Below are 57,671 nucleotides of genomic sequence, written 5' to 3' on the forward strand. Positions count from 1 at the left end.
CACCCGGGAACTTGGCGAACGGGAAGACCGCTTCCTTGACGCTGTAGAAGTTCGGGATGATTTCCTGGGTGAAGCCCAGTTCCTTCAGGGTCTTACCGGCCATGACGCGCGCAGCGATCATCGCCAGGGAAACACCGATGCACTTGGACACGAACGGCACGGTACGCGAAGCACGCGGGTTGACCTCGATGACGTAGATGTCATCGCCCTGCAGGGCCAACTGCACGTTCATCAGGCCGACCACGCCCAGTTCCAGAGCCATCTTGCGCACCTGGTCGCGAACTTCGTCCTGCACGTGGGCCGGCAGCGAGTACGGCGGCAGGGAACAGGCCGAGTCACCGGAGTGCACGCCCGCCTGCTCGATGTGCTGCATGATCGCGCCGATCACGACATCAGTACCGTCGCAGACCGCATCCACGTCCATCTCGATGGCGCAGTTGAGGAAGTGGTCGAGCAGTACCGGGCTGTCGTTGGACACCTGTACGGCTTCACGCAGATAGCGCTTGAGTTCGTCTTCCTGGTAGACGATTTCCATCGCCCGACCGCCCAGTACGTAGGACGGACGCACCACCAGCGGGTAACCGATCTTGGCGGCGGCACGGATGGCTTCGTCTTCGCTGCGCACGGTGGCGTTCGGCGGCTGACGCAGATTCAGGCGCTCGACCATCTGCTGGAAGCGCTCACGGTCTTCGGCACGGTCGATGGCATCAGGGGTGGTACCGATGATCGGTACGCCGGCCGCTTCCAGGGCGCGGGCCAGTTTCAGCGGGGTCTGGCCGCCGTACTGGACGATGACGCCTTTCGGCTTCTCGACACGCACGATTTCCAGCACGTCTTCCAGGGTAACCGGCTCGAAGTACAGGCGGTCGGAGGTGTCGTAGTCGGTGGATACGGTTTCCGGGTTGCAGTTGACCATGATGGTTTCGTAACCATCGTCACGCAGCGCCAGGGCCGCATGCACGCAGCAGTAGTCGAACTCGATACCCTGGCCGATACGGTTCGGGCCACCGCCGAGGATCATGATCTTGTCGCGGGTCGACGGGTTGGCCTCGCACTCTTCCTCGTAGGTGGAGTACAGGTAGGCAGTGTCGGTGGCGAACTCGGCGGCGCAGGTGTCGACGCGCTTGTAGACCGGGAACACTTCCAGCTTCTGGCGATGGGTGCGCAGGTTCTTCTCGGTGACACCCAGCAGCTTGGCCAGGCGCGCGTCGGAGAAGCCCTTGCGCTTGAGGCGCAGCATCAGGTCGCGGTCGATGGCCGACAGCCCCAGGGTCTTGACCTTCTCTTCGTCCTTGATCAGGTCTTCGATCTGGATCAGGAACCAGTGGTCGATGCTGGTCATGGCGAAGATTTCGTCGCGGCTCAGGCCGGCACGGAAGGCATCGGCCACGTACCAGATACGCTCGGCACCCGGCACGGTCAGTTCGCGCTTGAGCACGCCTTCGCTTTCCGGGTTGGCCAGGTCCAGCTTCGGATCCAGGCCGCAGGCGCCGACTTCCAGGCCACGCAGGGCTTTCTGCAGGGACTCCTGGAAGGTACGGCCGATGGCCATGACTTCACCCACGGATTTCATCTGGGTGGTCAGGCGGGCGTCGGCCTTGGCGAACTTCTCGAAGGCGAAGCGCGGCAGCTTGGTGACGACGTAGTCGATGGACGGCTCGAAGGACGCCGGGGTCTTGCCACCGGTGATGTCGTTCTGCAGTTCGTCGAGGGTGTAGCCGACCGCCAGCTTGGCCGCGACCTTGGCGATCGGGAAACCGGTGGCCTTGGAGGCCAGGGCCGAGGAACGCGATACGCGCGGGTTCATCTCGATGACGACCATGCGGCCGGTATCCGGGCAGATACCGAACTGCACGTTGGAACCACCGGTCTCGACGCCAATCTCACGCAGCACCGCCAGGGAGGCGTTACGCATGATCTGGTATTCCTTGTCGGTCAGCGTCTGGGCTGGCGCGACGGTGATCGAGTCGCCGGTGTGCACGCCCATCGGGTCGAAGTTCTCGATGGAGCAGACGATGATGCAGTTGTCCTTTTTGTCGCGGACCACTTCCATCTCGTACTCTTTCCAGCCGATCAACGACTCGTCGATCAGCAGTTCCTTGGTCGGCGACAGGTCCAGACCACGGGCGCAGATCTCTTCGAATTCTTCACGGTTGTAGGCAATGCCGCCACCAGTGCCGCCCATGGTGAAGGACGGACGGATGATGCACGGGAAGCCCAGCTTTTCGAGCACCGCGAAGGCTTCTTCCATGCTGTGGGCGATACCCGAACGCGGGCATTCCAGGCCGATGTCTTTCATGGCCTTGTCGAAGCGCGAGCGGTCTTCGGCCTTGTCGATGGTGTCGGCGTTGGCACCGATCATCTCGACGCCGAACTTGGCCAGCACGCCTTCGCGCTCCAGGTCCAGGGCGCAGTTCAGCGCGGTCTGGCCACCCATGGTTGGCAGGACGGCGTCAGGACGCTCCTTCTCGATGATCTTGGCCACGCTCTGCCATTTGATCGGCTCGATGTAGGTGGCGTCGGCCATGGCCGGGTCGGTCATGATGGTGGCCGGGTTGGAGTTCACCAGGATGACGCGGTAACCCTCTTCGCGCAGGGCCTTGCAGGCCTGGGCGCCGGAGTAGTCGAACTCGCACGCCTGGCCGATCACGATGGGGCCGGCGCCGAGAATCAGGATACTTTTAATGTCTGTACGTTTTGGCATGGGTTGTCACTCAAATCCGCAGGTCAGTCGGCAAGCCGTCTTGAACATTTCATTGAGGTGTCGGGCGGCGACGCCTGGCGCAGCTCGAAGCTGCCGGGGCCGCCCTGGCACCTGATTACTTGATTCTCAAGGCAACCGCTCAGCGACGCTTGGCCATGGCTTGGATGAAGCGATCGAACAGAGGCGCCACGTCGGTCGGGCCGGGGCTTGCTTCAGGGTGACCCTGGAAGCTGAAGGCGCTCTTGTCGGTGCGCTCGATACCTTGCAGGGTGCCGTCGAACAGCGACTTGTGGATGGCCCGCACGTTGGCAGGCAGGGTCGCCTCGTCTACCGCGAAGCCGTGGTTCTGGCTGGTGATCATCACCACACCGGTATCCAGGTCCTGGACCGGGTGGTTGGCACCGTGGTGGCCATGGCCCATCTTGACGGTCTTGGCTCCGGAGGCCAGGGCCAGCAACTGGTGACCGAGGCAGATGCCGAACACCGGGATGTCGGTTTCCAGCACCTGCTTGATGGCGGTGATGGCGTAGTCGCAAGGCTCCGGATCGCCAGGGCCGTTGGACAGGAACACGCCGTCCGGGTTGAGCGCCAGCACGTCGCTGGCCGGAGTCTGGGCCGGCACCACGGTCACGCGGCAGCCACGGGCGACCAGCATGCGCAGGATATTGACCTTCACGCCGTAGTCGTAGGCCACGACGTGGTAAGGCAGCTCGGAAGCCGGGATTTCAGGGTGGCTGTCGGTCTTCAGCTCCCACACGCTGGAGCGCCACTCGTAGCGGTCCTTGGTGCTGACCACCTTGGCCAGGTCCATGCCTTTGAGGCCTGGGAAGCCGCAAGCGGCGGCGATGGCAGCCTCTTCGCTGATGTTGTCGCCAGCCAGGATGCAGCCGTTCTGGGCGCCCTTCTCACGCAGCACGCGCGTCAAGCGACGGGTATCGATACCGGCGATGGCCACCACGTTGTTGGCCTTCAGGTAGTCTTGCAGAGACAGCTTGTTACGCCAGTTGCTGGCTACCAGCGGCAGGTCGCGGATGACCAGGCCAGCCGACCACACGCGGTCGGATTCGGCATCTTCCGGGGTGGTCCCGGTGTTGCCGATGTGCGGGTAGGTCAGGGTAACGATCTGTTGGGCATAGGAAGGATCGGTAAGGATTTCCTGATAGCCGGTCATTGCGGTGTTGAACACCACCTCGCCAACGGTCTGACCGTCGGCTCCAATGGCTTCGCCGCGAAAAATGCTGCCATCAGCAAGGGCGAGTATGGCTGGCTTAGTCAAGAAGACCTCCCGTAGTTAAAGCCTGAAGGGGCGATCGCAGGTTGCAAAAAAGCGGAATGACGTTTGATACGTCACCCCGCTTTATTGGATAGATTCATCTGCGCGCTTTTAGTGGACACACTAAAGCTGTAGCTTACAGAAAAGGGCTCTTTGGGTCTACTACCAATCGGCCTTTCGCTGTTACAAAAAGGCCGTCGATGATCGAATGATCGCCGACGGCCTGATTTTTTCACGGTAATTGACGACCGATCAACGCAAGTCCAACACATCCTGCATGTCGTAAAGGCCTGGCGCCTTGCCATCAAGCCACATGGCCGCACGTACCGCACCACGGGCAAAGGTCATGCGACTGGAGGCCTTGTGAGTGATCTCCACGCGCTCGCCGTCTGCGGCGAACAGCACGGTGTGGTCGCCCACGATGTCACCCGCACGGGTGGTGGCAAAGCCGATGGTCTGGCGTTCGCGAGCACCGGTCTGGCCCTCACGGCCATACACCGCGACCTTTTCCAGGTCACGACCCAGCGCGCTGGCGACCACCTCACCCATGCGCAGAGCAGTCCCCGAAGGTGCATCGACCTTGTGACGGTGGTGCGCTTCGCTGATCTCGATATCCACGTCATCGCCCAACACGCGCGCCGCAGTGTCGAGCAGCTTCAGGCACAGGTTCACACCCACGCTGAAGTTGGCGGCGAAGACGATGGGGATTTCCTTGCCCGCTTCGGCCAGACGCTGCTTCTCTTCGGCGGTGAAACCCGTAGTGCCGATGATCATCGCCTTGCCGGCCTTGCGGCAGAACGCCAGGTTCTTCAGGGTCACCGACGGGTGCGTGAAGTCGATCAGCACGTCGAACTCTTCGGCCACACGCGCCACGTCGCCCGACAGCGGCACACCCAGGCGACCGAGGCCGGCCAGCTCACCCGCGTCAGCACCTACCAGAGTGCTGTCGGGACGATCGATGGCGGCGGTCAGGCCGGCACCCTGGGTCTGGCCCACCGCCTCGATGAGAATCTTGCCCATGCGCCCGGCGGCGCCCATTACAGCAATACGTCGCATGTCCTGCTCCCGTGAGAAATCTTACAAGTCGCCGAAGAAACGCTTCACGCCTTCGAACCAGCCACTGGCCTTGGGCGAGTGCGATTCGTCGCTCTGCAGCGACTCGCGGAACTCCTCGAGCAGCTCGCGCTGACGCTTGCTGAGGTTGACCGGCGTTTCCACCGCCACGCGGCACATCAGGTCGCCCGGACCGCCGCCACGCACTGGCGCCACACCCTTGCCGCGCAGACGGAACTGCTTGCCGGTCTGGGTACCTTCCGGAATCTTCAGCTTCACGCGGCCATCGAGGGTCGGCACTTCCATCTCGCCACCCAGCGCCGCATCGGTGAAGCTGATCGGCACTTCGCAGTACAGGTGCTTGCCATCGCGCTGGAAAATCGGGTGTTCGCGAACGTTGATGACCACGTACAGGTCGCCGTTCGGGCCACCCTGCGGGCCGGCCTCGCCTTCACCCGACAGACGGATACGGTCGCCGGTATCGACACCCGCCGGCACCTTGACCGACAGAGTCTTGTATTCCTCGACCCGACCTTCGCCGTTACAGGACTCGCACGGATCGGAAATGATCTTGCCCTGGCCATGACAGCGCGGGCAGGTCTGCTGCACCGAGAAGAAGCCCTGCTGCATGCGTACCTGACCGATACCGCCACAGGTCGGGCAGGTGACCGGCGAAGAGCCTTTCTTGGCGCCGCTGCCGTCGCACGGCTTGCAGTTCACCAGGGTCGGCACACGGATGTTTACGGTGGTACCGCGCACCGCTTCCTCGAGGTTCAACTCCAGGGTGTAGCGCAGGTCGCTGCCGCGCTGCGGGCCGCCACGACCACCGCCGCGACCGCCGCCGCCGAAGAAGTCACTGAATACATCGCCGAAGATGTCGGAGAAGTTCGCGCCGCCGGCACCGAAGCCACCACCGCCGCCACCCATGCTCGGGTCGACACCGGCATGGCCGTACTGGTCGTAGGCTGCACGCTTGCTGGCGTCGGACAATACCTCGTAGGCCTCGTTGGCCTCTTTGAACAGTTCTTCCGACGCTTTGTCGTCAGGGTTACGGTCGGGGTGATGCTTCATCGCCAGACGACGATAAGCCTTCTTCAGCTCCGCCTCGCTGGCGCCTCGCTCGACCCCCAATACTTCGTAATAGTCACGCTTCGCCATAATTCTTCTGCACTCTTGAGGACGCCCGGCCAAACGCTCCTGAGCCCGGCCAGACTCGTTGAGCCCCTTCAGGCTCGGACCCAACTCACGTCAATTCAACGATCCCGGTCTTCGTTCAACGGCCATCAGCGGCCGTGAAAGCGGCAGAACAAGCCTGCTGCAGGAGCAGCAAAGCTTTGCCACAGGGTTTGCGCAGCACTGCGCGCAAACCGGAAATTTTCGTCTGTTCCAGACACGCCAACGCGGGAGCAAGCTCCCGCGCGGCGACATCCTACCCGTTCCCGCGGGCCTGCGGTCAATCGGGTTGCAAGTGAGCCTGCGCTTACTTGTGGTCCTTGACTTCTTCGAACTCGGCGTCGACGACGTCGTCGGCCTTCGCCGCACCTTCGGCAGGCTTGGCAGCCGCCTCAGGGTTTTCAGCCTGCTCGGCGTACATCTTCTGCGCGATCGGAGCCGAAACTTTCGACAGTTCTTCGACCTTGGCTTCGATGGCAGCCTTGTCGTCACCTTTCACGGCAGCTTCCAGCGCAACCACAGCAGCTTCGACAGCGGCTTTCTCTTCGGCAGTGACCTTGTCACCGGCGTCGGAGATCATCTTGCGAGTCGAGTGGACCAGCGCGTCACCCTGGTTACGGGCCGAGGCCAGCTCTTCAAACTTGCGGTCTTCCTCGGCATTGGCCTCGGCGTCACGCACCATCTGCTGGATTTCTTCCTCGGACAGACCGGAGTTGGCCTTGATCACGATGGACTGCTGCTTGCCGGTGGCCTTGTCTTTCGCGCCGACGTGCAGGATGCCGTTGGCGTCGATGTCGAAGGTCACTTCGATCTGCGGAACGCCGCGTGGCGCTGGCGGAATCTCGGCCAGGTCGAATTTGCCCAGCGACTTGTTCTGCGCGGCTTGCTTGCGCTCACCCTGCAGCACGTGGATGGTCACGGCGCTCTGGTTGTCATCGGCGGTAGAGAACACCTGCGACTTCTTGGTCGGAATGGTGGTGTTCTTCTCGATCAGCGCGGTCATTACGCCACCCATGGTTTCGATACCCAGGGTCAGCGGGCTGACGTCGAGCAGCAGAACGTCTTTCACGTCACCGGCCAGCACGGCGCCCTGGATGGCAGCACCCATGGCAACGGCTTCGTCAGGGTTGACGTCCTTGCGCGCTTCCTTGCCGAAGAACTCGGCAACCTGCTTCTGCACCAGCGGCATACGGGTCTGACCACCGACCAGGATCACGTCGTTGATCGCGCCAATGTCGATGCCGGCGTCTTTCAGAGCGATGCGGCAAGGCTCGATGGTGCGCTGCACCAGGTCTTCGACCAGCGATTCCAGCTTGGAACGGGAGATCTTCACGTTCAGGTGCTTGGGACCGGTCGAGTCTGCAGTGATGTACGGCAGGTTGACGTCGGTCTGGGTGCTGGACGACAGCTCGATCTTGGCCTTCTCGGCAGCTTCCTTCAGACGCTGCATGGCCAGCGGGTCACCCTTGAGGTTGATACCGCTTTCTTTCTTGAACTCGTCGACGAGGTAGTCGATCAGGCGGATGTCGAAGTCTTCACCACCCAGGAAGGTATCACCGTTGGTGGCCAGCACTTCGAACTGGTGTTCGCCGTCGACTTCGGCAATCTCGATGACCGAGATATCGAAGGTACCACCACCCAGGTCGTAGACGACGATGGTGCGGTCACCCTTGGCCTTGTCCATGCCGTAGGCCAGGGCCGCAGCGGTAGGCTCGTTGATGATGCGCTTGACGTCCAGACCGGCGATACGGCCCGCGTCCTTGGTCGCCTGACGCTGGCTGTCGTTGAAGTAGGCCGGAACGGTGATGACCGCTTCGGTCACGGACTCGCCGAGGAAGTCTTCGGCGGTCTTTTTCATCTTCTTCAGGATTTCAGCGGAGATCTGTGGCGGAGCCATTTTCTGGCTGTTCACCTCGACCCACGCGTCGCCGTTGTCGGCCTTGACGATCTTGTAAGGGACCATCTGGATGTCTTTCTGTACGACGTTCTCGTCGAAACGACGGCCGATCAGACGCTTGACCGCGTACAGGGTGTTATGGGGGTTGGTGACCGCCTGGCGCTTGGCCGACTGGCCAACCAGGATTTCGCCATCGTTGGCATAGGCGATGATCGAAGGGGTGGTACGCGCGCCTTCGGCGTTTTCGATGACCTTGACGTTGCCGCCTTCGAGGATGGAGACACAGGAGTTGGTGGTCCCCAGGTCGATACCGATAATTTTACCCATCTTGACTCTCCCGAAACTTTTGATTGGTTGCCGCGACCGGGTTCACAGATCGCGGTAGCTCTTTAAAAACGCTTGACCGTTAAATGGGGGCTGCCCGGAAAATTTCAAGCCTGCTCGTCAATCGAGGGCTTGGCCGGTGCAGGCGCCTTGCTGACCACGACCATTGCCGGGCGCAGCAGGCGACCATTGAGCTGGTAGCCCTTCTGGAACACCTTGAGCACGGTGTTCGGCTCGACGTTGGCGTTCTCTTCCATGGCCATGGCCTGGTGATGCTCGGCGTTGAACGGTTGGCCATGCGGGTCGATGGCTTCCAGCTGGTAACGCTTGAGGGTGTCCTGGAACATCTTGAGGGTCAGCTCGATGCCTTCGCGCATCGGGCGGATGCTCTGATCATCGGGGTTGGACAGCTCGAGACCGCGTTCCAGGCTGTCGATGATCGGCAGCAGGTCGCTGGCGAACTTCTCCAGCGCGAACTTGTGTGCCTTCTCGACATCTTGGTCGGCGCGGCGGCGGACGTTCTGCAGATCCGCAGCGACACGCAGCGACTGGTCCTGTGCGGCAGCCAGTTGCTCTTCGAGCACCTGTACACGGGTCGCCAGGTCTTCACCGGCACCGGCCTGCGCGGCCTGTTCCTGAGCTTGCGTATCCAGGTTCTGTTCGTCAGCCATAACTTTCTCCTCTCGAAAACGTCCGCGATCCCAACTCGCGCTTCTGCCCCCTATATGGGAGCGGAATTTCCAGCTTCAAGGGGCAAGGTCGACGGAAAGCGCATCGGCCACGCCAAAGGCCGTGCGAAGCGGGCATTTTCCGCTACAGAGGTATAAATCCGCCGCCCAGCCGTGCAAATCGGACTAAGCGCGGGCATTGTCAGGCCAAAACAAAACACTGTATAAATAACCAGACCAACGACCTTGGAGCCGCTGCATGCTGGTTCATCTTTCCGTACACAACTACGCCATCGTCGAGCACCTCGACCTGGAGCTCGACCGCGGGATGAGCGTAATCACGGGCGAGACAGGTGCCGGCAAGTCGATCATGCTCGATGCGCTGGGCCTCACCCTGGGCGACCGCGCCGACAGCGGCGTGGTCCGTCCCGGCGCCGACAAGGCCGATATCCTTGCCACCTTCGACCTGGCTGAAATCCCGGAGGCACGCGCCTGGCTCAGCGAGCGCGACCTGGATGGCGACTCCCCCTGCATCCTGCGCCGGGTCATCACCGCCGAAGGCCGCTCCCGCGCCTATATAAATGGCACGCCCTGCCCACAGGGCGACCTCAAGGCACTGGGCGAACTGCTCATCGATATCCACAGCCAGCATGAACACCAGTCGCTGCTCAAGACCGACACCCACCGGCGTCTGCTCGACGAATATGCCGGTGCCACCGAGCTGGCTCGCCAGGTCCAGCTCGCTTCGCAGCGCTGGCGCCAGACCCGCCAGGAACTGGAACGCCTGTCCAGCTCGGGCGATGAGCAGCGCGCACGTCACCAGCTGCTCAGCTACCAGCTTGAAGAACTGGAAAACCTCAGCCTTGGCGAAAACGAGCTGGAACAGCTCGAACAGGACCACAAGGCCCTCACCAATGCCGAAAGCCTGCTGACCATCTGCCGCCAGGTCATCGAGCAGTGCAGCGAAAGTGACTCCGGCAACGTGCTGCATGCGCTCACCAACAGCCTCAATCGCCTGTCCAGCGTCAGCAACAATTCCAACTCGCTCAGCGAAGCGACCAATCTGCTGTCCAGCGCACAGATCCAGGTCGAAGAAGCCATGGGCGAGCTGAATCGCTTCCTCGATCACTTCGACGCCGACCCAGCGCGCCTGCAACAGATAGAAGAACGCCTGGATGCCATCTACAGCCTGGCCCGCAAGCATCGCGTGCAACCCCATGAAGTTGCGGCGCTGCACCAGAAGCTGCTCGACGAAATCGAAACCCTCAACGCCAGCGACGAGTCCATCGAGCGCCTGCAGAACGAGCTGGCCGCCTATGCCCGCCACTACCAGGAAAAGGCCCGGGAACTGAGCGACCTGCGTCACCGCTCGGCGGGTGAACTGGCCCATGCCGTAGAGCAGGAAATCCATCGCCTCGGCATGCCGGGCGGACGCTTCAGCATCGAACTCAAGCCTGGCAGCAGCCAGGAACTGCAGCCCTACGGCCTGGAGCAGGTCGAGCTGCTGGTCAGTGCCAACCCTGGCCAGCCACTCAAGCCATTGTCCAAGGTGGCTTCGGGCGGCGAGTTGTCACGTATCAGCCTGGCGATCCAGGTCATCACCGCACAGACCTCACGCATCCCGACCCTGGTATTCGACGAAGTGGACGTCGGTATCGGCGGCCCGACCGCCGAGATCGTCGGCCAGTTGCTGCGCCGCCTGGGCGACCGTGGCCAGGTGATCACCGTGACCCACTTGCCGCAAGTAGCAGCCCAGGGCCATCAACACCTGTTCGTGCACAAGGTGCGCGAGAGCAATGCCACTCGCACGGCAGTGTCGAAGCTGGGCAAGCAGGAACGCATAGAAGAAGTGGCACGCATGCTGGGCGGGATCGACCTGACCAAAGAGTCGCTGGCCCATGCGAAGAAGATGATCATCACCCCGAAAGGCTGAAATACAGGCAGCAAAAAAGCCCCTTGCCGAACGCATCGACAAGGGGCTTTTTCATGTCGCTGTGAAAGCCTCAGGCCTTCTTGCGTACGTAGAGCACCAGGTTGTGATCCACCAGCTCGTAGCCGTGACGCTCGACGATAGCCTTTTGCAGGGCTTCAATTTCTTCGTCGAAGAATTCGATGACCTCGCCGGAATCGACGTTGACCATGTGGTCGTGGTGGCCACCATCGGCCAGTTCGAACACGGCATGACCGCCATCGAAGTTATGACGCACGACCAGGCCAGCAGCTTCGAACTGGGTCAGGACACGGTAGACCGTGGCCAGGCCGACATCCTCACTGGCATCCATCAGTGCCTTGTATACATCCTCGGCACTCATGTGGCGCTGCTCGGCAGAATCGAGCATTTGGAGGATCTTGACCCGCGGTAGGGTCACCTTGAGTCCTGCTTTACGTAGTTCGCTATTTTCAACCATGGTCAGCTTTCTCGTAGACGCTGCTTCGCAGCTTCTCTTAATGCAGGTATGATCGGGGTTTGTTGACCCAGCCAAGATAGTGGAAGTCGCCCACCGATGCAAAACACCAAGCTCTTGCTAACCAGTTTCACATTCGTGGGACTGCTCGCACTCGCCGGTTGCTCGTTCCCCGGGGTTTATAAAATCGACATCCAGCAGGGAAATGTCGTCACGCAGGACATGATAGACCAGTTGCGCCCAGGAATGACCCGGCGGCAAGTGCGGTTTATCATGGGCAACCCCTTGTTGGTCGACACCTTCCACACCGACCGCTGGGACTACCTGTATAGCCTGCAACCCGGTGGCGGCGAACGTCAGCAAGAGCGCATCAGCCTGTTCTTCAACGGTAACGATCAACTGGTCAGCCTGTCCGGCGACTTCATGCCCGGCGTCAGCCGTGATGAAGCGATCCTCGGCAAAGGCAGCGACACCAGCGTGACACCACCCGTGGAGAACCAGCCGCAGCCCAAACCGGAACAACCGGCTCGCCCAGGCTCGCTGCTCGACCAGATCCAGAAGGACGTCGACAGCGTCGAAACGGTCCCGGCGCCGGTGCAAGAACCGCTGGAAGCGCCCTCGCGCTAAGCCGCATAAAGCGGCCCCCCATAAAAAATGCCCGGCACGCCGGGCATTTTTTTGCCTGCAGAAAGCCTCAGGCGCGGCCTTTGCGCGGCTTCGCTGTTTTCGCCGCACGCAAGCGTCGTACTTCCTTGGGGTCGGCCAGCAGCGGCCGATAGATTTCGATGCGGTCCCCCGCCTCCAGCACATGCGCGGCCGGGTCCTTGACCACCTTGCCGAAGATACCCATCGCCGAAGCCTGCAGATCCAGCTCAGGAAAGGACTGCGCGATGCCACTGGCGAGCACTGCCTGCATCAAGGTGCTGCCAGCCGGTACCTGCAGGGCCAGCAGCACCTGGCGGTCGACGCCGGCATGCACCACCTCGATGTCGATCAGCGGCTCAGGCATGCAGCTGCTTGGCGCGCTGGCAGAAGGCATCCACCAGGGTATTGGCGGCCTGATTGAACAGCGGGCCGAGGGTGGCACGCACCAGCGGCCCGGCGTAGTCGAAAGACAGGTCGAGGCTGATCTTGCAGGCCTTTTCGTTCAGCGCCTTGAAGGTCCACACGCCGTGCAGCTGGTTGAAGGGGCCTTCGACCAGATCCATGATGATCGACTCGCCTGGCACCAGCGTGTTGCGGGTCACGAACTTCTGGCTCAGGCCACCCTTGGCGATCTCCAGGCTGGCACGCATCTCGGTATCGCTGGCCTCGTGCACCAAGGCCGCCGCGCACCACGGCAAGAATTCCGGATAACGGGCCACGTCGTTGACCAGGTCGTAAAGGAACCGGGCCGGGTACGGCAGCAATGCCGAGCGTTGAATATGCGTAGTCATGTCAGCGTCATTTCCAAGGCTGAGCGGCAAACCAACGCCGGACGGCGCTGCATGGCGCGAAAATGAAATCAGGTTAACAGCATCGGACACCGCTGCGCCCTGGCTGTTCTACCTGAGTCGTGGGCCGCTGGGATGCGACACGCCACGTTACATCGGTAAAAAAGTGCGCGCATTGTCCGGGATTCGCCCTTCTCGCTCAAGCGCACCACGGCCCGGGAGCCATGCAACGGCTGCGGCAATGTCGGCCAGAAGCCCGGCAGGCAAGCGTTACACAGGTTTGTCAGGCGCATGACGTTTTCGTTCGCGCTCCGTAGCCGCCGACGCAGCAACTGCCTATAATGCGCCCCCTATGGCCAAACTCAGAAAGCACCCCACAGGGACCATCGCGCAAAATAAAAAGGCGCATCACGATTACTTCATCGAACAGAAGTTCGAGGCCGGTCTGGTCCTGGCCGGATGGGAAGTAAAGAGCCTGCGTGCCAGCAAGGTACAACTGGTCGACAGCTATATCCTGCTCAAGGATGGCGAAGCCTGGTTGATGGGCAGTCACATCACGCCGCTCAAGACCGCCAGCACGCACGTCATCGCCGACCCTACCCGCACCCGCAAGCTGCTGCTCAACCAGCGTGAACTGGACCGCCTGTTCGCCGCCGTGCAACAGAAGGGCTACACCTGCGTAGCGCTTTCGCTGTACTGGAAGCAGCACCTGATCAAATGCGAAATCGCCTTGGGCAAGGGCAAGAAGGAATACGACAAACGCGACACCGAGCGCGAGCGCGACACCAAGCGCGAGCTGCAACGCGTGGTGCGCAACAAGGGCAAGGAAGACTGACGCCCAGGCGCGCTCGCCAGGCCCCGGCGAGCCCTCTGCTCAAAGGTTGTGCCGCCGCTCCGCGCGGGCGGCACGCGCCTCTTGCTCACGTACCTCCTGCAACACCTCCTGCACGTACATCAGGTGCCGGCTCGACACGCTGCGAGCTTCTTCGGCACGCCCCTCGACGATTGCTTCGTACAACTCCCGATGCTGCTCGATGAGCATCTCGCGGGTTTCCGCACGCTGCTTGTACATACCACCGATATTGATCACAACGTTGCGCCGCACCAGGTCGAACAAGCCGCGAATGGTGTGCAACAGCACCGCGTTGTGGCTGGCCTCGGCAATCGCCAGGTGGAAGTTGGCATCCGCCGCGCCCTCTTCGGCACCGCCGCCCTCCTCGGCCCGCGCGTAACAATCCTGCAAGGCATCGAAGGCTTCGCGCAGGCGTTCACGGTCCAGGTCGGTGGCGCGCAGCGCCGCGTAGTAGGCGCATGAAGCCTCCAGCGTGTGGCGGAACTCCAGGAGGTCGCGCTGCGCATCCGGGCTGTTTTCCAGCAGTTGCAGCAGCGGATCGCTAAAGGTCGAGCCGAGGTTCTCGGCCACGTAATTACCACCGCCCTGACGGCTGACCAGCAGGCCCTTGGCGGTGAGCTTCTGGATCGCCTCCCGCAACGATGGCCGCGACACGCCGAACTGCTCGGCCAGGGCACGCTCGGCGGGCAGGCGACCACCGGCCTTCAAGGCCCCCTCCAAAATCATCTTTTCCAGCTGCTCAACGATATCGTCCGACAAACGGCGCTGCCGGATCTGACCAAATCCCATAACCCTCACTCCCGCTTCCCGACCTTGTTATCGGGGCGTCTATTCTGGCCGATCGGCAGACGTTCGGCACCTGGCAGATGCGTCCTGCCGAGCGCGTTTTTATCACCGAGCAGAACAGGTCCGACCAAAGTCGTGCGCTGGACAAATTGACACGCCTCCCATGGGGCCTCTAACCTAGCCAACAATCTCGGTAAATTGGTATTACCAATTATCCAGAGATAAAAGGGAGATCGACCAACCTCCCCTTGCTGGACCTCTCGACCCGAGAGGCCTGAGCTGGTGAACAGGGCGCTGCACCCGCCTGCCGAACCAGGCAACCGCGCCACCGAACACCGGGCCTAACCAAAAACAACTAGGGGCCAACCCAATGCAGACCTGGCAACAACTCTATACCCCCCTGGGCAGCCTCGGCCTTTCCGCCGCCGCTGCACTCATCCCCATCGTGTTCTTCTTCCTGGCGCTGGCGGTGTTCCGGCTCAAGGGGCATATCGCCGGCAGCATCACCCTGGCGCTGTCGGTGCTGGTGGCGATCTTCGCCTTCCAGATGCCGGTGGACATGGCCCTGGCCGCTGCCGGTTACGGATTCGCCTACGGTCTGTGGCCCATCGCCTGGATCATCGTCGCGGCGGTGTTCCTGTACAAACTCACGGTCAAGAGCGGCCAGTTCGAAATCATCCGCAGCTCGGTACTGACCATCACCGACGACCAGCGCCTGCAGGTGCTGCTGATCGGCTTCTGCTTCGGCGCATTCCTGGAAGGCGCGGCCGGGTTCGGCGCCCCGGTGGCGATTACCGCCGCGCTGCTGGTCGGCCTGGGCCTGAACCCGCTGTACGCTGCCGGCCTGTGCCTGATCGCCAACACCGCACCGGTGGCCTTCGGCGCCCTGGGCATTCCGATCATCGTCGCCGGCCAGGTGTCGGGGATCGAAGCGTTCAAGATCGGCGCCATGACCGGCCGCCAGCTGCCGCTGCTGTCGATCTTCGTGCCGTTCTGGCTGATGTTCATCATGGACGGCGTGCGCGGTGTGCGGGAAACCTGGCCGGCCGCGTTCGTCGCCGGGGCCAGCTTCGCCCTCACCCAGTACCTGACCTCCAACTTCATCGGCCCCGAGCTGCCGGACATCACCTCGGCGCTGGTCAGCATCATTTCCCTGACCCTGTTCCTCAAGGTCTGGCAGCCGCAGCGTGCCAGCGACGTGGTGATCAGCGGCGGTGGCGCGGCCATGCTGGGCGGTGGCGGCAGCGCTCCGATGTCGTCGCGCACGCCATCGCCCTACAGTGCCGGGCAGATCTTCAAGGCCTGGTCGCCGTTCCTGATTCTCACCGCCATGGTCACCGTCTGGACCCTCAAGCCGTTCAAAGCACTGTTCGCCGCCGGTGGGCCGCTGCAGGCCTGGACCATCAACACCGCCGTGCCGTTCCTCGACCAGATGGTCATCAAGGGCACCCCCATCGTCGCCAAGGCCACGGCCATGCCGGCGGTGTACAAGCTGGACCTGATCGCCGCGTCGGGCACCGCCATTCTGCTCTCGGCCATCGTCTCGATGATCGTACTGCGCATCAGCGCGAAGATTGGTCTGACCACCTTCAAGGAGACCCTCATCGAGTTGCGCTGGGCCATCGTGTCCATCGGCATGGTGCTGGCCTTCGCCTTCGTCATGAACTACTCGGGCATGTCCTCCACGCTGGCCCTGGTACTGGCCGGCACCGGCGCGGCGTTCCCGTTCTTCTCGCCGTTCCTCGGCTGGCTGGGCGTGTTCCTCACCGGCTCGGACACCTCGGCCAACGCCCTGTTCGGCGCCCTGCAGGCCACCACCGCGCACCAGACCGGCGTCAGTGACGTGCTGATGGTGGCGGCCAACTCCAGCGGCGGCGTCACCGGCAAGATGATCTCGCCGCAATCCATCGCCGTGGCCTGCGCCGCCACCGGCCTGGTCGGCAAGGAGTCGGACCTGTTCCGCTTCACCCTCAAGCACAGCCTGTTCTTCGCCACCCTGGTCGGCCTCATCACCTACGCCCAGGCGTACTGGTTCACCGGCATGCTGGTGCATTGAGCCGCACACCCTGGCGCCGGCCCCGGCGGGCGCCAGTTTTCGATAACCGGGCCCACCCGGAGAAACACCTGATGAGCGAACTCTTCTACAACGCCTCCCCCAAGGCCACCCGCGTCGCCCCCCGCCACCGGCCCCGGCAGTACCCCGAGCACAAGCCGAGCCGCGTGTACCTGTTCGGCACCTGCGTGGTCGACCTGTTCTTCCCCGAAGCCGGCATGGACGCCATTCACCTGCTGGAGCGCGAAGGCATCGAGGTGAATTATCCACAGGGCCAGAGCTGCTGCGGCCAGCCGGCCTACACCAGCGGCTACACCGAACAGGCCCGCGAAGTCGCGCGTGCCCAGGTGCGGCTGTTCGCCGGCACCGACCCGGTGGTGGTGCCCTCCGGCTCCTGCGCCGGTATGTTCCGCGAGCATTACCCGGAGCTGTTCAAGGACGAACCGGCGATGCTCGAACAGGTGCGCGCACTGGCCGAACGCACCTTCGAACTCACCGAATTCCTGCTGCACGTGTGCAAGGTGCGCTTCAGCGACCATGGCCAGCCGACACGCATCGCCCTGCACACCTCCTGCTCGGCACGCCGCGAGATGAACACCCACCTGCATGCCCGCGAGCTGCTGGCCCAGCTGGGTAACGTCGAGCGCGTGGAGCACGACCACGAAAGCGAATGCTGCGGCTTCGGCGGCACCTTCAGCGTGCGCATGCCCGACATTTCCGGCGCCATGGTCGCCGACAAGACCCGCGCCCTGCAGGAATCCGGCGCCGACCAGGTTTTGACCGCCGACTGCGGCTGCCTGATGAACATCAACGGCGCCCTGGAAAAGCAGCGCGCTGCGCTGCGCGGCCAGCACCTGGCCAGTTTCCTGTGGCAACGCAGCGGAGGCCGCTCATGAACGCGCCGCAACGCATCCCCGCCCTGCAGATAGAACCCGACTTCCACGAACGCGCCCGTCACGCCCTGGGCGATTCGCAGCTGCGCGGCAACTTCCGCCGCGCCATGGACTCGCTGATGGTCAAGCGCGCCGCAGCCTTCAGCGACACCGACGAACGCGAAGACCTGCGTGAACTGGGCAACGCCATCCGCGCACGCGCCCTCTCCAAGCTGCCCGAACTGCTGGAACAGCTGGAAAGCAACCTGATCCGCAATGGCGTGAAGGTGCACTGGGCCGAAACGGTCGAAGAAGCCAACGCCATCGTGCTGTCCATCGTTGAACAGCATGGCGCGCGTCAGTTGATCAAGGGCAAGTCGATGGTCAGCGAGGAAATGGAAATGAACCATTTCCTCGGCGAGCGTGGCATCGAATGCCTGGAAGCCGACATGGGCGAGTACATCGTGCAGATGGACCATGAAAAGCCCTCGCACATCATCATGCCGGCCATCCACAAGAACGCCACCCAGGTCGGCCAGCTGTTCCACGACACCCTCGGCGTCGACTTCACCACCGACGTCGACCAGTTGATCCAGACCGGCCGCCGCGTGCTACGGCAGAAGTTCTTCGAGGCCGACATCGGCGTTTCCGGGGTCAACTTCGCCGTGGCAGAAACCGGCACCCTGCTGCTGGTGGAAAACGAAGGCAACGGTCGCATGGTCACCAGCGTGCCGCCGGTACACATCGCCGTGACCGGCATCGAGAAGGTGGTGGAAAACCTGCGCGACACCGTGCCGCTGCTGTCGCTGCTGACCCGCTCGTCGCTGGGCATTCCGATCACCACCTACGTGAACATGATCTCCGGCCCGCGCAAGGCCCACGAGCTGGACGGCCCACAGGAAGTGCACCTGGTGCTGCTGGACAACGGTCGCAGCCAGGCCTTCGCCGACAGCGAGCTGCGCCAGAGCCTCAACTGCATTCGCTGCGGCGCGTGCATGAACCACTGCCCGGTGTACACCCGGGTGGGCGGGCACACCTACGGCGAGGTCTACCCCGGCCCGATCGGCAAGATCATCACCCCGCACATGGCCGGCCTGGCTCGCGTGCCGGACCACCCCAGCGCCTCGTCACTGTGCGGTGCCTGCGGCGAAGTGTGCCCGGTGAAGATCCCCATTCCCGCCCTGCTGCGCCGCCTGCGGGAAGAGAACGTCAAGGCCCCGGACAGCCCTAACCCGGTGATGCGCGACCAGGGCCGCAAGTATTCGCGCAAGGAACGGTTCATCTGGAACGCCTGGCGCCTGCTCAACACCTCGCCCGCGCTGTACCGCGTGTTCGGCTTCTTCGCCACGCGCCTGCGCGGCCTGCTGCCCGGCGATATCGGCCCGTGGACGCAACACCACAGCAAGCCCAGGCCCGCCGCCCGCTCGCTGCACGAACTGGCCCGCGAACACCAGGCCCGCCACAAGGAGAGCGCCCGATGAGCGCCAAGCACAACATTCTCGGCAAGCTGCGCCGCAGCCTGGAAGGCACCCGGCCCATCGCCGATCAGTTCAATGAAGCGCTGGTGACCGAGCCCTGGACCTACCCCCCGGAGCAACGCGTGGCGCGCCTGCGCCAGCTGATGGAAGCCGTGCACACGGAAACTCACCTGTGCAGCGAACAGACCTGGCCACAGCGCCTGGCCGAGCTGGTGCACGAGCGCCAACTGGCCAACCTGCTGATCGCCCCCGGCACGCCCGCCGGCCAGCGCGTGCAGGCGCAGTGGGCGCAGCAACCCGGCCTGCCGCCACTGAAAACCTACGAGCGCCCCATCGAAGCGTGGAAGAAGGAGCTGTTCGACGATGTCGCCGCCAGCTTCACCTCCACCCTCGGCGCCATCGCCGCCACCGGCAGCCTGATTCTCTGGCCCACCCGCGAAGAGCCAAGACTGATGAGCCTGGTGCCACCAGTACACTTCGCCCTGCTCAAGGCCAGCCAGATTCGCGATAACCTCTACCAGGTGCAGCGCGAACAGCATTGGGCCAGCAGCATGCCGACCAACGCGCTGCTGATCTCCGGGCCATCCAAGACCGCCGACATCGAACAGGTGCTGGCCTATGGCGCCCATGGTCCGAAAGACCTGGTGGTGCTGATTGTGGAGGACGCATGACCCTGCCCGCCGCCTTTCTGCGCCAGGCGCAGTTGCTCATTCCAGAACAGCGGCGCTTCGACGACCCGCTGTCGACCCTGGCCTTCGGCACCGACGCCAGCTTCTACCGGCTGGTACCTCAGCTGGTGATTCGCGTGGAGTCCGAAGACGAAGTGGTCGCCCTGCTCAAGCTGGCCCAGGCCCACCAGGTGTCGGTGACCTTCCGCGCCGCTGGCACCAGCCTCTCGGGCCAGGCCATCAGCGACTCGGTGCTGCTGGTGCTGGGCGACAACTGGAACGGCCGCGAAATTCGCGACCAGGGCGCGCAGATACGCCTGCAACCCGGCGTGATCGGCGCCCAGGCCAACGCCTGGCTGGCCCCCTACGGGCGCAAGATCGGCCCCGACCCGGCCTCGATCAACGCCTGCAAGATCGGCGGCATCGTCGCCAACAACGCCAGCGGCATGTGCTGCGGCACCGCGCAGAACACCTACCACACCCTGGCCGGCCTGCGCCTGGTGCTGGCCGATGGCACGCGCCTGGACACCGAAGACCCGGCCAGCGTGGCGGCCTTTCGCGCCAGCCACGCCGAACTGCTCGCCGAACTCGCCCGCCTGGGCCGGGAAACCCGCGCCAATACTGAACTGGCCGCGCGCATTCGCCACAAGTACCGGCTGAAGAACACCACCGGCCTGTCACTCAATGCCCTGGTCGACTTCGACGAGCCGCTGGACATCCTCAGCCACCTGCTGGTCGGCAGCGAAGGCACCTTGGGCTTCATCAGCGCGGTGACCTACCACACCGTGCCCGACCACCCGCACAAGGCCTCGGCGCTGATCGTGTTCCCCGACGTGGAAACCTGCTGCAACGCCGTCACCGTGCTCAAACAGCAACCGGTGGCAGCCGTGGAGCTGCTCGACCGCCGCAGCCTGCGCTCGGTGCAGAACAAACCCGGCATGCCGACCTTCGTGCGTGAACTTTCAGACAACGCCTGCGCCCTGCTCATCGAAGCCCGCGCCGCCAGCCACAGCCTGCTGCACGAACAACTGGCGCAGATCATGGCCGCGCTGGCCGCCTTCCCGGTGGAAAAACAGGTCGACTTCACCGAAGACCCAGTGGAAAACGCCCGCCTCTGGGCAATTCGCAAAGACACCTTCCCCGCCGTCGGCGCCGTACGGCAAACCGGCACCACGGTGATCATCGAAGACGTCACCTTCCCGGTGGAGCAACTGGCCGTCGGCGTGCGCCGGCTCATCGCGCTGTTCGACAAGCACCATTACGACGAAGCCATCCTCTTCGGCCACGCCCTGGAGGGCAACCTGCACTTCGTCTTCACCCAGGGCTTCAACAGCCACGAAGAGGTGGCGCGCTACCAGGCGTTCATGGACGACGTCGCCGAGCTGGTGGCGGTGGAATTCGGCGGTTCGCTGAAGGCCGAGCACGGCACCGGGCGCAACATGGCGCCCTTCGTCGAAAAGGAATGGGGCCACGACGCCTACCAGTTGATGTGGCAACTCAAACGCCTGCTCGACCCCAAGGGCATCCTCAACCCGGACGTGATCCTCAGCGACGACCCGCAGATTCACCTGAAGAACCTCAAGCCGCTGCCCGCCGCCGACGCCATCGTCGACAAGTGCATCGAGTGCGGCTTCTGCGAGCCGGTGTGCCCCTCCAAGGGCCTGACCCTCAGCCCGCGCCAGCGCATCGTCATCTGGCGCGACATCCAGGCACGGCGGCGCAACGGCGAAGACACCCAAGCCCTTGAGCGCGACTACCAGTATCAGGGCATCGACACCTGCGCCGCCACCGGCCTATGTGCGCAGCGCTGCCCGGTGGGCATCAACACCGGCGAGTTGGTCAAGCAACTGCGCGGCACCCAGGCCCGCCACGACAAGACCGCCGGCTGGCTGGCCCAGCACTTCCACACCGCCCTGCGCGGCGCGCGCTTCACCCTGTGGGCCGCCGACGGCGCCCGCCGCCTGCTCGGCGCCCCGCGCCTGACGCGCCTCACCGCGCGCTTGCACCAGGCCACGGCCGGCCGCGTACCGCAATGGACCCCCGCCCTGCCCAAGGCCACCGAGGCGATTCGCTTGAACAGCCCGGCCCAGGACTCACGTCCGCGAGTGGTGTATCTCGCTGCCTGCGTGTCGCGGGTCATGGGCCCAGCGGCCAGCGACCGCGAACAGACCTCGTTGCTGGACAAGACCCGCAGCCTGCTGGAAAAGGCCGGCTACCAGGTGGTATTCCCCGACGACGCCGACAGCCTGTGCTGCGGCCAACCCTTTGCCTCCAAGGGCTACGCCCGCGAAGCCGAAGAGAAACGCAACGAACTGATCAATGCCCTGCTGCGCGCCAGCCGTGGTGGCCTCGACCCGATCTACTGCGACACCAGCCCCTGCACCCTGCGCCTGGTGCAGGACCTCAAGGACATACGCCTGGACCTCTACGACCCGGTGCGCTTCATCCGCACCCACCTGCTCGACAAACTGGTGTTCACCCCGCAACAGGCGCCGGTGGCGGTGCACGTGACCTGCAGTACCCAGCACCTCGGCGAAAGCCAGGCGCTGATCGAACTGGCGCGGCTGTGCAGCGTCAATGTGGTAGTACCCGAAGGCATTCACTGCTGCGGCTTCGCCGGCGACAAGGGCTTCACCACCCCGGAACTCAACGCCCACGCCCTGCGCCCACTCAAGGAAGCCGTGCAGCATTGCAGCGAAGGCTTGTCCACCAGCCGCACCTGTGAAATCGGCCTGAGCCATCACTCGGGCATCGACTACCACAGCCTCGTCTACCTCGTAGACAGGGTCACCCAGCCGCGCGCGCACTGAACCGCACACTTCAACCAAAGGGGCATCTTTGCCCCTTTTTCGTGCGCGTTAGGCACTTTTCGACTTTTTATTACGCTTAGGAAAATAAATAGAACCCTCGCCAAGCGGCGCAGTCCATCCAGTAAGCCCGCACGAATGCGGGCTCCCTTTCAGGGGTGCAGTACGCACTACCTGACACCTCGGGTAGCGGCCTCACGACCGGCCATACCGAGTCCACAGGTTCAAGGAGAAACGACATGAAACGTACCGCTTTTACAGGACTGTTCCTCAGCGCTGCACTCCTCGCGTCGCCGGTGTTCGCCGCTGATGATCTGTGCGACAGCAACCTGCAGGCCATCAAGGATGCCCAGGTTTCGACCAACACCAACCTCAGCCCTGAAACCCAGGAAATGCTGAAAAAGGTGGAAGCCGACGGCATGGCGGCCAAGGCCAAAGGCGACGAGAAACAGTGCATCGAGCTGACCTCCAAGGCCATCGCCAGCCTGAAGAAAATGGGCTCGGGCAGCGAAGGCGCCAAATAACTGCCGAACAGCACCAGGCAGTGGGTCGACGTGTCGCGCCGATTGGCGTACACTGCGCCCCACTGACTGCCTACAGGTAGTCACGGGGCCGATCAGGATTCGACGCCGGTGACGAAACTCTAGGTGCATGCCGACTTGGTAACAGAAGTCGTAAATCCACTGTTGCAACTTTCTATAGTTGCCAATGACGAAAACTACGAGGGCTACGCTCTCGCTGCGTAAGCGGCGCGACTAGCTCTTCTGGTAGCTTCGGCTCCAGCAATCGCTAGGGGATGCCTGTAAACCCGAACCGATTGTCATACAGAACAGGATCGTCACCTAGGACGTTGCGGCCGACGTGACTAAAACTTACGCAACTCGCCCAAAGCACCCTGCCCGTCGGGTCGCTGAGGGTTAACTCAATAGACACGGCTAAGCATGTAGGACCGACAGCGGAGTACTGGCGGACGGGGGTTCAAATCCCCCCGGCTCCACCAAACAAGCGTTACAAATCAAGCACTTAACGTTATGCGCAAGTGCTTTTTTTGTGCCTTTTGGGGGCTGTTTTGGCTGCGGAATGCCAGCTTTATGACGGCCTTCGTCCCTTCCTCCAGGCTTCCAATGGTGCCCCTAGGTATAGACTTGCCCCTATGGTCGCAGCATATTGCCAGCACCAAGGTAAGTGAATGTCGGGATAGGGATATGACGGCTGAAATGGGATTCCCCCCCCCCCCTCACTCTACTAGGTGTCAGTTGGCCAGTGAGTGGGCGACAGTCACCTAGTCTTGGGGGCGGTAGCAGCGTAACGCGCCGTTATCTTGGCGCTGCACAAAGCCACAGCTCGGACCGAACCGGCACGACCTCCATCCAAATACCTACCACAGACGAATGCTGGAGGAGCGTTTCCTTAAGCCAGTACGTTGCCCTGAGCCGTAACTACCACAAAGATGACCCAGCCCTGCTAACAGTCGCTTAAGCAAAAAGTTCCACTGCATACTTAATGGCTGTATGACATTATATCCAGCCCCCATAGCTTGCCAGTGGGCAGAAGCACTGCAGCAATAGCGATGCGATAGGAGACGCTGACTGATGGACCGAACCAAACGATTCGAGGTGCTGGAGGCGGAGTATCAGCTGTTTGTTAGCCAGCGCGACAATACCCTCCCGAGCAAGCCCCGCATTGCCGCCTGGGGCCTAGTGCCAGGCCACAATGAGTCAGTATGCTTGACAGTCGCCTACCCTTTCCCTGCAGCCACTGTATGGAATGCTGTCGACGCGTGCATCTGCTTGCTGACACCGCCGCCATGGACCGCGGCGACGGAGTCTGCCGGCACCTGAATGAACACGACGCCGGTTGCCACATCTATGACTAGCGGCCAGACGCCTGCCGCGTTGATCGGCAATACGAACTGCATCATCGCCGGGCCATTAGTTGGGACACGTTCGTCAGAATGAATGAAGCCGGATGCAACAATTGCGAGCTCTCAGAGCTAGCGAGGCTACCCGAACAATCCCGGCCCATACAGACAACCGCTACACACAACCGTAGGAACTTCAGAATGGGAATTAGCTACCGCGCGGATGATGACCTGGCCTTTCTACAATATTGCCGGGAAGACGATATCCGCAACCTGGCGGCCTATCTCATGTTCGACAAGGACGGAGGAAAGCGCAGGGCAAGCGAAATCGCTGATGATCCGCAATTCAAAAAGCTGCAGGGCCAGCCAGATCAATGGCGTCGCTGCTGGCAACTGGTTGCTGGTGAGCTACAACATTTCGCTGGAGACTCAATCGTCAACCTGTTCCGCCGTCAGGGTGTGCTTTACAAGGAAATGCTCTGCGACGTCTGCGACAAGACCGATGTGAAATACGACAGCAAAGCCAGCGCCTACGATATCGAAAACCAGCTTATCGAGAAGTTGGTGGCAAAGAGCTGGGAACAAATGTCGCAAGACCAGCAGCGTAGCACAGCCGAAGAAATGAACCTGAACAGCTCGCTCGGGGCGGTGCCGCTGGTCGCGATCCTCAATGCAATTCGTGCAGGTGGCCTGGGCTCATTGCAGTGGTCATCTTGGCTTGCCAGGGGCGCTACTGCTTCATTCAGCAATGCAGTCGGGGTAACCCTGGGTGGCGCTGCAGCTCTGGTAGGTGGGCGCGCAGTAGCGGCCATAGCCGGGCCCTTGGCAGCGATTGCCGTCACCGTTCCTCTGCTCAGCGGTACGGCGTACCGGGTCACTATCCCGGCTGTCATTCAAATCGCGTTCATGCGGCGGCAGTATGAAAAAGAGGATCACTTCTAATGCAGGCAGCAGCAGAACTTCTGGGAAAAATCTGGGTGCTCGACGAGGCGGCTTTTTCGAAGGCCCTTATCGATGCGCTGGCAGCAGGCAAGGCAGTCATTCATGACGGCGTGGCTTATTATGCGGCGGGCAGTGGTAAGACGGGTGTTATCCAGCATCTGCCGTTCAAGGAAACGGTATTCAAGTCCGCCGAAGAAGCACTCAAGGCCGCGCAGATGACCACCGTGATGGCTACCGCTGCGTCCACCTGCGTGATTCTCGGTGCGCTGATTATCCAAACTAAATACCTGGCGGCAAAACTCGACAAGATCCAGAACACCGTCGACGAAATCGCCAAAGAGTTGCATACCCAAAACATCGTCTATTACATGGATAAGGTCACCGACTACATCGGTAGTATCGAAGTAGCCCGCACCTTGCTAAAGGACCGCAGTCTGGCTAGCGAAATCAAGGAGATGGCCTTCCCCTTGCTGGCATCAGCCGCAGCCAAGCGCAATCATGCGATGTCCTTCATCGATAACATTCTGGCATTGGCGCAGAACAGCAACGAGTTGAGCAGCAAGCACTACGAGCTGGTGGTGAATTTTGCGCACATGATGCTGGAGATCATGCCGCTCGGCATCCATACGGAATATTTACTGGCTGCCCGCGTTAGCAAACCGATGCTCGCCCAACTGATACTGGAAGAAGGCGCAGAACGCTATCAGGGCGCAATGCAACAATATAAGGCATTTCTCAATGCCCAACATCGTGAACTGGTACGAGGTAACATTGGTGACAAAACCGTGGTCCTGCAGCGCATCGAAGACAAGGCCCGCCACCTGATTCAATCGCAAGAGAATCAGCTACTGCTAACGTTGCCCTACGGCCGTATGGCAGCGCTCGAGGCTGCATGAGCTGACTAGCCAGCACAGTCGAAAAGGAGTTCTCGCTCGGTGCTCGTCAAACCGAGCCGGCGGCCGCCGGGTTCTACCCCATTAACACGGACACTTTCGAGTAAGCTCACACCGAGCGGAAGGAGTGTTCATGAAGCGCAAAAAATACCGCCCAGAGTTCAAGCGGGAAGCCGTTGAGCTAGTTCGTCGTTCAGGAGCGAGCTGTCGACAGGTAGCCCTGGAGATTGGTGTTGCTCCTAACCTGCTCACACGCTGGGTACGGGAGGCACAACCAGACACTGAAAAAGCCTTTCCTGGTACGGGAAGCCCGCTAGATGAGGAGCTTGCCCGCCTCAAGCGCGAGTTAGCCCGAGTAACCAAGGAGCGTGATTTTTTAAGAGACGCGGCAGCGTACTTTGCCAAGGAGTTATCGAGCGGTGCACGGTGATCCAGCGCTGCCGTAAAGACTACCCGGTACGATTGATGTGCCGTTGTCTGAAGGTTTCCGCTAGCAGCTATTACGCCTGGCAGGATCGTGAACCAAGCCCGCGAGCTCAGGAGAATGCGCGCTTGGTGAAGCGCATTCGGGAGATTCACGAGGACAGCCGCGGTGTAATCGGAGCGCCACGAATGCACGAGGATTTGCTCGATGAGGGCGAAGCCGTCAGCCTGAACCGAGTTGCCCGCCCGATAGCGGCTGAACGAATTCAAGGCTGGCCATGCCGGAAGCGGCGTGGCTTTGGAAGAGTCGCCAGCAGCCGTCCAACAGGCGTGAAAAACCTGCTGGAGCGCGACTTCACCGTGCAGGAACCATAGCGCAAGTGGGTCACGGACATCACGGAAATCGCCACCCAGGAAGGCAAACTCTTTCTATGCGTGGTGCGCGATTTGTACAGCAAGTTGGTGATCGGTTGATCGATGCACCACCGCCAGGATCGGCAGATGGTGATTCGAGCGGTGGAGATGGCGATCTGGCAGCGCCAGGGTGACTGGTCAGTGATCCAGCATTCGGATCGCGACATCCAAGGCGGATTCACCAACGCCGACTACCTGCGCTTTCTGAATCGCAACACGCGGATTTGTAGCATGAGTGCCTTCGGGCACTGCGGCGACACCGCTGCCTGTGAAGGCTTCTTCAGTCAGCTCAAACGGGAGCGCGTTGTCCATCAGTCGTATCGAACTCGTGATGAGCCTTGGGCGGATCTATTCGACTACATCGAGCGGTCTCACAACCCACGAATGCGTCGTAGAGTTGCCCCGTAAGAGCAGAAGTTTTCAGCTCTTTTCAAACCGTCCGTGGAAATGGGGTAGAACCCGTTTACGGGAGGTGGATGCCGACTGCCGCCCCTCAGACAGGCTCAAGGGCGGAGCATCGCTGGAATTCCAGCGATGCTCGTAAGCTCGCACGAAAAGCAACTCGCGAATGAGGGCTAGGAAGATATGCGCGACACCCATCATAATGATAGCCTTAAGCCATACCCGAGCTTGATTGGGCTGGGTACGCCTCAAGATGTGATATCTGCCAACTCTAGGGACGGGCCAATGATTACGAGTGCGACAATTGCGGCTTTTGTGGCAAAAAACTTTGGGAAAATTGTGGAAACAGCCAAAGCAACCTACACATTTGCTGACGAGACAATTCAGATCAGGTTGAAAACAGCGTACACCGACTACTTAACAAATACAGCTGTTAAATTTTCAAAATCGAAATCTTTTTTTATCAGAAACCAACCAACTGATTTATATGACTACTACGTGCCAATAGGGATTTTTTGCAATTCAAAATTCATATCAGAGCCCGACACGGAAAATTGTTTAGACAGCAACAAAAAGATTGTGATCTCCGGGTCAGGGGGCAGCGGAAAAACCATCCTTATAAAGCATCTATTTTTGGACTGTATATCGAAAGGTGATTACGTTCCGATTTTGATAGAGTTACGCGACCTAAATATTAACGAATCAAGCCTAGACAACGCAATTAAGGAAACACTGGAAAATTTCGGATTTAATACCCAAGGCGAATACATAGAAAAATCGAAGAAAGCCGGTAACTTTTGCTTCTTCTTTGATGGGTATGACGAAGTCAATCACAAAAGAAGACCGCAGCTTATTCGAGAAATAAAACGTCTGATATTGAAATATCCTAAATGCCCAGTCATCATATCATCACGACCAGATGACATATTCAGCGGCATAGAGGAATTTTCTGTCTACCACGTACTACCGCTAGATTTAGACTCTGCGAAGAGTCTTGTCAAAAAACTCCCATTCGATGAAGAAATAAAAAACAAATTTACTCTTGATCTAGAGCAGAGCTTGTTTGTCAAACACGAGTCTTTTTTATCCAACCCCCTTCTTCTTTCGATAATGCTACTCACATACGGTGAATACTCAGAGATACCATCAAAACTAAGTATATTCTACAATCAAGCGTATGAAGCACTGTTTCTCCGTCATGATGCTTATAAAGGTGGCTACAGCCGGGACAGACTTACTACGCTAGACATACAAGACTTCGCTAGAGTGTTTTCAGTTTTTTCACTGCAAACCTACGACCGCAGTGAATTTAGAATGAGTAGAAGCAATTGCTTAGCCTATATTGAGAAAAGCAAGCAAGCTACTCGACATAGCTTCACTTCAGAAGAGTACCTATCCGATCTATTGAGCGCGGCATGCTTACTAATGGAAGATGGTCTTGACATAACTTATTCGCACAGGTCATTTCAGGAGTATTTCGTTGCGCTCCATATATCCGTTGCACCTCCAGAGATTCAAGAAAAACTTCTGGAACGGTTCTGGAAAAGAATGCGCTCTGACATGGTAATAGACATCCTTTACGAGCTCAATCCGGATCTTATAGAAAGGACATTAATCATCCCCAAACTGGAGAAACTTCTCAGCACAGTCGGAGTTAAGAAAAAAGCCGGAGTTACTCATACAACAAGACTATTCAAATTCAACTATAAATATCTTAATTTAGAACCAGATGACATAACAGCAACCCTGAATTCTAATGAAGCGACGGAAATGGATGTCGCACACTTAGCAGTACGCAGTTGCGGTAACTTTATCTTCTCTTCCAATGAAGAATACAAAGCCTACAGAGATAACCTGATCACAGAATACGGAGTCTATGGAAGTACGACTCGATTGGAAACTAAAGACTTGACTCATCGCTCGCCGGTAATGATAAGCGTAGCCAATGGGATAGGGACGTTTTCGACGAGCTATTTACAAGAAATCATAAATGTGCTTGCCGCCTTGAAGAAAAAGCACGCCAACCGTATTGAACAATTGGAGAGCCTGCTAGGAATTTGAGGTAATTACTTAACCGCTCCACAAACCCCACATTCAAAGCGGCCAGATGATCTCCGATGCTGTGCTCCCGATTCCCTCCGGAGCCAGCCCCGCCATGATGCGACCCGACGCCAAAGTCGAAAAAGTCTATCTCTATCCCAAGCCCGTGGACTTCCGAAAATCCATCGACGGCCTGGCCGCGCTGGTCGAGTTGGATATCAAGGTGGCGGTGTTTGACCCCGTACTGTTCGTCTTCCTCAATAAGCCCCGCAATCGAGTGAAGATCTTGTATTGGGAGCGCAACGGCTTTTGCCTTTGGCTCAAGCGCCTGGAGTCCGAGCGGTTCAAAACATCGCCCGATGCCACGGACGAGGCGATTGTCCTCAGCGTTCAGGAACTGAATTGGTTGCTCGACGGTTTTGATCTTTGGCGCAACCGCCCTCATCAAGTTTTGACCCCGCGCTACGTGGCATGACCCGGTATAATCCGAGCCATGATTTCTCTGCCCGATGACCTTCCTGATGATCCTGTCTTGCTCAAGCAACTGCTGCTTGAGGCGCTCACTCGACAGGAGGAATCGGCCCAGGCTTATCAGACCCACATCGTCGACCTGAAAGAACAGATCAAGCTGTTGCGCGACCGTCTGTTTGGGCGCAAGTCCGAGCAAACCGTTGAGCCCAATACGCCGCAACTGGCCTTGCTCAATGAGCCTGAAAGCGAGCCGATGCCTTCAGTTGGTGACGCTGATGAAGAAGTTGTTGCACCGACACCTCGCCGTGGCAAACGCAAGCCGTTGTCGGCCGATCTGCCGCGTATCGAAGTCATTCATGAACTGCCCGAACACGAACTGACCTGTGCGTGCGGTTGCCGCAGACACGCCATCGGCGAAGAGACCAGCGAGCAACTGGACATCGTGCCGATGCAGATCCGCGTCATCAAACATATCCGCAAGGTCTACGGTTGCCGGGGCTGCGAAGCAGCCCCCGTGACGGCTGACAAACCTGCGCAACAGATCGAAAAGAGCATGGCCAGCCCGAGCGTATTGGCCATGCTGCTCACCACCAAGTATGTCGACGGTTTGCCGCTGCATCGGTTTGAAAGTGTGCTGAGTCGCCACGGTATCGATATCCCTCGGCAAACGCTGGCTCGCTGGATTATCCAGTGCAGCGAACACTTCCAGCCGCTGATCAATTTGATGCGTGACCGACTGCTGGAAAGTCCGGTCATCCACTGCGATGAAACCCGCGTCCAGGTGTTGAAAGAGCCGGATCGAGACCCGACCAGTCAATCTTGGATGTGGGTGCAAGCCAGCGGTCCACCGGATCGAAAAGTCGTGCTATTTGATTACACGTCCAGCCGTGCGCAGGAAGTGCCGTTGCGCTTGCTGGAAAGTTATCGCGGTTATGTCATGACCGACGATTACGCCGGCTATAACGCGTTGGCGTTGCAGCCAGGTGTGGAGCGTCTGGCGTGCATGGCCCATGCACGACGCAAGTTCGTGGATGCGCAAAAAGTGCAGCCCAAGGGTAAAACCGGAAGGGCCGATGTCGCGCTGACGATGCTCAACAAGCTATACGGCATCGAACGCGAGCTCAAGGACGTCAGCGATGAACAACGGTTTATCGGTCGTCAGGAACAGAGCCTGCCGATCCTGGCCCAACTGAAAAGCTGGCTGGATAAAACCCTGCCTCAGGTGACAGCACAGAGTGCGTTGGGTAAGGCAGTGCATTATCTGGCAAATAACTGGAGTCGGCTGGGACGCTATGTCGAAGCGGGTTACTTGCCCATCGACAACAATGCGGCCGAAAGAGCGATCAAGCCGTTTGTCATCGGGCGCAAGGCCTGGCTGTTCAGCGACACCGTCAATGGCGCGAATGCCAGCGCGAAGATCTACAGCCTGGTCGAGACCGCCAAGGTCAACGGCCAGGAGCCTTATACGTGGCTGCGCCACGTACTGGAGCGGCTGCCGCACGCTTCGTCGGTAGCCGACTACGAAGCCTTGCTGCCGTGGAACTGCTCGCCAGAAATGCCACGGTAAACCGTTAACCCATCGTTTGGCAGATGGGGTTTATGGATCGCATACCGACAAGCTCGCAGGCCGTCGGCGTCCTGCGCCTTTCGACCGCCCATCCAATGCCAGTGAGGCCGTATGAAAGCACGAGAAGCCACCCTCATCGCCAAGCGCTACCAAGCACGTAAACAAGCGTTCGACGATTTGCACGCGCTATTGCTGCCTTTCTTCCGCCGTACTTCTCTGGCAGACAGTATGAAAGAGATCAGCGAGTGTGTCTCCGAAGCCTGGCATACCAATACCTTGTGCGGCAGGCTGTCGGATTACGGCGATTTCGGTGAACTGCATTGGTGCTAACCACTCCCTCAAAAGCATCATGGTGACGATCGGCTCACGGCAAGGAAAGCTTTTCCAGTGGGAACCGATTAGCATCATGTACTGTAATTAAGTGACTAGTGCCAACTCAGAGTGCCAAGAAGCTAACCGCGTTGGTTCCTGCAAAGCCGCAGCCAGCGCTCGATATACTTCGTGATGAGGCTCACTGGCGGCAAGGTCAATCTGCCATTGCTGCACGTAGACCTGAATTTCAAGCTGAGTGTGACGTCCCTGGGCTTGTTGTATGCGCTGCCTTTCGCGCCTGCGCAGCACATCCTGTCGATTGGCGTACTCCGCCTTGAACTCCTTTGTCCATCGGCTGGACAGGTTGAGTAGTGCGTCCAGTTTGGCTGCCTTGGGCTGATCAGCAGGGGTGGTGGCAGAGCACCGCACGGAGAATTCGGGCAACACGTAGTCCAGTTGCACGGCGCCATTGCCCGGACGCAAATAAGGGTGAAACCAATCGGCGAAGCTGCCCGCACTGTGCACATCTTTCTCGCCCTTGTTCGCTGTGGAATTGCATTCGCCACAGATCGGTAGCAAGTTTTCGGCACAGACACTGAGCAAGGGATAGGCGCTCTTTGCGATCCAGTGATCGACTTCCGGTGTCTGGCCTAATGGGCCACCGCAAAGTACGCATACCTCGCGGGCATTCGGGTCGGGATTCAAACGGTGAGCATCGCGAAACGCTTTCACATAGTCCGCGTAGCACACACCGCCAGTCGCCACCGGTGTGCCATCAGGCTTATAGGGTAATCCGCTCTGTAAACCTCGCTCATAGAAGGCTGTCATTAGACTTTTAAACGCAGCCCATGCTGCAGTTGAAATTTCCGGCAATGCAGTAGGCCAGGCTGAATGTACCGAATGAAACTGATCAGCAACTGCGACAACCGAATTACTCCAGGCGAGCAGAGCATTCTTTTCGCCGGGCAACATTCCCGCGATGAGCTTTGCCTGGTTGAGACGAGTCTGCTTACGACCATATAGGAAGCGCCACAGCCAATCCGCTTCAATCTGCGTTGCAACAAGAGGTGGCGTAAGATTGATTTGGGTTACATCAGCATCGGCTGTCGTCGGATCACACAACCATCTGAGTAGATGCATCTGCAATTCGAGACAAGCACTGAGCGCGCCGCAGCAAAGTGGTTGCGAGATAGGCTTAAGCATTCCTAACCTCGCCAAGTGTTTAGCAGGGTACGCAATTCGCTGCGATAGAAGCCCGATCCCATCTGGTCGATCAGGCGCTCAAGGTCAGCAATTTCGGCTGGTGTACCTGTGGCTTGCCGCAGCTTGCCTTCAATGAACTCCTGAGCGCGTTTACCTATACTGTCATCGGCGCGGAAAACCGTCATCATCAGCGCGCTGGGGTCGGTGGCAAAAGTGGGCTCGATCACAGTGCGTGCGATTGAGCCTTGCGCAGATTTCTCCACCATCACGATCTCGTTGCTGAACACATCCGAGAGCACGATGGCGGAGTGGGTTGAAATCAACACATCGTTGGTTGTGTGACCAATGGCGTCGTCGATGATGTCGACGATCTCGCGCTTCCATTTGTCATTGAAGTGAGTCTCTGGTTCATCGAGCAGCAACAAAGCGTCTTGTTGTCCTTGCAATAAGTGGAATAAGGCCATGCGGCCCAGCACCATTTGCTCACCATCCGAAAGCTCTTCATATCGCAGAACGCCAATGTCCTCTGTGCTGAGCTCACCGCCACTGACTGGCACCGGCGCACGGCGCAAGCGCAGTAGCACATCATCAAACAAGCCCGTTTGATTGAGCTCCAGCAAGCGGGTGAATATATCAAAAGCACTGGCATCCGCCGCACCGCCTAGCAGTGCCCACAAGGCTTCTCCCTGACTGCGGCAGGTTTGTAACTCAACACGGGCAGAAGACACGAATGACGATCCCAGAGCATCGAATGGACCGTTGAGATCAAAAAATAGCGTGCGACGAGTGTCTATCGGGTGGGGTTCCGCGATCACCTCGCTGGCGCATAACCACCAATCGTGGGCGGTTTCGCAGACTTTCTGATCCCACTGGTCTGTTTGTAGCCGAGAGCGGAAGGCCACGGAAACCAGGTGATGACAGCCTCCGCGCCTCAGCAGATCTTGCAATGCATTCTTGTTGTTGTCGCTCTGACGCAGTGTGGCGATTTCTGAGTTAGCCTCAGCGCTCAGTGGGTAGCCTGTAGTCTCAACAAAGACCTTAGGCAAGGCTACGGCCAAGAGTGCGCACTTCAGCAGTGTGGGATCCAGTAGCACGGGGCGACGAAATTGATCGCTATCAGCATTGGAGCTAAATCTGGACCTGGATGTTTCCGCGCTGCTTTGTCGGCTAGCTTGCAAAGCTTCTTCCTGTGCCGCACTCCACCCAGCAGGCCGCTCGTCGCTTTGGGCATCGTCGCCCGTTTCCAGTAGGCCTTCCGCGCGCTGATTGCGACTCCACACTGAACGCCAGGGGCGAAGGTCCCCAGTGGTGTAGGCTAGAACTGCCGACGGCAACGCAATCTGCGGCGGCGTACTGTCGCGTAGCGGCCAGCTTCCAGGTGCAATTAATGCGGAGAAGCCCGGCACTGCGGGTGCCCCCTTGAGATTCAGATGCTCTATACAGGTTTCAAACACCTCCTGACCATTTTGATCATCAAAGGCAAAACGCTCGTGCAGCCAGAGACTAGCTAAATGACGGTTGCCTGGGCAATGCAACAGCAAAGTGCGATGACTGGGCGATCCGCGCACGCCAAGCTCGTAAATCAAGCTTACCGGGAACGCCGGCACCCGCAGATCAGCCAGTGCCAGAAACACCTCGGCCACCGCGCGTAACAGGTTCGACTTGCCGCTGCCATTCACGCCAACCACAAATCGGATGGCGCATGCACGCCCCAGCGGAGAACCACTGGCAAAGCACACTTTGATGTCAGCAACCGGCGGATAGTTTTTTAGATGCAGATAGCGCAAACGCATTACACAGCCTCCAGCTCGATTTGCTCTACATCAACCTCAAGAGATCGTGCTAGATCCGCCCGGAGTTCGTCGAGCGAAGCGTAATGCTGACCTTGATCAATAAGGTGCGCGAAATCCTTGCCTTGATCATCCTCAAGCGAAACAACCTGAAACATCCCACCAGCGCTCGATTTCTCGGAGGTTTCGTAGTCCAACTGAACTTCAAAGAAGTAGTACTGCTGATCAGTTCCGGCTGACAGTACCTTGCGCAGTGCCCGAACATCGCCCATGCGGGTGTACTCCTCAGCCCGTAATGGGCGGAAAGCTTTGAGATAGTCGCGCTCGCCACTCTCCGGATCTTGTTTTGGTAAGGTGACTTTGGCAATCAAACCCTGCGCTGCCAACTGACTGAGCGAGCGGCGGACACGGTTACCTAGCGTTTCACCAAAGTTATTCAAATAACCCATCACGACATCATCGTCGCAGAAGCGGGAGAACTCCTCGGGATCTTCGACCAACAAGGGCTGGCCACTTTGCTGACAATACTCAATAAAGGCCGCTAAAACCTGACGCTGGAACTCGCTAAGCTCGTTCAATAGCCAGTGGCGAGCGATTGGTAGCGTTGCATCTGCTTGCGCCGTAACGCCAATCGCTCTCTTGGCGCTTGCATTGATGATCTTGGTGCCTCGCTTACGCAGCAATGCATCGCGAACGCGAACTGCCTCGGTGATTTCGCTGGCGTGATGCTTTCGCCATTGCGCGGTCAAGTCACCAATCAAAGCTTGCTGGTTAGCTACTTCTTGTAGTTCTGCAAATACTGGCAGCTTGCTAATCATCCGAGTTCGCAGCTCCTCAAGCGCCCGCACAAACGTAGCAAACTTCTCTTGCAGTGGCCGAGGAGGAAGTGGAACAGTGAGGCGCCCCAGGTCAGTCGGACTGACATTCGCCATGCTAACCGCCTGTTTGGCTGAATTCAAAAGCCGATATTTACCGTAAGCGCTGTTCAATGTTGCCCATAAGTACTCAGGCAACATCTCCTGCTTAAGACGCAGACGCACGAGGTACGACGCAAAACTAAATGAACCTGTTACTGGGCGCCAAATGGCGCACTTGCCAACCAGCTCTTTGGAATTTGTACGGTTGAACAACAGGTCGCCATCGTGCAACTCAGTTGAGTCAATATCTTTTTGGGACAAGCTGGCGTATTTCAAGTCAGACAAATCCAACCAACCGCTCGTTGTGATGCTGTTCATGCGTAGTACTGCGTGCGTGCCATGCCCTTCCATGGCTTCAGAAACGCCGTACTGCGAATCTGCAATGTAGTCGCTAATCCGAACAGGATCGATCAGGCCATCAGCGGCATACCAAGCACCAAAGTGTTCCCAATAAGCTGTCCTGACTAACTGATCAATCTGCTCACTGATCGACCGTTTTGCGTTCGCTACCTCCTCCACCTGCCGTAACACATCAACAATCCGTTGTTGTTCGGGAAGTGTGGGAAGTGGCATTGGAAGGCGATCGAAGGCATCCGCCGAAAGACGAGGAAGATTGGCACCTACAGCCACTTGCGCGGCACGTACATAAATTGCTGGAGACCGCAGATAGCGAAGAGCGAAGTCAGGAAGAACGGCCTCAGACGCTCTCAGCGCCCAGATATCGGTACTGCAGATACCATCTTGAAGCGCTAAATGAACCTTGTTCAAATTTGGGCGTAACTTCCCATAAAGAATGTCACCTGTATTGAAGGCTGTTTTAATACTAAGGATATCACTGCTTTCGGTGAGATCCTCCGCCTCCCGGAGAAGCCTACCGGTGTGAGATTCAATGTGCTCGAGACCAACATAAAAGTGACTGCTCGCCTGAGATGCCTGCGGGTCAATTTTGGTATCTACGCGTGAAAGCACGTCACCAAGCCGAACCTCAACCCAAGTTCCCGGTAACCTCATCCCCGACTCTCCACCATAGCGAGCAGCTTATCCAAACCTCTAATCATGTCCTGCTCGGTGTCTTTGAGCGAGCCGATCAGCTCGGCCACGCTCTTGTCGCTTTTGAGTTGGGCGAAGTCAAACGGTTTGTACTGCCCGGCGGATAGGTTCCATTCACGCGCTTCGATACAGTCGGGGTCGAGCAAACCATCCTTAAGTATGCCTTTGTCGTCATACAGGCCATCAGCCAGCATGGCATGCACATAAACCGGGCGCACCAAGCCGTCGGTGTCGTGTGAGCCTTTGAGCTGGCCATCTTCACTCTGCCATTCGTCGTTACGCGCCCAGTCGCGCACCGGCACCACCCAATGCTTGGCGGCTTTAAGTTCCCTAGTGTGATCAATTGTCAAGCTTCGTAGCGTTACATCGAAGCCTTCGAGCTTGGCAATTTCACGGGCAGTTTCGGTCAGTGCCTGCTCGATGTCGTACGCCGTCATGGCTTTTGGCGGCTGGTTATCCTGCAGAATACCCAGTACAAACGTACGAGATTGTGCGTCAGCGAGTGCTGTTTTTATCAGGTCCCTCCAAACTGGCAGCGCCGGGGATTCCTCTCTTTCGAAAAAGACTTCCTTTTCTCGGGCTAACCTCTTGAATTCTGCCTCTGCTGGCCTGGCAGCTTTCTTCCATGCTTCAAGTAGCTCAGCATCGGTAGTTTTGTTGTTCAAGCGCGCACTAAAAGTGGCGTCCCAGGCTTTCTGTGCCGCTGGCACAAAAGCTTGAATCGCTAACTCAAGTAAAATACCGGCTGTGGCCGCACGTACTTTTTCCTCGGCCTCTTTCGGGTTGGCAGGCAGGTCTGGGAACAGTTCATGCATGCCCCAAATTTGCCCGTCCCACATGCTGGTGTCAGGCAACGCGGTAAACGCCGCGCCGGCAGGTGTCAGATTTTCGGCCGTGTCGCGCAACAGCGCTTGCCGCCAACGCTCAGGCCAAAAATTTGGCTGCAATAAGGTTTTCTCGTTGAGAAGTGCCCCCTCGCGACCACCTGCACACCAGGCTTTGAATTTTTCTAGAGCATCCCAGAGGTCGTTCTGCTGTCCCGGCAGCGGATTGCGTTTGGCATTGTCAGAGTAGCCGTCTTTCTCCACTTCGTAGAACCAAACGTGCTCAGTACGTGGGGTGATGGCACCGGTAAATGTATGCTTGTCTTCGCGTCGAGTTTCTTTGCGGAAAATTAGAATTGAGGTCTTGACTCCCGTGTATGGCTGGAATACACCACCGGGAAGGGAAATAACGCCTTCCACCACATGCTCGGAGAGCAGTTCACGACGCAGCCGCACATGAGCCTCGGTGTTACCGAACAAAACCCCCTCAGGAATGATCACCGCACAACGCCCACCAACACGGAGCAAATCGAGCATCAGCCACAAGAACAACAGCTCACTCTTGTTAGTGATGGATTCGTTTTTCTTTTTGCCACCCCCACCCACTCGCGGAAACAGCAGGGAATCGGGCTCTAGGTCACCGCTGTCTACAGTGCCGGTAAAAGGCGGGTTGGCCAGCACGAAGTCGTAGGTTTCCGATTCAAGCAGTTGCTTGAGCTGCACTTTACCCTCGCGCTTGCTAAGAGAGTCGCCCTGTAGCAAGTGCGGATCGGTCACATCGTGCAGCACCAAGTTCATCCAGCCGATTCGAGCCATGGTTCGGTCATTGTCTAGGCCGACAAAGTTTGAACCGTTGTGGATGGCGGTATATTGCTCAGGTGTGGCGGCAGCACCATCGGTGCGGTGTGGGGTGCCGTCCCATTCCAATACCAAGTTTTCCTGTGCAGAGAATTTTCGCATCAGGTGCTGCTGAGTGCTGAACAGGAAGCCTCCCGTTCCGGCAGCCGGATCGATGACCCGCTGACCTGGTTCAGGATCGAGCAACTCCACCATGAATCGGATCAGATGGCGCGGGGTGCGGAACTGGCCGTTCTTACCCGCCGTAGCGACTTCGCTGAGCAGGTACTCAAAGGTATCGCCCATGATGTCTTGGGCAGCAGAACCCTCACCAGCACGCGCGAAGAGTTGGTCGATAGCGTCAATAGCATCCGACAACACCTTGCCTTTGTTAGGATCGAGCTGAAAGTATGCATCGGCCATGCGGTTATTCAAGCTGGCCAGCTCAGTGCCGTCAGCGCTAATGTTGCTGAAATGCTTTTCGAGCTCGCGGAGCCATGGAAAAACTATGTCGATTAGGTGACTCGGATTGGTTTTTTCATGGCGGATGTAGCTCCACTTACAACCTTCAAAACCAGTATAAATTGACCGAAAACCACGCTGTAGACGCTTGAAATCTATGTCTTCCAGTCGCTTTAGAAAGAGTAGATAGGTGATCTGCTCGACTGCCACCAAGGGGTTGGTGAGGCCGGCAGCCCAGAAGCGGTTCCAGAGTTCGTCGACTTTTTTCTTGATATGAGGGGCAAGCATTCAGCAGTGTCCTTGATGGATCAGGCAGTCTCATCCAATAAGTTGTTGGTGAGGTTGATGAGTTCGTCGATGTCTCGCGACGGAAATAGCGTTTCCACGCGCCCTACGCGCGACAGTGGGGGTTCGTTGAGTGCAGCGCGGGTAATGCGTCCATGGCGCAGCACAGCAGCCTTTACGGCCCGGAGGAAGTTGAGTTGGTTGGCACGCAAGTAGCCGTGTGCGGCAATGAACGCATCGAACGCTGCACTGATGCGCTGCTCTCGGTTAGGAAGGTGCGCACCTTCGCAAAGTATGTGGCGCAAGAAGTCAGCCAACGATGCGGTGGGAGCCTCAAAGGCCTTGCGCAAGGAGTACTCGGTGACGAAAAGATCAGCCTGGTTCAGCGTATCGCTGATTCGCTCCAATTCGTCATCGCCCAAATGCTCACCTTGCTTTAGCTTGGCCAACTCAGGAAGCTGGTCAGCCAATCGGCGCACCAGCGCCTCTACCTGCTCGCGATAGCTTTCCGCAAAAGCACCTTCGCCTGTGGGGCCGTAGATGATCCAACTGCGCTGGGTAATTCTGTCCGGCAGGTTGATTTCAACCGTGCGGCTGGGTGTATTAGTGCGGTAACGCATCAGCGGGGCAAATACGGTTTGCAGTGTGAGCAAACGCGCCATATCCAAATGTTGCCAGAAGCCGGCCGACTTAATCCAAGCACGTTGTTCGGCCACACGCTGTACCTGAGGTATGTTTTCGGCCAGACTTTCAACCGCCTCGTGAATGCGCTCACGCACTTTGGCCTGTTCGCTTGCATCACCTTTAAGCCAAGCCACTGAAAGACGCTCGCACCAAATGCGAAATTGAAGTTCATCCAGGCCAGCTAGTGGGGCTAGTCGCATCAGTGGGGCGATGGCTTGCGACAGGTGTTCAATTGCGCTTTGACTGGGCTTTGGCCACTGCACTGCCAGCGCGTCGAGCTCGTCCCAGTGCGGCCGTACATTGATGCTGTGACGGGGTAATCCCTGCAGCATCGCCTGCAGATCGGCAATGGTAGCTTGTGTGTCTTGCTGCTGTGCTTCCAGGAGTTGCCACTTTTCAAGCTGCAGTCGGAACAGGCGAACCGGTAGCGGCTCACTGGGATGGTCGACCTCGCCGTCGGGTTTGAGCTTGAAATACGCGAAATTTTTCCAGTGATCGATGATCAAGAAATCTTTCTTGATCTCGCCGGTGGCCTTGTCGGTATGCAGCCGCGTGCCGCGCCCGATCATCTGCCAGAACTTAACCTTGCTAAATACGGGCTTTGCGAAAACCAGGTTTTGGATGGCAGGCACGTCAACGCCGGTATCGAGCATGTCCACCGATATAGCCACACGCGGCATAGTGCGATACTTGAAATCATCCAACGTCGCGTCAGCGCGCTCCATATGGCTATCGATAATTTCAGCCATGCCTTGGCGCTGCAGCTCAGGATACAGACGGTTAAATCCCTCGTAGAGCCGCTTTGCATGGGCGTGGCTGACGGCGAAGATGATGGACTTGTGTGGTAGCCCGAGCACATCTTTGCGACTCTTATCCATAAACTCTCGCACCATGGCGTCGTTGGTGCCTTGGTTGATGATTCCCTTTTCGATGTCGCTGCCGTCGAAGTTGAGCTCATCAAGCTCCACTCCTTGATCGCGAGCCATCTGTTTCAATGGCTCGGGTAGTGCGTCACCCTGGATGCCCTGAAGTTGAAAGTTGGTTTGTGCATCCAGCACGCGATAGTTAACCAAGTTCTGGTCGGCAATCGCTTGCTCGTAGCTGTAGTAGTAGCTGGGCGCGCCGTCGCCGCAATCAAACAGCTCGAAGGTGTTGTGATCGATGTAGTCCGTGGGGGTCGCGGTCAGCCCGAGCTGGATGGCGTCGAAGTGATCGAAGACGGCCTTATATCGTTGATAGATAGAGCGGTGGCTTTCATCGGCCACGATTAGATCGTAGTAACCCACCGACAGGCGCGAATAAACCTGCATCATGCTGGGGTAGGTCGAGAACTGAATGCGTGCGCCAGAGGTTTGGCCGGACTCGATGCGAGCCAAACTCTCATTGGGTAAGTGGGACTTGAACTCCGACATAGCTTGGCGCACTAATTCCCGGCGGTCTGCTAGGAATAGGACTCGCTGCACGCGCTTTGATCGCAGCAAGGTATCAACAAGGGCGATGGTCGTCCGAGTCTTACCCGTGCCTGTAGCCATCACCAACAAGAATTTGCGCTTGGCCGTTTCTACCCCTTCGGTGACACGCCGAATAGCTTCATTCTGATAGTCGCGACCTGCAATAGCGGCGCTGATGGTGACACCGCCCAGCGGCTGAGCAAACCGCCGCTGATGGCGCAGTCGCTCCAAGTCGTCTCGGGTGTAGAATCCCGAGATTTTTCGGGGCGCATAGCGCTCACGATCCCAGAACTGAACCTCTTTGCCGTTGGTGAGAAAAATGAAGGGATCGTTACCGAATTTGGCCTTGATTGCGTCTGCGTAGTCAGCGGCCTGACGCTTTCCAGCAAGCTCATCACGCGATGACCGCTTGGCCTCGACTACAGCAATCGGATTGCCATCTGAACCGAGAAGAACGTAATCGGCAAATTGCTCGTTGCCATAGTTGCCATAGTTGCCAGCGGGCTCGGCTGTTTTGAGCAAAAATTCTTCGACAAGAGTCCGCCGACTTTGAGACCAGCCAGCATGAGCAAGCTGAGAGTCGATGACCTGAGCTCTTGTTTGCGCTTCGTTACGGCTCGGAGTAGTCATTGCTCATTCCCTGAGTTGTGGTGCTCGTCTGCGCCACCCGCACGCACCCACTCATCGACCTCAGATAGCTGAAACTTCCATAGACGACCAACTTTGTGCGCGGGCAAAGCCTTACGCTCGCGCCAGCGATACACCGTGTCTTTGGCCACCCCCAAGTGAAGGGAAACCTGTTCGGCAGTGACCCAAGGTTCAGTGTTCATTATGGTTACGCTCAAGCTTAAGCAGCCATAGTCGTTTAAAGTCGGCTGAAGTCTATCAGCATGACGGACTCTGCTGTAGTGATTCGCCAATAAAAAACGGTGAAAAGCGCTGCACCTGGGAGCAGGATTCAGAAGAACCAGCTCTCGGCCTTCTCAGGCATCCCCGCCAGCAACCAGCTGATGCTCGTCGACCAAGAAAAGATAGGTCGCAATGAGCTGAAGGCGTAATCACGGAATCAAGAGGCACTGGGACCATAAGCAATTTGCCGAGCGCTCCGCTGGCAAGAAGCAGGTCAACGTCCTGCGATCCATAATTTTGATCACCGAATCGACTCGCTAGCCAAGAAGCACGGCGTGAAGCGCACCCAAATCATTGAACCCTGGTGAGAAGTAATTCTGACGTTAGCGTGCCTCTTCATGTCGATTAAGGAGGTTGGGCCGGCAGGGATAATCGGACGAACCTCTAGGGATTCTCCGATCAAGTCAGCACAGGCCATCTGACCTGTGCTGAAATAGCCCTCCGTCCAACTGCTTTCTACAAGCCCGCCATCCCATGAGCCAGATGAGCTTTTCCGATTTCGAGTATGCCGGTAAGCGCAAGCAAACCCGTCGCGAGCGTTTCCTGGCCGAGATGGAACAGGTGGTTCCGTGGAGCGGGTTGGTAGCGTTGATCGAGCCTCACTACCCAAAGGCTGGCGGTGGCCGCAAGCCGTATCCACTGGAAACCATGCTGCGCATTCACCTGCTGCAGAATTGGTTCTCATTGAGTGATCCAGCCATGGAAGAGGCGCTGTACGAGATTACTTCGATGCGCCAGTTTGCTCGTCTGACGCTCAGCGCTCCGATTCCCGAAGACACAACGATCATGAATTTCCGGCACCTGCTGGAGAAGCATCAGTTGGCGGCGGGCATCCTGGAAACCATCAACAATTACCTGCGAGACAAGGGCTTGTCGTTGCGCCACGGCACCATTGTCGACGCCACAATCATCCACGCACCCAGTTCGACCAAGAACAAGGAAGGTAAACGCGATCCCGAGATGCATCAGACGAAGAAAGGTAACCAATATTTCTTTGGCATGAAGGCGCATATCGGTGCGGATGCCGAGTCGGGTCTGGTGCACCACGTCCACGGCACAGCGGCGAATGTGGCTGATGTAACGGAGGTCGCTCACCTGTTGCATGGCGATGAAAATTTTATCTGTGCCGACGCGGGTTATACCGGCGTGGAGAAGCGGCCGGAGCATGAAGGAAGGCCGGTGATCTGGCAGATTGCGGCTCGTCGTAGCACCTACAAGCACTTGAGCAAACGCAGCGTGCTCTACAAAGCCAGACGCAAGATCGAGAAGGTCAAAGCGCAGGCGCGAGCGAAGGTCGAACATCCATTCCGTGTGATCAAGCGCCAATTCGGCTATGTGAAAACCCGCTTCCGTGGCTTGGCCAAGAACACGGCGCAACTGACCACGCTGTTTGCCCTGTCGAATCTGTGGATGGTGCGCCGGCAATTATTGCCTGCTGCGGGAGAGGTGCACCCGTAAGGACAGAAAACCAAGGCTATGCCTTGGTTTTCCAATAATTAACGGCTGAAAATCGGGTTTTTCGGCATCCCTAAGCCGTCCATTTCCGGCTGATGGGCAACTTGTTCGGAGTTTCCCTAGATCCATATCAGCATGCCGAGCTCGTTTTCAACCAGCCAGGTATTCCAGAGGGTATTCCACCGAGCTTTACATCCAAGATTTTCTTTCTATATTTCAGAAATATATCCGGTAGGTTCAAATCCCCCCGGCACAAGTGAATACATGACGACCAAAACACGCCTCTTTTGCGTCAGCGCCTTAAAAGAGTTCAGGAGGTAACAACAGAGCCCCGCCCCAACCTGTTTACACCCAAAGCCCCACCCTTGCCCCGCCCCCCTCCCTCCGCTACCCTGCCCCCCGCTCGCTGCCAATTCAGCGAGTCGGGTTTGGCGACCTGAAAACCATACATCCAGTGACTCTCCATAGCGTTGCAGGCGCAGCCCTGCGCGTTTTCCGCTATGGCGGTTGTGCGTGGGAGACCTTCGGGTCTACCGGGCGTGGGTGTATGGCCCGGTTCGCCAACCTGCGCACAACTGCCACCCAATCGTTTGGCGACGATCCGTGGCAGTTCCATACACCCAGGAGCTGTTATGACCGCAATCAACCCCAACCCTCCCTGCACGCAACACTTCCACGCCATCCTCTTCTACCGCCACCGCCGCCGATTGCGCGCCGTGCTCAGCGATGGTCAGGGCTGGTTCTGTCTGGCCGATCTCAGCCGCCTGATGGGCCGGGCCATCGATGAGCGGGCGACGATGAAGCTCGACCCGGACCAGCGGCGCACGGCCTGGGTGGAGAGCCATGAGCATTGGGAGAAGTGCATCCTGGTGAGTGAGTCCGGGGTGTTTGCCCTGCTGGTGCATCACTACGTGCCGGAGAATCGCAGCCTGCGGCGCTGGCTGACCCATGAGGTGCTGCCGGAGCTGCATCAGCGCTGTGACGATGCGGGGCGGTTGCCGAGCGTCAACAGCCTGGACTGGCTGGGCAGTTCGTTGCAGGTGCTGCATTGGCGCAATGAGGCGTGGGTGCGTTGGCGGGATATGCCGGGGGTGTTGATGGAGCGGCCGGCTGCAAGACGGCGTGGGTTGTGGCGGGGGGTGTTGGCTTTGTTGGGTGGCGGTAGGTCTGTGGACATCGGCTAGCTCGTTGGGGCGGGTTTGCTCGTGAAGGGGTCAGGTTCATGGCTGGTGGGCTGGTTTTGCTGGCCTCTTCGCGGGCAAGCTCGCGCCTACGAAAGCCCTGCGGGGCCGCGCAGATCGGCGTTGAAGCCGAGCCTATGGCGGGGTCAGCGGCAACCACCTGTAATTTTCTCGATACAAAAAGACACAATTGGCACAGATCTTCCAAGTGGAACGGCCGTGCCATAACCGTGTGGCACGCGCTGCGCTTCAGGGGTGCTCACTCGCACCAAAGTGCAGATATCGGACGTCAGGCGTCCATAAACAGTGCAGGTGCCCGGCCACAAGCCTGGCACCTGACCCGGAAAGGAGTCTCTCTGTGTCGCATTCAGATCGTGTAACCCCATCCTTGCACCTTCCACCGCTTCACCCTGCCGCGTCCGCCCCAGGCCTGCCTGCCGTCTCCAAACCACTACTTGCCAAATTGATGCACGTTTTCTAACGGGTATCGGGTCACAGGCCCACGCCTGTCCTGCTGATGTCCTTGTAAAGCGCCTGTTTCGATAACCAGGCCCGCGCTGCTGTGCACGCCTGTTAAAAGAAACTTGAACATACGCCATGCAACTGCGCGCTGTTTATTGTTCGACAACTTTGTTTGCTAGTTTCAATTAGCCATCATTTGCTGGCGTTTTTTTCATTTTTTTACAGCCCCTTTTCTACACAGGAGCATCCTTTTGTGAGCATTTGACCAACTAACGCACCAACTTGAACCTCCGTTTCCAGTATTGGTGCGCGTGACTACCCAGTCATCCTGATCGGTGCACTTCAATTCGTCTGTCGCCCCAGAGGGACCCGCTTCGCCTTTTTAATCGGCTTGTTTGGCCAGCACTTCAAAGGAAGAAAACACCTATGCGCCGCCGTTCGAAAATTTATTACAGGAATGCGACATCGGCTCTGGCACGCGGGATACAGAGCTTACCGGCCGTCGTTTATGGCACAGCGGTTGCTATGTAGGGTTTCAGGAACACATTCGTACTTTTATGTACGCGACAATAAAAGCAAGGACTTGCAATGCGATCACCCTGATCGAGACATAACTTCCAACTGAGTGAGCCAGTGCCTCTAAAGGCGGCGTCATGCACCCTGAATATTGCGCAGGCTTCCCGACTTCGAACATGCCCGAATGTTTGAACGGACTTTTATTGCCCTTCAACTAACCGAGGGAGCTTTAATGAATGATGCGGTAAGAATGAAAGCGGTCCCCGCCCCGTTGCCGGATGAGCGTCCGGTGGCGTGGCAGGGCATCCCTTTCAAACCTAATACTTCAAGACCCGGTGGCCTCGGTAAACCGCAAGTCGTGTTATTGATCGCGGCGTCCGTGCTTATTCACGGCGCGGTGTGGTGGTACATGCAAACCGCCAAGGCGGAAGTTCCGGAAGTGGCGCCGCAAGTGCCGGAAATGACCATCGAGCTGAGCAGCCCGACTCCGCCTGCGCCGGAGCCGCCGCCGCCCGAACCGCCACCTCCGCCGCCTCCCCCCGAGCCGGAACAGCCGGTCGAGGACCCGGATGCCGTAGAGCCGCCGCCCAAGCAGATCGAGAAACCCAAGGTCGAGAAGCCCAAGCCGGTCAAGAAGCCGGAACCCGTGAAAAAGCCCACGCCGCCTGCGCCGCCGAAACCGCTGGCCGCCCCGGCTCCTGCTGCGCCACCCGCCCCACCAGCACCCGCGCCAGCGCCTGCACCGCCCGCTCCGGCGGCACCGGTGAAGGAAAGCGCGGCGGTTTCCGGGCTCGCCAGCCTGGGCAACCCGCCGCCCGAGTACCCGGGGCTGGCGCTGCGCCGCAACTGGGAGGGCCGTGTGGTGCTGCGCATCAAGGTGTTGCCCAACGGGCGTGCCGGCGCCGTGGAGGTGACCAAGTCCAGCGGCAAGCCGGTGCTCGACGAGGCTGCCGTGGAGGCGGTGCGCAACTGGAAGTTCATTCCGGCCAAGCGCGGCGACACGCCCATCGAAGGCTTCGCGACCCAGACCATCGACTTCAAGCTGCCGGAATGATCCGGCGCACGACAACCGACAACCTATTTCAAGCTGGTGAGGTGTAGACCCATGAACGAATCGCTCTCTTCCCTGATTGTTCCCGCCGTGCTCTGGGCACTGATTGTGTTTTCCGTGTTGAGCTGGGCATTGCTGCTGATCAAATCTGCGCAGTACCTGCGCCAGAAGTCCCAGAACAAACAGTTCACCAAGGCGTTCTGGTCGGCACCGGATCTGCTCACCGCCGCCGAGCACGCCGCGCAGTACCCTGGTGCCCTGGCGCGCATCGCCAACAGTGGCTTCGAGGCCATGACGGTGGAAGACTCGCCGCGCACCACGCAGCAGCTGGCGCACACCATCAACCGCTCCGACCGCCTGGAGCGCAACCTGCGCCAGCAAATCCAGAAAGAGCGCCGCTCGCTGGAAAGCGGCCAGGCGATTCTTGCCAGTATCGGCAGCACCGCGCCCTTCATCGGCCTGTTCGGTACGGTCTGGGGCATCATGGAAGCCTTGCAGAGCATCGGCCTCACCGGCTCGGCCAGCCTCGAAGCGGTGGCCGGCCCCATCGGTCACGCGCTGATCGCCACCGGTGTGGGTATCGCCGTCGCCGTGCCGGCGGTGCTCATCTACAACTTCTTTCTGCGCCGCCTCAAGCTGGCCGTGGCCGACATGGATGACTTCGCCCACGACTTCGACTCCCTGGCCCAGCGCAGTGCCTTCGCCGTGAGCCGCCAACCCATCTCCAGCCAGCATGGCCATGCCGTGCGGGAGGCGAGCTGATGTCGTTCTCCACTCAAGACAGCGATGAAGTGCTCAGCGAAATGAACGTCACGCCGCTGGTCGACGTGATGCTCGTGCTGCTGGTGGTGTTCATCGTCACCACCCCGCTGATGACCAACGCCATCAAGGTCAACCTGCCCAAGACCGACGCCGTCGCGCCGGCCGAGAAAAAAGACCCGGTGGTGGTCAGCGTCGACCAGAACGGCAAGTTCTTCCTCGCCAAGTCGGAAATCGCCCCGGAACTGCTGGAGAAAAGCCTGCAGGAGGAGAAGGCCAAAGACCCGGACATTCGCGTTCAGCTGCAGGCCGACACCGACGTGAACTACGGGCAGGTGGCCAAGGCGATGGCGTCCATCGAACGCTCCGGCATCACCAGGATATCCGTGATGACGGCCCGTTGACCGCAGGGTTTCGCCCCGCGAAACCCGCTTGATCGCACCCCGCACAGCGCTTCGTCCGCGGGCCGCAAGGCCCCTGGAGGGAAGCGGCTTGCCGGAAAACCGAAGCAGTGGAACACCCGCCCGGCATAACCGGGCCGGGAACAGAGGGCTCACAAGGCCATTTCAATAACGTCTGGACCAGGTCGGAACCAACCATGCTGATGAATCTTCCCGGATACACCCTCAAGCCACTGGCCCTTGCGGTCCGCCGTCAACCCCGTGCCTGGCTGTGCGCCTTGGCCATGGGCATGGGTGGCGCCCAGGCGGCCGAGGCCGTCGATGCCGAGACCGGCAGCGAGTCTGTCTCCGCCGCTGCGGTGGCACCCGCCACCACGCAGTTGCAACGCGTCGAAGTGACCGGCTCGGCGATTCGCCGGGTGGATGCGGAAACCGCCGTGCCGATTACCATCCTGCGCGCCGACGACCTGAAGAAACAGGGCGTGACCACCACCCAGGAAATGGTCCAGCGCATCACCGGCAGCCAGTCGATCAACAACAGCGCCGGTTCCGTCGGTGCCGGCACCGGCGGCGCCTCCTACGCCGACATGCGCGGCATCGGCGCGAACAAGACCCTGGTGCTGCTCAACGGTCGGCGCCTGGCCAACAACGCGCTTTCCGGCGTGGGCACGCCCAACGGCAGTGCCATTGACCTGAACATGATTCCGTTCGCCGCCATCGACCGTGTCGAAGTACTGCGCGACGGTGCCTCGGCGCTGTACGGCACCGATGCCATCGGCGGGGTGATCAACTTCATCACCAAGAAATCCCTCACCGACGGCACCCTGAGCCTGGGTGGCGAGACGCCGACCCACAGCGGCGGCGGTGCAACCAAAGACATGAGCGCCAGCTGGGGTTTCGGCGACCTGGAAGAAGACCGCTTCAATGTCATGGGCGTGTTCAACTACAACAAGCAGCAGAATCTCGACGCCAACGACCGCTCGTTCGCCCGGGACTACGTGCCGGGGCGCGGCCTCAACCAGACCTCGGGCACCGCCTTCCCTGGCAACTACTACCAGGGCGACAACGCCGCCAACCCCTTGGGCACCGCCTGCTCGGGCGCCAACCTGGTGGCCCGCAACGGTATCTGCCGGTTCAGCACCCGTGAATACATCGACCTGATTCCGCAAACCGAGAAGACCTCGTTCTTCGGCAAGGCCACCGGCAAACTGGCCGACGACCACAACGTCAACCTCGAATACTTCTGGGCACGCAACAACAACCACGTCGACATCGCCCCGGCGCCGCTCACCGGCCTGTCGCTGGACGCCTCTTCGCCCTTCTATCCGGGCAACGGCATTACTCCGGCGCCAACCAACTTCACCCTCGACCCGACCCAGCCCATCGACACCGCCTGGCGGGAAACCGCAGCCGGCCCCAGGGGGCAAAGCGACCAGAACACCAGCCAGCGCTTCCTGCTGAGCTTCGACGGCCTGGTCGGCGGCTGGGACTACAACGTCGGCGCCTCGTACAACCAGAACAAGGTGCTGTCCAACCTCACCAGTGGTTATGTCAGTGACGCGGCGATGATCGACGGCCTGGCCAACGGCATCATCAACCCCTTCGGACCACAGACCGCAGCCGGCCAGGCGCTGATCGACGCCAACCAGTACCACGGGCAGTACTCCAGCGCCGTGGGTCGGGTCGCCGGCATCGACGGGCGTATCAGCCGGGAAGTCGGCGACTGGTTCGGCGCCGGCCCGGCCGGTCTGGCCTTGGGCGGCGAGTACCGCAAGGAAAAGATGCACCAGCAATACGAGGCCTTCGTCAACGACGTCAGCAGCCTGGGCGCCGATGCAGCGGGCAGCGTGTCTGGCGAGCGCAGCGTAAAGGCGGCCTATGCCGAACTGAGCGTGCCGGTGCTGGACAGCCTGGAGCTGAGCGCGGCGGTGCGTCACGACAAGTACAGCGACTTTGGCAGCACCACCAACCCCAAGTACTCGTTCCGTTACCAGCCGGTGAAGCAGCTGGTGGTGCGCGGCGCCTACAGCGAAGGCTTCCGCGCGCCGTCGCTCTATGAACTCTACGCCCCGCGCAGCACCAGCTACAGCCAGGGTTACTACGACGACCCGGTGCTGTGTGCCGGCGGCAGCGTGCAGCCTGGCGGCAACGCCGGTCGCGACTGCGCCCAGCAGTTCCTCAACAACAGCGGCGGCAATACCGAGCTGGCGCCGGAGAAGGCCCGCAACGTGACCCTGGGCTTCGTCTATCAGCCGGTCAGCAACCTGTCGGTGGGCCTGGACTTCTGGTGGATCCATATCTCCAACCAGATCCAATCGTTCCCGGAGTCCGCGGTGTTCGACGACCCGCTCACCTACGCCGATCGCTACGTGCGCAACCCCGACGGTTCGATCGCCAACATCGTGACCGGCAATGCCAACCTGGGCATCGTCAAGACCAACGGCGTCGATGTCACCCTCGACTACCGCTTCCCGAATACGCCTTACGGGCAGTTCGGCCTGGGCCTGACCGGCACCTACGTTGACCGCTACGACTACCAGAACATCATCGACGGCCCCTACACCGACAAGGTCGGCGACTTCCAGGGCGACGGTGTGATTGCGCGCTGGAAGCACGTGCTGGTGGGTTCCTGGTCGCTGGGCAATACCCGTGCGTCGATCACCAACCGCTTCACCACCGGCTACAACGACTACGACCGCACCACCAATGCCCGGGTAGCGTCCTATACGCTGTGGGACCTGTCGGTGGGGCATACCTTCGACAAGGTGCTGGACGTCGATGCCGGCGTACGCAACGTCTTCGACCGCGACCCGCCGTTCTCCAACCAGGCCTACAACTTCCAGTCCGGCTATGACCCCCGCTACGCCGACCCGCTGGGCCGCACCGTGTTCGCCCGCATGACTTACCACTTCTGAGGCACGACGCGGCCAGCGCCCCGCGCAGGCCGCGTCATCTGGCGAAGTAGCCCCCTCCGGCCGGCAGGTCTCATCCACCTTCCCCTCGGCCGGAGGCTTTTTTCGCCGCGCCCAGTCATTCCGTGCGTACGAGGACAGCCCCATCATGTCGCGTCAAATCCGTTTCCTGCGGCGCCTGCTCCTGGGTGTCGCCCTGTTGTGCAGCGGCGGGCAGGCCGCGCTGGCGGTGCCGACCCATGCCCTGACGGTGTATGGCGAGGCGCCGAAGTACCCGGCCGACTTCAAGCACTTCGATTATGTGAACCCCAACGCCCCCAAGGGTGGCTCACTGACCCGCTCGGCCGAAGAAATCGGCCAGTTCAATTACCTCAACCCCTATGTGGATCAAAGCATCAACGTGGTGCAGGTCGACAGCTGGGTCTACTCGCCGCTGGCCTACCGCTCCCTCGACGAGCCCTACACGGTCTACGGGCTGATCGCGGAGAAAATGGAGATGGACCCCGAGGGCCTGTGGGTTCGCTTCTACCTCAACCCCAAGGCGCGCTTCGACGACGGCCAGCCGGTCACCGCCGAAGACGTGCGCTACACCTTCGAACTGATGACCACCCAGGCCAGCTTCAGCTATCGCCCGATGTTCGCCGACGTGCAAAACGTGGTCATCGAGGGGCCGCTGCAGATTCGCTTCAACTTCAAGAACAACCTCAACCGCACGCTGGCGCTGGACATCGCCAGCCTGCGGATTCTGCCCGAGCACTGGTGGAAGAGCCGCGACTTCGCCAACGGCGGCGGCTTCGAAGCGCCACTGGGCAACGGCCCGTACCGGGTCGCCAAGGTCGATGCCGGGCGCAGCGTGGTCTTCGAGCGGGTCAAGGACTGGTGGGCCAAGGACCTGCCGGTCAGCCGCGGCCTGTACAACTTCGACACCCTGACAGTGAATTTCTACGGCGACACCGAAGTCGCCCGGCAACTGCTGCAGGCCGGCGCCTTCGACTACAACCGGGAGTTTTCATCGGCGGGCTTCACGGTCGGCTACAGCGGCCCGGCCATCGACGACGGGCGCCTGCAGAAAGCCATCCTCGCGCCCCAGCGACCAGTGGCGGCGCAAGGCTTCGTGTTCAACCTGGACAACCCGATCTTCCAGGACCGCCGCGTGCGGCAGGCGCTGTCGCTGCTGTGGGACTTCGACTGGATCAACCGCCGGGTGATGCGCGGGTTCTACGTGCGGCAGCAGAGTTATTTCCCGAAAAGCGAAATGGCCGCTACCCAGCTGCCCGACGCCGCCGAGCTGAAGATTCTCGAACCGCTGCGCGGCCAGGTGCCCGACGAAGTGTTCACCGAGGTGTACCAGCCGCCGCGCACCGATGGCAGCGGCTACATCCGCGACAAGCAAATGCAGGCCCTCAAGCTGCTGGCCGAGGCCGGCTGGCACCCGAAAGACAACAAACTGGTGAATGCCGCTGGCGAGCCGATGGTGTTCAGTTTTCTCGATGGCCAGGGCGGTTTCGATCGTTTGATCCTGCCGTTCAAACGCACCCTGGCGCAGATCGGCATCACCCTGGAGTTTCTGCGCATCGACTCGGCGCAGTACATCAACCGCCTCAACGCCCGTGACTACGACATGATCGTGGTCACCCTGCCGAAAAACGGCAACCCGCTGCTTTCTCCCGGCCGCGACCTGTACAACCTGTTCGGCTCGCAAAGCGCCACCGAGGTCGGCAGCTCCAATGCCATGGTGCTGCGCAATCCCGCCGTCGACCGGCTGATCGACGGCCTGGTCGCCGCCAACAGCCGGCAAGACATGGTGCACTACGCCAGGGCGTTGGATCGGGTCCTGCAATGGGGCTACTACATGATCCCCAACTACTACTCCAAGGGCATACCCCTGGTATACGCCAACCGCTTTGGCCGCCCCGCCACGGCGCCCGTCTACGACGTGGGCCTGGAAACCTGGTGGCAGATCAGCCCGACGCCGCTGAGCAACGCCCAGGCCGCTGCCCTCGGCAACCACACCACTGCCGCGAAGGAGCCTTGAGATGCTGGCTTATGTGATTCGACGCCTGCTGCTGATCATTCCCACGCTGCTGGCCATTCTCGTCGTCAACTTCATGATCGTGCAGGCCGCGCCCGGCGGGCCGGTAGAACAGGCCATCGCGCGCATCCAGGGCTTCAGCCCCAACGGCGTCGGCGGCGGTGGCGGCGAAGTGGCCGCCAGCGGCACCGCCAGCCGCAGCACCCGTGGCCTGGACCCGGCGCTGATCGAGGCGATCAAGGCGCATTACGGCTTCAACAAGCCGATGCACGAACGCCTGTGGCTGATGCTCAAGAACTACGCGCAACTGGACTTCGGCACCAGCTTCTTTCGCGGCGCGCCGGTCACCGAACTGATCGCCCAGAAACTGCCGGTGTCGCTGTCGCTCGGGCTGTGGGCGACGCTGATCACCTACCTGATTTCCATACCCCTGGGCATTCGCAAGGCCGTGCGGCATGGCAGCGCGTTCGATGTGTGGAGCAGCACCCTGGTGATCATCGGCTACGCCACGCCGGCGTTTCTGTTCGCCATTCTGCTGATCGTGGTGTTCGCCGGTGGCAGCTACCTGAGCTGGTTTCCGGCACAGGGGCTGTTTTCGGAAAACGTCGCCAGCCTCGGCACCTGGGCCAAGGTGAAGGACTACCTGTGGCACCTGGTGCTGCCGGTCACCTCGCTGGTGATCGGCGGCTTCGCCACCCTGACCATCCTCACCAAGAACAGCTTTCTCAACGAGATCAGCCGCCAGTACGTGGTCACCGCCCGGGCCAAGGGCCTTACCGAACACCGCGTGCTGTACGGGCACGTGTTCCGCAACGCCATGCTGCTGGTGGTGGCCGGCATTCCCCAGGCGCTGATCGAGGTGTTCTTCGCCGGCTCGCTGCTGATCGAAACCATCTTCGGCCTCGACGGGCTGGGGCGCATGAGCTACGAGGCCGCCGTGTCGCGGGATTACCCGGTGGTGTTCGGCACGCTGTTCCTGTTCACCCTGTTCGGCCTGCTGATCAAACTGCTCGGCGACCTGTGCTACACGCTGGTCGACCCGCGCATCGACTTTTCCGCAAGGAGCGCCTGATGTTCGAGTTCTCTCCCCAGAGCCAGCGACGCATGGCGCTGTTCAAGGCCAACCGGCGCGGCTGGTGGTCGTTGTGGATCTTCATCGGCCTGCTGCTGGTGTGCCTGTGCGGCGAGCTGATCGCCAACGACAAGCCGCTGCTGCTCAGCTACGACGGCGCGCTGTATTACCCGGCGCTGCACACCTACCTGGAAACCGACTTTGGCGGTGAACTGCCCTTCGAGCCGGACTACGCCAGCGACTATGTGCGCCAGCTGATTGCGGCGAAGCAGGGCTGGATGCTGTTCGCGCCCATTCCTTTCAGCTACGACACCATCAACTACGACCTGGACGCGCCCTCGCCCAGCCCGCCGGATGCCCGCAACTGGCTGGGCACCGACGAGCAGGCGCGTGACGTGCTGGCACGGGTGCTGTTCGGTGCGCGAATTTCCATTCTGTTCGGGCTGTTGCTCACCGCCATCAGCACCCTGATCGGCATCTGCGCCGGGGCGATCCAGGGCTACTACGGCGGCATGACCGATCTGCTCGGCCAGCGCGTCCAGGAAATCTGGTCGGGGCTGCCGGTGTTGTACCTGCTGATCATCCTCTCCGGCTTCGTCTCGCCCAACTTCTGGTGGCTGCTGGGCATCATGGCGCTGTTCTCCTGGCTGGCGCTGGTCGACGTGGTGCGCGCCGAGTTCCTGCGCGGGCGCAACCTGGAGTACGTCAAGGCCGCGCGTGCCCTGGGCCTGACCGATGCCGCACTGATGTGGCGGCACATTCTGCCCAACGCCCTGACCAGCACCCTGACCTACCTGCCGTTCATCGTCACCGGCGCCATCGCCACCCTCACCGCCCTGGACTTTCTCGGCTTCGGCATGCCGGCCGGCAGCGCTTCGCTGGGCGAACTGATCGGCGAGGCCAAGCGCAACCTGCAGGCGCCGTGGCTGGGGCTGACGGCCTTTGTGGCGCTGGCGCTGATCCTGTCGCTGCTGGTGTTCATCGGCGAAGCCTGCCGCGACGCCTTCGACCCTCGGAGCTGACATGCAAGACAACCTGATTGAAATCCGCGACCTGCGCGTCGCCTTCAACGGCCGTGAAGTGGTGCACGGGGTCAGCCTCGACATCCGCCGCGGCGAATGCCTGGCGCTGGTGGGTGAGTCCGGCTCGGGCAAGTCGGTCACCGCGCATTCGATCCTGCGCCTGCTGCCGGCCAAGCACGTCAGCACCCAGGGCTCGATTCGCTACGACGGGCTCGACCTGGTCAGCGCCAGCGACAAACAACTGCGCAGCCTGCGCGGCAATCGCGTGGCGATGATCTTCCAGGAGCCCATGAGCTCGCTCAACCCGCTGCACAGGGTGGAGAAGCAGATCGGTGAAATCCTCGTCACCCACAAGGGCCTCAAGGGCAAGGCGGCCCGGCAGCGCACCCTGGAACTGCTGGAACTGGTGGGCATCCGCGACCCGCAGGCGCGCCTGAAGGCCTACCCGCACCAGCTGTCGGGCGGGCAGCGCCAGCGGGTCATGATTGCCATGGCCCTGGCCAACGAACCCGACCTGCTGATCGCCGACGAACCCACCACCGCACTGGACGTCACCGTGCAGGTGAAGATCCTCGAACTGCTCAAGTCGTTGCAGCAGCGCCTGAACATGTCGCTGCTGCTGATCAGCCACGACCTAAATCTGGTGCGCCGCATCGCGCAGCGCGTGTGCGTGATGCGCCAAGGCGAGATCGTCGAGCAGGCCGACTGCCAGAGCCTGTTCGACAACCCGCAGCATCCCTACAGCCGAATGCTGATCAATGCCGAGCCCGACGGCGAACCGGTGGCCTCACCGCACACCAACACCCTGCTGTCGGTGCAAGACCTGAAGGTCTGGTTTCCATTGGGCAAGGCGTGGTTCAAGCGCGAGCCGCAATACGTGAAGGCCGTGGACGGGGTGAGCTTCGAGCTGCTCAAGGGCAAGACCCTGGGCATCGTCGGCGAGTCGGGGTCGGGCAAGTCGACGCTCGGCCAGGCCATCCTGCGCCTGATCGACTCCGAGGGCAGCATTCGCTTTGGCACCAAGGAACTGAGCCTGCACAGCCAGCACCTGATGCGCCCGCTGCGGCGTCGGCTGCAAGTGGTGTTCCAGGACCCGTTCGGCAGCCTCAGCCCGCGCATGACCGTGGCGCAGATCATTGCCGAAGGCCTGGTCACCCACGGCATCGGCACACCCACCGAGCGTGAACAAACGGTGATTCGCGTGCTGGGCGAAGTGGGCCTGGACCCGGCCAGCCGCCACCGCTACCCCCACGAGTTTTCCGGCGGCCAGCGCCAGCGCATTTCCATCGCACGCGCGCTGGTGCTGGAGCCGGAGCTGATCCTGCTCGATGAACCCACCTCGGCGCTGGACCGCACCGTGCAGAAGCAGATTGTCGCCCTGCTGCGCGACCTGCAGATTCGCCATGGGCTGACCTACCTGTTCATCAGCCACGACCTGGCCGTGGTGCACGCCCTGGCGCATGACCTGATCGTCATCAAGGACGGCAAGGTGGTCGAACAGGGCGCATCCCGCGAGATCTTCGCCGCACCGCAACAGCCCTACACCCAGGAACTGCTGCGCTCCTCGGGGTTGGTGTTTGCCAGCTAGGCCCAATACTGGTCAGAGGCGTCACGGGGCTCGGTGGGAGCGGCTTTAGCCGCGAAAGGGCCAGGAAATTTACTGCATCTGTTGTGAACATGCGGCAGCTTCGCGGCTGAAGCCGCTCCTACCCGGCCTAACCGAACAGTATTGCAATTAGACCCACTGCTGGTCGATCAGACCGTTGGAGCGAGCTTGCTCGCGATGGATGCATCACGTTCACAGCAGGTACAGTGTTGCCCGCTTTTCGCGAGCAAGCTCGCTCCAACAGGTCCGGGGTCACCCACCGTAAGCTTCTGGCGTTTTTCTGGTGAAAGCGGGCGAGTCAGCCTCACTCGTCCTCATCCGCATAGTGCGAAGGCGGCAGCGAGTTGGGGTACTGGCTGGGGTGCGGGCCGTCATGCTCGGCGTCCTTGTCGGGCTTTTCGGGCGGCTGGTCTTGCCCGGCAACGCTGTCGCCTTCTGCGCCGGGCTGGCCCCCACGCTGTTCATCGCTGTGCATGCTCGCTACTCCGCGTCGATCAGGCTGTCGGTCTTCGCCCCACCATTGTCGCGCTGGGTCTGGGCGTCCTGGTCGGAGCCGGGGTTACCCGGTGGCGGGTTCCAGTCCACCGGTCGTTCGCTGTCGGGCTCGTGCTCCTGGCCCTGCTGGGGCTCGGAAGGCGCGCGGTCGACGCCGGGGGTGGGGCTTTCAGGGGTGTCCGGGGCTTGCTCTGCCGGGCCAGGGTAGGCGGCGTCCGGGCCGTTGTTTTCGTTCACCATGGCTACGCTCCTTTTCTACACCGCAGGAAATCTGCGTGCTTGAAGGTCAGAGGCAGCGTGCCAGGCAGAAGTGCGGGGGTGATCGACGAGCGGACATCTCGGCGTGGCGTCGACAGGCCTGGGGGCGAGGCCAACGGCGATTCTGTAGCACGCCGCGTCGTTCAGACACCTGAAGGCAGGGCCGGGTCAGGCGGGTCCCGCGTGGCCTTGCCCGGCAGCGATACCGTAGTCCTGCCTCAAGCGGTGCAGGTATGCTGCACCGCTGGCCGCTCTCTGTTTCAAG

General features: G+C 60.0%; 43 protein-coding genes, 1 other RNA gene and 1 pseudogene (1 of these 45 cut by a window edge). 27 read left to right on the top strand and 18 right to left on the bottom strand.

From position 1 onward, the window contains the following. The 6 genes from carB to grpE form a co-directional block, all read right to left on the bottom strand. Positions 1 to 2,704: the 5' portion of a carbamoyl-phosphate synthase large subunit gene (gene carB, locus RRX38_RS11785; protein WP_315962588.1), read on the bottom strand. It extends 518 nt beyond the left edge of the window; the window shows 2,704 of its 3,222 coding nt (coding positions 1-2,704); the start codon lies at positions 2,702 to 2,704; its stop codon lies off the left edge, out of view. A gap of 139 nt (positions 2,705 to 2,843) precedes the next feature. Then, positions 2,844 to 3,980 (bottom strand): glutamine-hydrolyzing carbamoyl-phosphate synthase small subunit, encoded by a 1,137-nt coding sequence (gene carA / locus RRX38_RS11790; RefSeq protein WP_315962589.1) that lies wholly within the window; start codon positions 3,978 to 3,980, stop codon positions 2,844 to 2,846. 249 nt (positions 3,981 to 4,229) lie between these two features. Then, complete coding sequence (dapB, locus tag RRX38_RS11795) at positions 4,230 to 5,033, bottom strand: 4-hydroxy-tetrahydrodipicolinate reductase (RefSeq protein WP_315962590.1); 804 nt, start codon at positions 5,031 to 5,033, stop codon at positions 4,230 to 4,232. Between the two features lie 21 nt (positions 5,034 to 5,054). Next, positions 5,055 to 6,188 carry a molecular chaperone DnaJ gene (gene dnaJ / locus RRX38_RS11800; protein ID WP_295475292.1) on the bottom strand — a complete coding sequence of 378 codons (1,134 nt, stop codon included), beginning with the start codon at positions 6,186 to 6,188 and terminating at the stop codon, positions 5,055 to 5,057. Between the two features lie 322 nt (positions 6,189 to 6,510). Beyond that, positions 6,511 to 8,427 carry a molecular chaperone DnaK gene (gene dnaK / locus RRX38_RS11805; RefSeq protein WP_315962591.1) on the bottom strand — a complete coding sequence of 639 codons (1,917 nt, stop codon included), beginning with the start codon at positions 8,425 to 8,427 and terminating at the stop codon, positions 6,511 to 6,513. A 104-nt stretch (positions 8,428 to 8,531) separates the two neighbouring features. Next, a complete protein-coding gene (gene grpE / locus RRX38_RS11810) occupies positions 8,532 to 9,095 on the bottom strand; it encodes a nucleotide exchange factor GrpE (protein ID WP_295475286.1) in 564 nt (187 codons plus the stop codon). Positions 9,096 to 9,351: 256 nt separating this feature from the next. Here grpE and recN point away from each other — a divergent pair, with 256 nt between their 5' ends. Then, a complete protein-coding gene (recN, locus tag RRX38_RS11815) occupies positions 9,352 to 11,025 on the top strand; it encodes a DNA repair protein RecN (RefSeq protein ID WP_315962592.1) in 1,674 nt (557 codons plus the stop codon). 70 nt (positions 11,026 to 11,095) lie between these two features. Here the strand turns inward: recN and fur are convergent, their stop codons facing one another. Beyond that, positions 11,096 to 11,500, bottom strand: coding sequence for a ferric iron uptake transcriptional regulator (gene fur / locus RRX38_RS11820; protein WP_295475282.1), 405 nt, complete (start codon positions 11,498 to 11,500; stop codon positions 11,096 to 11,098). 96 nt (positions 11,501 to 11,596) lie between these two features. Between fur and RRX38_RS11825 the strand changes: the two genes are divergently transcribed. Next, on the top strand, positions 11,597 to 12,124 hold the full coding sequence (locus RRX38_RS11825; RefSeq protein WP_315962593.1) for an outer membrane protein assembly factor BamE: 528 nt from the start codon (positions 11,597 to 11,599) through the stop codon (positions 12,122 to 12,124). Positions 12,125 to 12,191: 67 nt separating this feature from the next. On the opposite strand, the gene RRX38_RS11830 is transcribed toward RRX38_RS11825, so the two are convergent. Together RRX38_RS11830 and RRX38_RS11835 are read right to left on the bottom strand one after the other, a co-directional pair. Next, positions 12,192 to 12,506 carry an RnfH family protein gene (locus tag RRX38_RS11830; RefSeq protein ID WP_315962594.1) on the bottom strand — a complete coding sequence of 105 codons (315 nt, stop codon included), beginning with the start codon at positions 12,504 to 12,506 and terminating at the stop codon, positions 12,192 to 12,194. After that, positions 12,499 to 12,933 (bottom strand): type II toxin-antitoxin system RatA family toxin, encoded by a 435-nt coding sequence (locus RRX38_RS11835; protein WP_315962595.1) that lies wholly within the window; start codon positions 12,931 to 12,933, stop codon positions 12,499 to 12,501. Before RRX38_RS11835 ends, RRX38_RS11830 begins: the two co-directional genes overlap by 8 nt. 349 nt (positions 12,934 to 13,282) lie before the next feature. Here RRX38_RS11835 and smpB point away from each other — a divergent pair, with 349 nt between their 5' ends. Next, entirely contained in the window at positions 13,283 to 13,765 is a 483-nt protein-coding gene (gene smpB, locus RRX38_RS11840) for an SsrA-binding protein SmpB (protein WP_295475272.1), read from the top strand. 39 nt (positions 13,766 to 13,804) lie between these two features. Here the strand turns inward: smpB and RRX38_RS11845 are convergent, their stop codons facing one another. Beyond that, on the bottom strand, positions 13,805 to 14,572 hold the full coding sequence (locus RRX38_RS11845) for an FCD domain-containing protein (protein WP_295475269.1): 768 nt from the start codon (positions 14,570 to 14,572) through the stop codon (positions 13,805 to 13,807). A gap of 367 nt (positions 14,573 to 14,939) precedes the next feature. Here RRX38_RS11845 and RRX38_RS11850 point away from each other — a divergent pair, with 367 nt between their 5' ends. From RRX38_RS11850 to RRX38_RS11915, 14 genes and pseudogenes are all read left to right on the top strand, one after another. After that, positions 14,940 to 16,625, top strand: coding sequence for a lactate permease LctP family transporter (locus RRX38_RS11850; protein WP_315962596.1), 1,686 nt, complete (start codon positions 14,940 to 14,942; stop codon positions 16,623 to 16,625). Positions 16,626 to 16,696: 71 nt separating this feature from the next. Then, positions 16,697 to 17,518, top strand: a complete 822-nt coding sequence (locus tag RRX38_RS11855) for a (Fe-S)-binding protein (RefSeq protein WP_315962597.1) — start codon at positions 16,697 to 16,699, stop codon at positions 17,516 to 17,518. Next, the gene (locus RRX38_RS11860) at positions 17,515 to 18,975 is read left to right on the top strand and encodes a LutB/LldF family L-lactate oxidation iron-sulfur protein (RefSeq protein ID WP_315962598.1); all 1,461 of its coding nucleotides are present in this window, start codon (positions 17,515 to 17,517) and stop codon (positions 18,973 to 18,975) included. Before RRX38_RS11855 ends, RRX38_RS11860 begins: the two co-directional genes overlap by 4 nt. Further along, positions 18,972 to 19,643, top strand: a complete 672-nt coding sequence (locus RRX38_RS11865) for a lactate utilization protein C (protein ID WP_295475258.1) — start codon at positions 18,972 to 18,974, stop codon at positions 19,641 to 19,643. Before RRX38_RS11860 ends, RRX38_RS11865 begins: the two co-directional genes overlap by 4 nt. Further along, entirely contained in the window at positions 19,640 to 22,450 is a 2,811-nt protein-coding gene (locus RRX38_RS11870; RefSeq protein WP_315962599.1) for an FAD-binding and (Fe-S)-binding domain-containing protein, read from the top strand. The genes RRX38_RS11865 and RRX38_RS11870 overlap by 4 nt, the downstream gene beginning before the upstream one ends. 236 nt (positions 22,451 to 22,686) lie before the next feature. Then, positions 22,687 to 22,971 (top strand): hypothetical protein, encoded by a 285-nt coding sequence (locus tag RRX38_RS11875; RefSeq protein ID WP_315962600.1) that lies wholly within the window; start codon positions 22,687 to 22,689, stop codon positions 22,969 to 22,971. An 84-nt stretch (positions 22,972 to 23,055) separates the two neighbouring features. Continuing rightward, positions 23,056 to 23,447, top strand: a transfer-messenger RNA (tmRNA) gene (gene ssrA / locus RRX38_RS11880). 1,062 nt (positions 23,448 to 24,509) lie between these two features. Continuing rightward, a complete protein-coding gene (locus tag RRX38_RS11885; RefSeq protein ID WP_315962601.1) occupies positions 24,510 to 25,250 on the top strand; it encodes a DUF3944 domain-containing protein in 741 nt (246 codons plus the stop codon). Next, the gene (locus RRX38_RS11890) at positions 25,250 to 26,146 is read left to right on the top strand and encodes a hypothetical protein (RefSeq protein WP_315962602.1); all 897 of its coding nucleotides are present in this window, start codon (positions 25,250 to 25,252) and stop codon (positions 26,144 to 26,146) included. Before RRX38_RS11885 ends, RRX38_RS11890 begins: the two co-directional genes overlap by 1 nt. 130 nt (positions 26,147 to 26,276) lie before the next feature. Then, positions 26,277 to 27,388: pseudogene (locus RRX38_RS11895) on the top strand (IS3 family transposase). 177 nt (positions 27,389 to 27,565) lie between these two features. Beyond that, positions 27,566 to 29,443 carry an NACHT domain-containing protein gene (locus tag RRX38_RS11900; RefSeq protein ID WP_315962603.1) on the top strand — a complete coding sequence of 626 codons (1,878 nt, stop codon included), beginning with the start codon at positions 27,566 to 27,568 and terminating at the stop codon, positions 29,441 to 29,443. A 46-nt stretch (positions 29,444 to 29,489) separates the two neighbouring features. Continuing rightward, positions 29,490 to 29,897, top strand: a complete 408-nt coding sequence (gene tnpB / locus RRX38_RS11905; protein WP_315962604.1) for an IS66 family insertion sequence element accessory protein TnpB — start codon at positions 29,490 to 29,492, stop codon at positions 29,895 to 29,897. Positions 29,898 to 29,915: 18 nt separating this feature from the next. Next, positions 29,916 to 31,460, top strand: coding sequence for an IS66 family transposase (gene tnpC / locus RRX38_RS11910; RefSeq protein ID WP_315962605.1), 1,545 nt, complete (start codon positions 29,916 to 29,918; stop codon positions 31,458 to 31,460). Positions 31,461 to 31,571: 111 nt separating this feature from the next. Continuing rightward, on the top strand, positions 31,572 to 31,790 hold the full coding sequence (locus RRX38_RS11915; RefSeq protein WP_315962606.1) for a hypothetical protein: 219 nt from the start codon (positions 31,572 to 31,574) through the stop codon (positions 31,788 to 31,790). Positions 31,791 to 31,877: 87 nt separating this feature from the next. On the opposite strand, the gene RRX38_RS11920 is transcribed toward RRX38_RS11915, so the two are convergent. The 6 genes from RRX38_RS11920 to RRX38_RS11945 are packed head-to-tail and all read right to left on the bottom strand — an operon-like array spanning position 31,878 to position 42,105. Continuing rightward, complete coding sequence (locus tag RRX38_RS11920; RefSeq protein WP_315962607.1) at positions 31,878 to 32,975, bottom strand: hypothetical protein; 1,098 nt, start codon at positions 32,973 to 32,975, stop codon at positions 31,878 to 31,880. A gap of 2 nt (positions 32,976 to 32,977) precedes the next feature. Then, on the bottom strand, positions 32,978 to 34,768 hold the full coding sequence (locus RRX38_RS11925; RefSeq protein ID WP_315962608.1) for an AAA family ATPase: 1,791 nt from the start codon (positions 34,766 to 34,768) through the stop codon (positions 32,978 to 32,980). Beyond that, on the bottom strand, positions 34,768 to 36,693 hold the full coding sequence (locus RRX38_RS11930; protein ID WP_315962609.1) for a restriction endonuclease subunit S: 1,926 nt from the start codon (positions 36,691 to 36,693) through the stop codon (positions 34,768 to 34,770). The genes RRX38_RS11925 and RRX38_RS11930 overlap by 1 nt, the downstream gene beginning before the upstream one ends. Then, entirely contained in the window at positions 36,690 to 39,143 is a 2,454-nt protein-coding gene (locus tag RRX38_RS11935) for a class I SAM-dependent DNA methyltransferase (RefSeq protein WP_315962610.1), read from the bottom strand. The genes RRX38_RS11930 and RRX38_RS11935 overlap by 4 nt, the downstream gene beginning before the upstream one ends. A gap of 20 nt (positions 39,144 to 39,163) precedes the next feature. After that, positions 39,164 to 41,905 (bottom strand): DEAD/DEAH box helicase family protein, encoded by a 2,742-nt coding sequence (locus RRX38_RS11940; RefSeq protein ID WP_315959395.1) that lies wholly within the window; start codon positions 41,903 to 41,905, stop codon positions 39,164 to 39,166. Next, complete coding sequence (locus RRX38_RS11945) at positions 41,902 to 42,105, bottom strand: helix-turn-helix domain-containing protein (protein WP_315959396.1); 204 nt, start codon at positions 42,103 to 42,105, stop codon at positions 41,902 to 41,904. The genes RRX38_RS11940 and RRX38_RS11945 overlap by 4 nt, the downstream gene beginning before the upstream one ends. Before the next feature lie 553 nt (positions 42,106 to 42,658). Between RRX38_RS11945 and RRX38_RS11950 the strand changes: the two genes are divergently transcribed. The 10 genes from RRX38_RS11950 (at position 42,659) to RRX38_RS11995 (ending at position 56,635) form a co-directional block, all read left to right on the top strand. Then, entirely contained in the window at positions 42,659 to 43,642 is a 984-nt protein-coding gene (locus RRX38_RS11950; RefSeq protein ID WP_315959397.1) for an IS5 family transposase, read from the top strand. A gap of 629 nt (positions 43,643 to 44,271) precedes the next feature. Further along, complete coding sequence (locus RRX38_RS11955) at positions 44,272 to 44,823, top strand: Bro-N domain-containing protein (protein WP_315959398.1); 552 nt, start codon at positions 44,272 to 44,274, stop codon at positions 44,821 to 44,823. A gap of 1,207 nt (positions 44,824 to 46,030) precedes the next feature. After that, on the top strand, positions 46,031 to 46,852 hold the full coding sequence (locus RRX38_RS11960) for an energy transducer TonB (RefSeq protein ID WP_315959399.1): 822 nt from the start codon (positions 46,031 to 46,033) through the stop codon (positions 46,850 to 46,852). 51 nt (positions 46,853 to 46,903) lie between these two features. Beyond that, entirely contained in the window at positions 46,904 to 47,611 is a 708-nt protein-coding gene (locus RRX38_RS11965) for a MotA/TolQ/ExbB proton channel family protein (protein WP_315959400.1), read from the top strand. Then, on the top strand, positions 47,611 to 48,012 hold the full coding sequence (locus RRX38_RS11970) for an ExbD/TolR family protein (protein ID WP_295475235.1): 402 nt from the start codon (positions 47,611 to 47,613) through the stop codon (positions 48,010 to 48,012). The genes RRX38_RS11965 and RRX38_RS11970 overlap by 1 nt, the downstream gene beginning before the upstream one ends. Positions 48,013 to 48,206: 194 nt before the next feature. Next, on the top strand, positions 48,207 to 50,924 hold the full coding sequence (locus RRX38_RS11975; protein ID WP_315959401.1) for a TonB-dependent receptor: 2,718 nt from the start codon (positions 48,207 to 48,209) through the stop codon (positions 50,922 to 50,924). 145 nt (positions 50,925 to 51,069) lie between these two features. After that, positions 51,070 to 52,956: an extracellular solute-binding protein gene (locus RRX38_RS11980; RefSeq protein ID WP_315959402.1), complete on the top strand. Its 1,887-nt coding sequence runs from the start codon at positions 51,070 to 51,072 to the stop codon at positions 52,954 to 52,956. 1 nt (position 52,957) lies between these two features. Continuing rightward, on the top strand, positions 52,958 to 54,025 hold the full coding sequence (locus RRX38_RS11985) for a microcin C ABC transporter permease YejB (RefSeq protein WP_315959403.1): 1,068 nt from the start codon (positions 52,958 to 52,960) through the stop codon (positions 54,023 to 54,025). After that, positions 54,025 to 55,047 carry an ABC transporter permease gene (locus RRX38_RS11990; protein ID WP_315959404.1) on the top strand — a complete coding sequence of 341 codons (1,023 nt, stop codon included), beginning with the start codon at positions 54,025 to 54,027 and terminating at the stop codon, positions 55,045 to 55,047. The genes RRX38_RS11985 and RRX38_RS11990 overlap by 1 nt, the downstream gene beginning before the upstream one ends. Position 55,048: 1 nt before the next feature. After that, the gene (locus RRX38_RS11995) at positions 55,049 to 56,635 is read left to right on the top strand and encodes an ABC transporter ATP-binding protein (RefSeq protein ID WP_315959405.1); all 1,587 of its coding nucleotides are present in this window, start codon (positions 55,049 to 55,051) and stop codon (positions 56,633 to 56,635) included. A 322-nt stretch (positions 56,636 to 56,957) separates the two neighbouring features. Here the strand turns inward: RRX38_RS11995 and RRX38_RS12000 are convergent, their stop codons facing one another. Together RRX38_RS12000 and RRX38_RS12005 are read right to left on the bottom strand one after the other, a co-directional pair. Beyond that, positions 56,958 to 57,128 (bottom strand): hypothetical protein, encoded by a 171-nt coding sequence (locus tag RRX38_RS12000; protein WP_315959406.1) that lies wholly within the window; start codon positions 57,126 to 57,128, stop codon positions 56,958 to 56,960. 5 nt (positions 57,129 to 57,133) lie between these two features. Further along, positions 57,134 to 57,388, bottom strand: a complete 255-nt coding sequence (locus RRX38_RS12005) for a hypothetical protein (protein WP_315959407.1) — start codon at positions 57,386 to 57,388, stop codon at positions 57,134 to 57,136. Between the last annotated feature and the right edge of the window lie 283 nt (positions 57,389 to 57,671).

This window comes from Pseudomonas sp. DTU_2021_1001937_2_SI_NGA_ILE_001 (genome assembly GCF_032463525.1).
Taxonomy (GTDB): Bacteria; Pseudomonadota; Gammaproteobacteria; order Pseudomonadales; family Pseudomonadaceae; genus Aquipseudomonas.

Bases quoted from the DNA above. Each gene is read 5' to 3' on its own strand.
- RRX38_RS11825 (WP_315962593.1), top strand. From the start codon at position 11,597: ATGCAAAACACCAAGCTCTTGCTAACCAGTTTCACATTCGTGGGACTG.
- RRX38_RS11970 (WP_295475235.1), top strand. From the start codon at position 47,611: ATGTCGTTCTCCACTCAAGACAGCGATGAAGTGCTCAGCGAAATGAAC.
- dapB (WP_315962590.1), bottom strand. From the start codon at position 5,033: ATGCGACGTATTGCTGTAATGGGCGCCGCCGGGCGCATGGGCAAGATT.
- smpB (WP_295475272.1), top strand. From the start codon at position 13,283: ATGGCCAAACTCAGAAAGCACCCCACAGGGACCATCGCGCAAAATAAA.
- RRX38_RS11925 (WP_315962608.1), bottom strand. From the start codon at position 34,768: ATGCGTTTGCGCTATCTGCATCTAAAAAACTATCCGCCGGTTGCTGAC.
- recN (WP_315962592.1), top strand. From the start codon at position 9,352: ATGCTGGTTCATCTTTCCGTACACAACTACGCCATCGTCGAGCACCTC.
- RRX38_RS11980 (WP_315959402.1), top strand. From the start codon at position 51,070: ATGTCGCGTCAAATCCGTTTCCTGCGGCGCCTGCTCCTGGGTGTCGCC.
- RRX38_RS11860 (WP_315962598.1), top strand. From the start codon at position 17,515: ATGAACGCGCCGCAACGCATCCCCGCCCTGCAGATAGAACCCGACTTC.
- RRX38_RS11875 (WP_315962600.1), top strand. From the start codon at position 22,687: ATGAAACGTACCGCTTTTACAGGACTGTTCCTCAGCGCTGCACTCCTC.
- RRX38_RS11985 (WP_315959403.1), top strand. From the start codon at position 52,958: ATGCTGGCTTATGTGATTCGACGCCTGCTGCTGATCATTCCCACGCTG.
- RRX38_RS11945 (WP_315959396.1), bottom strand. From the start codon at position 42,105: ATGAACACTGAACCTTGGGTCACTGCCGAACAGGTTTCCCTTCACTTG.
- tnpB (WP_315962604.1), top strand. From the start codon at position 29,490: ATGATCTCCGATGCTGTGCTCCCGATTCCCTCCGGAGCCAGCCCCGCC.
- dnaJ (WP_295475292.1), bottom strand. From the start codon at position 6,188: ATGGCGAAGCGTGACTATTACGAAGTATTGGGGGTCGAGCGAGGCGCC.
- fur (WP_295475282.1), bottom strand. From the start codon at position 11,500: ATGGTTGAAAATAGCGAACTACGTAAAGCAGGACTCAAGGTGACCCTA.
- RRX38_RS11855 (WP_315962597.1), top strand. From the start codon at position 16,697: ATGAGCGAACTCTTCTACAACGCCTCCCCCAAGGCCACCCGCGTCGCC.
- RRX38_RS11960 (WP_315959399.1), top strand. From the start codon at position 46,031: ATGAATGATGCGGTAAGAATGAAAGCGGTCCCCGCCCCGTTGCCGGAT.
- RRX38_RS11915 (WP_315962606.1), top strand. From the start codon at position 31,572: ATGAAAGCACGAGAAGCCACCCTCATCGCCAAGCGCTACCAAGCACGT.
- RRX38_RS11900 (WP_315962603.1), top strand. From the start codon at position 27,566: ATGCGCGACACCCATCATAATGATAGCCTTAAGCCATACCCGAGCTTG.
- RRX38_RS11890 (WP_315962602.1), top strand. From the start codon at position 25,250: ATGCAGGCAGCAGCAGAACTTCTGGGAAAAATCTGGGTGCTCGACGAG.
- RRX38_RS11830 (WP_315962594.1), bottom strand. From the start codon at position 12,506: ATGCCTGAGCCGCTGATCGACATCGAGGTGGTGCATGCCGGCGTCGAC.
- RRX38_RS11935 (WP_315962610.1), bottom strand. From the start codon at position 39,143: ATGCTTGCCCCTCATATCAAGAAAAAAGTCGACGAACTCTGGAACCGC.
- RRX38_RS12005 (WP_315959407.1), bottom strand. From the start codon at position 57,388: ATGGTGAACGAAAACAACGGCCCGGACGCCGCCTACCCTGGCCCGGCA.
- RRX38_RS11975 (WP_315959401.1), top strand. From the start codon at position 48,207: ATGCTGATGAATCTTCCCGGATACACCCTCAAGCCACTGGCCCTTGCG.
- RRX38_RS11950 (WP_315959397.1), top strand. From the start codon at position 42,659: ATGAGCCAGATGAGCTTTTCCGATTTCGAGTATGCCGGTAAGCGCAAG.
- tnpC (WP_315962605.1), top strand. From the start codon at position 29,916: ATGATTTCTCTGCCCGATGACCTTCCTGATGATCCTGTCTTGCTCAAG.
- RRX38_RS11995 (WP_315959405.1), top strand. From the start codon at position 55,049: ATGCAAGACAACCTGATTGAAATCCGCGACCTGCGCGTCGCCTTCAAC.
- RRX38_RS11920 (WP_315962607.1), bottom strand. From the start codon at position 32,975: ATGCTTAAGCCTATCTCGCAACCACTTTGCTGCGGCGCGCTCAGTGCT.
- RRX38_RS11990 (WP_315959404.1), top strand. From the start codon at position 54,025: ATGTTCGAGTTCTCTCCCCAGAGCCAGCGACGCATGGCGCTGTTCAAG.
- RRX38_RS11940 (WP_315959395.1), bottom strand. From the start codon at position 41,905: ATGACTACTCCGAGCCGTAACGAAGCGCAAACAAGAGCTCAGGTCATC.
- RRX38_RS11930 (WP_315962609.1), bottom strand. From the start codon at position 36,693: ATGAGGTTACCGGGAACTTGGGTTGAGGTTCGGCTTGGTGACGTGCTT.
- RRX38_RS11870 (WP_315962599.1), top strand. From the start codon at position 19,640: ATGACCCTGCCCGCCGCCTTTCTGCGCCAGGCGCAGTTGCTCATTCCA.
- RRX38_RS11965 (WP_315959400.1), top strand. From the start codon at position 46,904: ATGAACGAATCGCTCTCTTCCCTGATTGTTCCCGCCGTGCTCTGGGCA.
- RRX38_RS11865 (WP_295475258.1), top strand. From the start codon at position 18,972: ATGAGCGCCAAGCACAACATTCTCGGCAAGCTGCGCCGCAGCCTGGAA.
- RRX38_RS11955 (WP_315959398.1), top strand. From the start codon at position 44,272: ATGACCGCAATCAACCCCAACCCTCCCTGCACGCAACACTTCCACGCC.
- RRX38_RS11835 (WP_315962595.1), bottom strand. From the start codon at position 12,933: ATGACTACGCATATTCAACGCTCGGCATTGCTGCCGTACCCGGCCCGG.
- grpE (WP_295475286.1), bottom strand. From the start codon at position 9,095: ATGGCTGACGAACAGAACCTGGATACGCAAGCTCAGGAACAGGCCGCG.
- RRX38_RS12000 (WP_315959406.1), bottom strand. From the start codon at position 57,128: ATGCACAGCGATGAACAGCGTGGGGGCCAGCCCGGCGCAGAAGGCGAC.
- RRX38_RS11850 (WP_315962596.1), top strand. From the start codon at position 14,940: ATGCAGACCTGGCAACAACTCTATACCCCCCTGGGCAGCCTCGGCCTT.
- RRX38_RS11885 (WP_315962601.1), top strand. From the start codon at position 24,510: ATGGGAATTAGCTACCGCGCGGATGATGACCTGGCCTTTCTACAATAT.
- RRX38_RS11845 (WP_295475269.1), bottom strand. From the start codon at position 14,572: ATGGGATTTGGTCAGATCCGGCAGCGCCGTTTGTCGGACGATATCGTT.
- dnaK (WP_315962591.1), bottom strand. From the start codon at position 8,427: ATGGGTAAAATTATCGGTATCGACCTGGGGACCACCAACTCCTGTGTC.